Annotated in this window: 56 protein-coding genes; 15 read left to right on the top strand and 41 right to left on the bottom strand. The window is 45.6% G+C overall.

Annotated elements, in window-relative coordinates; translation table 11 throughout:
• Positions 1-75 precede the first annotated feature (75 nt).
• Positions 76-969 carry an NAD(P)-dependent oxidoreductase gene (locus tag PAEAM_RS02785; RefSeq protein WP_100526557.1) on the bottom strand — a complete coding sequence of 298 codons (894 nt, stop codon included), beginning with the start codon at positions 967-969 and terminating at the stop codon, positions 76-78.
• 196 nt (positions 970-1,165) lie between these two features.
• Here PAEAM_RS02785 and PAEAM_RS02780 point away from each other — a divergent pair, with 196 nt between their 5' ends.
• The 3 genes from PAEAM_RS02780 to PAEAM_RS02770 are packed head-to-tail and all read left to right on the top strand — an operon-like array spanning position 1,166 to position 4,921.
• Entirely contained in the window at positions 1,166-2,287 is a 1,122-nt protein-coding gene (locus PAEAM_RS02780) for a GerAB/ArcD/ProY family transporter (protein WP_100526556.1), read from the top strand.
• Positions 2,259-3,761: a spore germination protein gene (locus PAEAM_RS02775; RefSeq protein ID WP_243391247.1), complete on the top strand. Its 1,503-nt coding sequence runs from the start codon at positions 2,259-2,261 to the stop codon at positions 3,759-3,761. The genes PAEAM_RS02780 and PAEAM_RS02775 overlap by 29 nt, the downstream gene beginning before the upstream one ends.
• A complete protein-coding gene (locus PAEAM_RS02770; protein WP_076319384.1) occupies positions 3,758-4,921 on the top strand; it encodes a Ger(x)C family spore germination protein in 1,164 nt (387 codons plus the stop codon). The genes PAEAM_RS02775 and PAEAM_RS02770 overlap by 4 nt, the downstream gene beginning before the upstream one ends.
• Positions 4,922-5,005: 84 nt before the next feature.
• Here PAEAM_RS02770 and PAEAM_RS02765 read toward each other — a convergent pair whose 3' ends face one another.
• From PAEAM_RS02765 to PAEAM_RS02750, 4 genes are read right to left on the bottom strand one after another with little or no spacing between them, the layout of a single operon-like run.
• Positions 5,006-5,509 (bottom strand): hypothetical protein, encoded by a 504-nt coding sequence (locus PAEAM_RS02765; RefSeq protein WP_100526555.1) that lies wholly within the window; start codon positions 5,507-5,509, stop codon positions 5,006-5,008.
• Entirely contained in the window at positions 5,506-5,877 is a 372-nt protein-coding gene (locus PAEAM_RS02760; protein ID WP_100526554.1) for a hypothetical protein, read from the bottom strand. The genes PAEAM_RS02765 and PAEAM_RS02760 overlap by 4 nt, the downstream gene beginning before the upstream one ends.
• Before the next feature lie 30 nt (positions 5,878-5,907).
• Positions 5,908-6,201, bottom strand: coding sequence for a hypothetical protein (locus PAEAM_RS02755; RefSeq protein WP_100526553.1), 294 nt, complete (start codon positions 6,199-6,201; stop codon positions 5,908-5,910).
• A 35-nt stretch (positions 6,202-6,236) separates the two neighbouring features.
• Positions 6,237-7,679 (bottom strand): lipase family protein, encoded by a 1,443-nt coding sequence (locus PAEAM_RS02750; RefSeq protein ID WP_100526552.1) that lies wholly within the window; start codon positions 7,677-7,679, stop codon positions 6,237-6,239.
• A gap of 146 nt (positions 7,680-7,825) precedes the next feature.
• Between PAEAM_RS02750 and PAEAM_RS02745 the strand changes: the two genes are divergently transcribed.
• From PAEAM_RS02745 to PAEAM_RS02730, 3 genes are all read left to right on the top strand, one after another.
• The gene (locus tag PAEAM_RS02745) at positions 7,826-8,122 is read left to right on the top strand and encodes a hypothetical protein (protein WP_243391246.1); all 297 of its coding nucleotides are present in this window, start codon (positions 7,826-7,828) and stop codon (positions 8,120-8,122) included.
• A 340-nt stretch (positions 8,123-8,462) separates the two neighbouring features.
• The gene (locus PAEAM_RS02740) at positions 8,463-8,996 is read left to right on the top strand and encodes a hypothetical protein (protein ID WP_100526550.1); all 534 of its coding nucleotides are present in this window, start codon (positions 8,463-8,465) and stop codon (positions 8,994-8,996) included.
• Positions 8,997-9,683: 687 nt separating this feature from the next.
• Positions 9,684-10,010, top strand: coding sequence for a hypothetical protein (locus tag PAEAM_RS02730; protein WP_100526548.1), 327 nt, complete (start codon positions 9,684-9,686; stop codon positions 10,008-10,010).
• A gap of 148 nt (positions 10,011-10,158) precedes the next feature.
• Here PAEAM_RS02730 and PAEAM_RS02725 read toward each other — a convergent pair whose 3' ends face one another.
• From PAEAM_RS02725 to PAEAM_RS02715, 3 genes are all read right to left on the bottom strand, one after another.
• Positions 10,159-10,437, bottom strand: a complete 279-nt coding sequence (locus PAEAM_RS02725) for a hypothetical protein (protein WP_100526547.1) — start codon at positions 10,435-10,437, stop codon at positions 10,159-10,161.
• A gap of 35 nt (positions 10,438-10,472) precedes the next feature.
• On the bottom strand, positions 10,473-10,754 hold the full coding sequence (locus tag PAEAM_RS02720; RefSeq protein ID WP_100526546.1) for a hypothetical protein: 282 nt from the start codon (positions 10,752-10,754) through the stop codon (positions 10,473-10,475).
• A gap of 166 nt (positions 10,755-10,920) precedes the next feature.
• A complete protein-coding gene (locus tag PAEAM_RS02715) occupies positions 10,921-12,219 on the bottom strand; it encodes a galactokinase (RefSeq protein ID WP_100526545.1) in 1,299 nt (432 codons plus the stop codon).
• 276 nt (positions 12,220-12,495) lie between these two features.
• On the opposite strand from PAEAM_RS02715, the gene PAEAM_RS02710 reads away from it, so the two are divergent.
• The 3 genes from PAEAM_RS02710 to PAEAM_RS02700 are packed head-to-tail and all read left to right on the top strand — an operon-like array spanning position 12,496 to position 15,483.
• Positions 12,496-13,752 (top strand): MFS transporter, encoded by a 1,257-nt coding sequence (locus tag PAEAM_RS02710; protein WP_165789811.1) that lies wholly within the window; start codon positions 12,496-12,498, stop codon positions 13,750-13,752.
• Between the two features lie 59 nt (positions 13,753-13,811).
• Positions 13,812-14,738 (top strand): DUF2268 domain-containing putative Zn-dependent protease, encoded by a 927-nt coding sequence (locus PAEAM_RS02705; RefSeq protein ID WP_100526543.1) that lies wholly within the window; start codon positions 13,812-13,814, stop codon positions 14,736-14,738.
• A complete protein-coding gene (locus tag PAEAM_RS02700; protein WP_100526542.1) occupies positions 14,713-15,483 on the top strand; it encodes a MerR family transcriptional regulator in 771 nt (256 codons plus the stop codon). Before PAEAM_RS02705 ends, PAEAM_RS02700 begins: the two co-directional genes overlap by 26 nt.
• Here PAEAM_RS02700 and PAEAM_RS02695 read toward each other — a convergent pair.
• The 9 genes from PAEAM_RS02695 to PAEAM_RS02655 form a co-directional block, all read right to left on the bottom strand.
• Complete coding sequence (locus PAEAM_RS02695) at positions 15,441-15,728, bottom strand: phospholipase D-like domain-containing protein (protein ID WP_243391245.1); 288 nt, start codon at positions 15,726-15,728, stop codon at positions 15,441-15,443. The genes PAEAM_RS02700 and PAEAM_RS02695 overlap by 43 nt on opposite strands.
• Complete coding sequence (locus PAEAM_RS02690) at positions 15,712-16,038, bottom strand: nucleoside triphosphate pyrophosphohydrolase (protein WP_047841785.1); 327 nt, start codon at positions 16,036-16,038, stop codon at positions 15,712-15,714. The genes PAEAM_RS02695 and PAEAM_RS02690 overlap by 17 nt, the downstream gene beginning before the upstream one ends.
• A 227-nt stretch (positions 16,039-16,265) precedes the next feature.
• Entirely contained in the window at positions 16,266-16,763 is a 498-nt protein-coding gene (locus PAEAM_RS02685) for a hypothetical protein (protein ID WP_100526541.1), read from the bottom strand.
• Positions 16,764-16,803: 40 nt separating this feature from the next.
• Positions 16,804-17,253 (bottom strand): hypothetical protein, encoded by a 450-nt coding sequence (locus PAEAM_RS02680; protein WP_100526540.1) that lies wholly within the window; start codon positions 17,251-17,253, stop codon positions 16,804-16,806.
• Positions 17,250-17,492 carry a hypothetical protein gene (locus tag PAEAM_RS02675; RefSeq protein WP_165789810.1) on the bottom strand — a complete coding sequence of 81 codons (243 nt, stop codon included), beginning with the start codon at positions 17,490-17,492 and terminating at the stop codon, positions 17,250-17,252. The genes PAEAM_RS02680 and PAEAM_RS02675 overlap by 4 nt, the downstream gene beginning before the upstream one ends.
• 12 nt (positions 17,493-17,504) lie before the next feature.
• Positions 17,505-18,143: a hypothetical protein gene (locus PAEAM_RS02670; RefSeq protein WP_133120407.1), complete on the bottom strand. Its 639-nt coding sequence runs from the start codon at positions 18,141-18,143 to the stop codon at positions 17,505-17,507.
• Between the two features lie 200 nt (positions 18,144-18,343).
• On the bottom strand, positions 18,344-18,655 hold the full coding sequence (locus PAEAM_RS02665) for a hypothetical protein (protein ID WP_047841781.1): 312 nt from the start codon (positions 18,653-18,655) through the stop codon (positions 18,344-18,346).
• Between the two features lie 12 nt (positions 18,656-18,667).
• Positions 18,668-19,783 (bottom strand): WXG100 family type VII secretion target, encoded by a 1,116-nt coding sequence (locus tag PAEAM_RS02660; RefSeq protein WP_100526537.1) that lies wholly within the window; start codon positions 19,781-19,783, stop codon positions 18,668-18,670.
• Positions 19,784-20,361: 578 nt separating this feature from the next.
• Positions 20,362-20,877 (bottom strand): hypothetical protein, encoded by a 516-nt coding sequence (locus PAEAM_RS02655; protein ID WP_100526536.1) that lies wholly within the window; start codon positions 20,875-20,877, stop codon positions 20,362-20,364.
• 141 nt (positions 20,878-21,018) lie between these two features.
• Between PAEAM_RS02655 and PAEAM_RS02650 the strand changes: the two genes are divergently transcribed.
• Complete coding sequence (locus PAEAM_RS02650) at positions 21,019-21,360, top strand: helix-turn-helix domain-containing protein (protein WP_076253421.1); 342 nt, start codon at positions 21,019-21,021, stop codon at positions 21,358-21,360.
• An 80-nt stretch (positions 21,361-21,440) separates the two neighbouring features.
• Here the strand turns inward: PAEAM_RS02650 and PAEAM_RS02645 are convergent, their stop codons facing one another.
• Together PAEAM_RS02645 and PAEAM_RS02640 are read right to left on the bottom strand one after the other, a co-directional pair.
• A complete protein-coding gene (locus PAEAM_RS02645) occupies positions 21,441-22,175 on the bottom strand; it encodes a restriction endonuclease (RefSeq protein WP_076329400.1) in 735 nt (244 codons plus the stop codon).
• Between the two features lie 24 nt (positions 22,176-22,199).
• The gene (locus PAEAM_RS02640; protein ID WP_133120406.1) at positions 22,200-22,592 is read right to left on the bottom strand and encodes a hypothetical protein; all 393 of its coding nucleotides are present in this window, start codon (positions 22,590-22,592) and stop codon (positions 22,200-22,202) included.
• A 264-nt stretch (positions 22,593-22,856) separates the two neighbouring features.
• On the opposite strand from PAEAM_RS02640, the gene PAEAM_RS02635 reads away from it, so the two are divergent.
• Positions 22,857-23,705 carry a hypothetical protein gene (locus PAEAM_RS02635; RefSeq protein WP_100526534.1) on the top strand — a complete coding sequence of 283 codons (849 nt, stop codon included), beginning with the start codon at positions 22,857-22,859 and terminating at the stop codon, positions 23,703-23,705.
• 94 nt (positions 23,706-23,799) lie between these two features.
• Here the strand turns inward: PAEAM_RS02635 and PAEAM_RS02630 are convergent, their stop codons facing one another.
• From PAEAM_RS02630 to PAEAM_RS02595, 7 genes are all read right to left on the bottom strand, one after another.
• The gene (locus tag PAEAM_RS02630; RefSeq protein ID WP_100526533.1) at positions 23,800-26,937 is read right to left on the bottom strand and encodes a DUF3427 domain-containing protein; all 3,138 of its coding nucleotides are present in this window, start codon (positions 26,935-26,937) and stop codon (positions 23,800-23,802) included.
• A gap of 455 nt (positions 26,938-27,392) precedes the next feature.
• Positions 27,393-28,055, bottom strand: coding sequence for a hypothetical protein (locus PAEAM_RS02620; RefSeq protein WP_100526532.1), 663 nt, complete (start codon positions 28,053-28,055; stop codon positions 27,393-27,395).
• A 102-nt stretch (positions 28,056-28,157) separates the two neighbouring features.
• A complete protein-coding gene (locus PAEAM_RS02615) occupies positions 28,158-28,631 on the bottom strand; it encodes a hypothetical protein (RefSeq protein ID WP_047841772.1) in 474 nt (157 codons plus the stop codon).
• 3 nt (positions 28,632-28,634) lie between these two features.
• A complete protein-coding gene (locus tag PAEAM_RS02610) occupies positions 28,635-29,786 on the bottom strand; it encodes a WXG100 family type VII secretion target (RefSeq protein WP_100526531.1) in 1,152 nt (383 codons plus the stop codon).
• Between the two features lie 255 nt (positions 29,787-30,041).
• Entirely contained in the window at positions 30,042-30,326 is a 285-nt protein-coding gene (locus PAEAM_RS02605; RefSeq protein WP_100526530.1) for a DUF4183 domain-containing protein, read from the bottom strand.
• An 82-nt stretch (positions 30,327-30,408) separates the two neighbouring features.
• On the bottom strand, positions 30,409-31,293 hold the full coding sequence (locus PAEAM_RS02600) for a DUF4183 domain-containing protein (protein ID WP_133120405.1): 885 nt from the start codon (positions 31,291-31,293) through the stop codon (positions 30,409-30,411).
• 407 nt (positions 31,294-31,700) lie between these two features.
• Positions 31,701-32,054, bottom strand: coding sequence for a hypothetical protein (locus tag PAEAM_RS02595; RefSeq protein ID WP_133120404.1), 354 nt, complete (start codon positions 32,052-32,054; stop codon positions 31,701-31,703).
• A gap of 117 nt (positions 32,055-32,171) precedes the next feature.
• On the opposite strand from PAEAM_RS02595, the gene PAEAM_RS02590 reads away from it, so the two are divergent.
• Positions 32,172-32,447: a hypothetical protein gene (locus tag PAEAM_RS02590; RefSeq protein ID WP_100526527.1), complete on the top strand. Its 276-nt coding sequence runs from the start codon at positions 32,172-32,174 to the stop codon at positions 32,445-32,447.
• A 106-nt stretch (positions 32,448-32,553) separates the two neighbouring features.
• Here the strand turns inward: PAEAM_RS02590 and PAEAM_RS02585 are convergent, their stop codons facing one another.
• A complete protein-coding gene (locus tag PAEAM_RS02585) occupies positions 32,554-33,027 on the bottom strand; it encodes a DUF4362 domain-containing protein (RefSeq protein WP_100526526.1) in 474 nt (157 codons plus the stop codon).
• 169 nt (positions 33,028-33,196) lie between these two features.
• Between PAEAM_RS02585 and PAEAM_RS02580 the strand changes: the two genes are divergently transcribed.
• A complete protein-coding gene (locus PAEAM_RS02580) occupies positions 33,197-33,646 on the top strand; it encodes a hypothetical protein (protein WP_100526525.1) in 450 nt (149 codons plus the stop codon).
• A 114-nt stretch (positions 33,647-33,760) separates the two neighbouring features.
• On the opposite strand, the gene PAEAM_RS02575 is transcribed toward PAEAM_RS02580, so the two are convergent.
• From PAEAM_RS02575 to PAEAM_RS02515, 13 genes are all read right to left on the bottom strand, one after another.
• Positions 33,761-37,243, bottom strand: a complete 3,483-nt coding sequence (locus tag PAEAM_RS02575) for a glycoside hydrolase family 2 TIM barrel-domain containing protein (RefSeq protein ID WP_100526524.1) — start codon at positions 37,241-37,243, stop codon at positions 33,761-33,763.
• Between the two features lie 313 nt (positions 37,244-37,556).
• Positions 37,557-39,404, bottom strand: a complete 1,848-nt coding sequence (locus PAEAM_RS02570) for an IucA/IucC family protein (protein WP_100526523.1) — start codon at positions 39,402-39,404, stop codon at positions 37,557-37,559.
• Complete coding sequence (locus PAEAM_RS02565) at positions 39,364-40,743, bottom strand: type III PLP-dependent enzyme (protein WP_100526522.1); 1,380 nt, start codon at positions 40,741-40,743, stop codon at positions 39,364-39,366. Before PAEAM_RS02565 ends, PAEAM_RS02570 begins: the two co-directional genes overlap by 41 nt.
• On the bottom strand, positions 40,740-41,516 hold the full coding sequence (locus PAEAM_RS02560; protein ID WP_100526521.1) for an HpcH/HpaI aldolase family protein: 777 nt from the start codon (positions 41,514-41,516) through the stop codon (positions 40,740-40,742). Before PAEAM_RS02560 ends, PAEAM_RS02565 begins: the two co-directional genes overlap by 4 nt.
• Complete coding sequence (locus tag PAEAM_RS02555; RefSeq protein WP_100526520.1) at positions 41,513-43,492, bottom strand: IucA/IucC family protein; 1,980 nt, start codon at positions 43,490-43,492, stop codon at positions 41,513-41,515. Before PAEAM_RS02555 ends, PAEAM_RS02560 begins: the two co-directional genes overlap by 4 nt.
• Entirely contained in the window at positions 43,467-45,254 is a 1,788-nt protein-coding gene (locus PAEAM_RS02550) for an IucA/IucC family protein (RefSeq protein WP_243391249.1), read from the bottom strand. The genes PAEAM_RS02555 and PAEAM_RS02550 overlap by 26 nt, the downstream gene beginning before the upstream one ends.
• On the bottom strand, positions 45,232-46,647 hold the full coding sequence (locus tag PAEAM_RS02545) for an MFS transporter (protein WP_243391244.1): 1,416 nt from the start codon (positions 46,645-46,647) through the stop codon (positions 45,232-45,234). The genes PAEAM_RS02550 and PAEAM_RS02545 overlap by 23 nt, the downstream gene beginning before the upstream one ends.
• A gap of 11 nt (positions 46,648-46,658) precedes the next feature.
• Positions 46,659-48,014, bottom strand: coding sequence for a diaminobutyrate--2-oxoglutarate transaminase (locus tag PAEAM_RS02540; protein ID WP_100526517.1), 1,356 nt, complete (start codon positions 48,012-48,014; stop codon positions 46,659-46,661).
• A 179-nt stretch (positions 48,015-48,193) separates the two neighbouring features.
• The gene (locus tag PAEAM_RS02535) at positions 48,194-49,204 is read right to left on the bottom strand and encodes an ATP-grasp domain-containing protein (RefSeq protein ID WP_100526516.1); all 1,011 of its coding nucleotides are present in this window, start codon (positions 49,202-49,204) and stop codon (positions 48,194-48,196) included.
• A 542-nt stretch (positions 49,205-49,746) separates the two neighbouring features.
• Complete coding sequence (locus PAEAM_RS02530; RefSeq protein ID WP_100526515.1) at positions 49,747-50,568, bottom strand: ABC transporter ATP-binding protein; 822 nt, start codon at positions 50,566-50,568, stop codon at positions 49,747-49,749.
• Positions 50,569-50,581: 13 nt separating this feature from the next.
• Positions 50,582-51,625: a FecCD family ABC transporter permease gene (locus tag PAEAM_RS02525; protein ID WP_100526514.1), complete on the bottom strand. Its 1,044-nt coding sequence runs from the start codon at positions 51,623-51,625 to the stop codon at positions 50,582-50,584.
• Positions 51,622-52,635, bottom strand: a complete 1,014-nt coding sequence (locus PAEAM_RS02520; RefSeq protein ID WP_100526513.1) for a FecCD family ABC transporter permease — start codon at positions 52,633-52,635, stop codon at positions 51,622-51,624. Before PAEAM_RS02520 ends, PAEAM_RS02525 begins: the two co-directional genes overlap by 4 nt.
• A gap of 97 nt (positions 52,636-52,732) precedes the next feature.
• The gene (locus PAEAM_RS02515) at positions 52,733-53,746 is read right to left on the bottom strand and encodes an ABC transporter substrate-binding protein (protein WP_100526512.1); all 1,014 of its coding nucleotides are present in this window, start codon (positions 53,744-53,746) and stop codon (positions 52,733-52,735) included.
• Between the two features lie 425 nt (positions 53,747-54,171).
• Between PAEAM_RS02515 and PAEAM_RS02510 the strand changes: the two genes are divergently transcribed.
• Together PAEAM_RS02510 and PAEAM_RS02505 are read left to right on the top strand one after the other, a co-directional pair.
• Entirely contained in the window at positions 54,172-54,753 is a 582-nt protein-coding gene (locus PAEAM_RS02510) for a hypothetical protein (RefSeq protein ID WP_047841757.1), read from the top strand.
• A gap of 223 nt (positions 54,754-54,976) precedes the next feature.
• Positions 54,977-56,749, top strand: a complete 1,773-nt coding sequence (locus tag PAEAM_RS02505) for an alpha-glycosidase (protein ID WP_100526511.1) — start codon at positions 54,977-54,979, stop codon at positions 56,747-56,749.
• A gap of 593 nt (positions 56,750-57,342) precedes the next feature.
• Here the strand turns inward: PAEAM_RS02505 and PAEAM_RS02500 are convergent.
• Positions 57,343-57,671, bottom strand: a 329-nt coding sequence (locus PAEAM_RS02500; RefSeq protein ID WP_165789809.1) for a transposase, incomplete at its 5' end; no start/stop codon positions are given.

Here is a 57,671-nt window from a genome sequence, read left to right as displayed (position 1 = left end):
AAGCCGCAAAATTGAAAAAAAACAGCGCAACCCTTTCCTGAATAGAAAAAGAATACGCTGCTGTTCTCTTGGTTGTTAAGCCTGAAGATAATAGGTGTAGAGCACCTGAGTACCCTTCTCTTCCAGCCCATTATTCGCTATTTCCTGATACAGGGATTCGGCCAGGGCCAACCCAGGCGTTTTCATGCCCATCGCTTTTGCAGACTCCAGTGCAATTCCCATGTCTTTGATAAAATGTTTCACATAGAATCCAGGCTCATAATCGCCTGCGATCATGCGCGGACCGAGATTGCTGAGCGACCAGCTTCCGGCTGCACCGGTAGCAATGCTCTTCAGCACGGTCTCCGCGTCCAGACCAGACGTCTTGGCATAGGCAAGTGCTTCGCATACACCCATCATGCCAGAGGCAATGGCAATCTGGTTGCACATTTTGGTATGCTGCCCGGCTCCCGCCTTGCCTTGCAACACAATGTTGGTGCCCATCTGCTCAAACAGCGGACGCACGGCTTCAAAGGCCTCCGAACTACCACCAACCATAATGGACAGCTTCGCGTTCTGCGCTCCGATATCACCGCCCGACACAGGCGCGTCCAGTGCATGCAGTCCTTTGGCTTCCGCAGCTTCAAAGATTCGTGCAGCCAGTAGCGGACTGGATGTTGTCATATCAATCAGATATGAACCCGGTTTGGCATTGGCTACGAGACCATCCTTACCGAGATAGATCTCCTCTACATCTTTCGGATACCCCACCATTGTGATGATGACATCACACGCAGCTGCCAGTTTGCCTGGTGTGTCATGCCATACGGCACCTTCTTTCACCAACGCTTCCGCTTTGGCAGCAGTTCGTGTGTACACATGCAGCGGATATCCCGCTTGCTGGATGTGCCCAGCCATGCTTTTACCCATCACGCCTGTACCAATAAAGCCAACTTTTGTCTCTCCAGGTGTCTTCGTCGTATTTGTCATCGCCGGTTTCCTCCCTATTTCTCTATACTTCGCTCAGTGCTTGTCTTCGGACATTGCTATATCTGTATGTTAAAGCTTTCTGTCTGGCTCGTCCATCTCGTTTGCCGCTTTCTGTGAAAAAATCTGAAAAAGGAATCAACTTCCTGTATGCTGTACAACCTAACGGAAACTTCCTTCATTGGAAAGGAGGATTCGCATGAGTCGTGAAAAAGGTCAAATTACCATCTGGTTATCCTTTTCCATCATTTTATTAAGTGCCGGACTGGTCTGCCATGTCTTGTCCATTCCAGCAATTCTCGAAGCTGGCGGCAGAGACGGATGGTTGTCTGTCGTGGCGGCAGGACCTTTTTTTATGTTGTTTCTATGTATGATGTACATCATTATTCGCCGTGTACGTGGACAACGATTAACAGATTGGATTACGCGAGAATTCGGGGCGGTCCCTTCCTGGATCTTCCGGATCTCCGCTTCCATTCTGCTATTCACGCTTGGCACGCATACGCTGTATGAGACAACCAACTGGACCGTATCCACGTATCTTCAATTCACACCTCCCTATGTTCTGGCAGGTGGCGGAGCATTGGTTGCCGCGTGGGCAGCGGCTAAAGGCATACGCTCCATTGCGATGACTTCCAGTCTGCTGCTGCCCTTTGTAATTTTGCTAGGTTATTTTGTAATGTCCGCCAATATGAAATACAAAGACTACAGTCTATTGTTCCCGATTATGGAGAACGGTATGGGTCCCGTGTGGCGGGGCATGATCTACTCTCTTGCCGGGCTTATGGAAATCTGGATTCTTATGTTGTTCCAACATGAAGTCAAAGGCAAAATTCGTTGGTGGCACGTTCTGATCCTTGGCGTGTTTATGCTCAGTATGGCGATCGGACCAACCATCGGAGCCATCGTGGAATTTGGTCCCGAAGAAGCAGCCAAACAACGAAACAGTCCCTATGAGCAATGGAAACTTGTGAATATCGGCAAACTTTTGCAACACGTTGATTTTCTGTCCATCTATCAGTGGCTCAGTGGTTCCTTCGCAAGGGTCGCCATATCTATGTATCTCATCGTGGATCTGCTGAATTTCCGCAGACCGAAGAAACGATATATCGCGATTCTCACCATTACCGTCATCATGAGCTTCATGGCGATGCAATGGTGGCGCATTGATTACGTGGATTATTATGTGGACCATATTCAGTTTCCGGTCATGCTCGCCTATGTATCCGTCGTTACCGTAATACTAACCATTGCCGCATTAATCCACAAAAAGGACAAGGAGGCTCCCAAACGTGCCGATCTCAACCCAACCCAAGAATAATCCTGACGTTGAACCGTTCCGAATGAACGAGCATAACCTGAATACCTTTTTTGCCGGATCTGATGATGTCATCATCAATAGTCATATGATCGGAGAACCTCCGATGCAACTCCTTATGACGTATTGCAGCGGTATGGTAGATAGTGAAGCGATCTACGATATTATTCTCCCGGAACTCAAACGAACATATGAAAATACACACTTTATCCGTACATCCGATATTGAAAAGTGCATCAGCCTAGATTGGACCCGAATGGATCTGCAAGATCAGGCATTTGGAACTGAACTGATGTCTCTCCGTGTTTTTGAAGGTCATATGTTGATCTGTATACCATCCCTGCAAACCATGTGGAGTATTGATATATCTAACATCCCTACTCGGACACCGGAGGAATCGACCACCGAAGTTTCGATCCGCGGGGCAAGAGATGGGTTCATTGAACCCCTTGCCGTCAATGTTGCCTTGATACGCACCCGTCTGCGTACGAACCAACTGGCCTGCAAAATCGAACTGATCGGTACACGTTCTGCAACCAAGGTGGCATTGATGTATATCAAGAATATCGCCAATCCGGAGCTAATCGAAGACGTCCAGGATCGGTTGCGTAAGATTGAGACCGAACGCATCTTGACCGCCAATGAACTGGAAGAATTGCTGTCGCCTTCAAAGATTACTTTGTTTCCCGTCACCCATTATACGGGCAGGCCTGACTTTGCTGCAGAATGTCTCCTGAATGGACGTTTTATCCTCATTGTAGACGGCAATCCCAGCGCCATTATTGGGCCAGTCAATCTGTTTCTTTTGCTCAAATCACCGGAGGATGCCAGCTTCCCCTTCTTGGCTGTAAACGTAGGACGGATGCTGCGCTTTCTTGGCCTGATGATCACCGTGTTCCTGCCTGGCTTCTATATTGCGCTGACATCCTTTCATATGGATCAGATCCCCTTTCCTCTAGTCGCAACGATCTCAGTTGGACGCATGGGACTTCCGATGGAATCGGGAATGGAGATGTTTCTCATTATGCTGCTGATGGAGCTGTTCCGTGAGGCAGGGGTACGTTTGCCAAGTGCCATCGGCCAGACATTAACTGTCGTTGGAGGTTTGATTATCGGAGATTCCGCCATTCGAGCCGGCATGGTCTCTCCCCTCATGATTGTCATCATCGCAGTTACCGTCGTAGCTGGAGCAACCATTGTGAATCAGGTCATGACCAGTTCTGTGCTGATCCTGCGGTTCCTTTGTTTTGTCTTGGGGGCATCCCTCGGCATCTATGGGTTCATCCTGTCGTTGATTATGTTCCTCATCTACCTGACCGATCTCAAATCATTTGGCATTCCGTATCTCACGCCGTTAACACCGCTTCATTTCAAACAAGCGATAGCTTCATTATTCAAACTGCCAAAGGGGCTAGGTAAACGAAGACCTGTCTATCTCGAGACCCAGGAGCCCCGCAAGAAAGGGAACGAACGATGAAACACTTGTTACAGCGATGTTTGCTGGGTCTGTTAAGCCTATCGATGTGCGTGATGACAAGTGGGTGCTGGAGTGCCTTTGAGATTCAACAGGTGGACTACGCCAAAGCCTTTGGGATTGATTATAAGGACGGCATGTATCATCTGTATGTACAAACGCTGGATTTTGCCAGTGTCGCCAAAAGTGAAAGTTCAACCAAAAGTGCAGATACACCGCCTGTATGGGTCGGACATGCCGAGGGGAAAACCATGAGTCTGGCGCTAAACGAACTGTTCCGTACGGCTCAATTACACATGGCTTGGGGGCATGTGACAGCCATTGTTATGGCGGAAGGTGTGCTGACCAGCAAACATATCAAAGAAGTGTTCGACATGCTGGGACGATTTCCAGAATCCCGTTATACAACTTGGGTGTACGGAACACGGGCGCCTCTGGAGAAAATCTTAAGTGCAACGTCCATCTATAATATGTCGCCCTTGGATAGCATTCTTCACAACCCGCTCCCCACGTACATGGAAGAATCATTGTACCCGCCTGTGCTTAGTTTTAAGCTCATTGCAACACATAATGATCCCGCTACCACAACGTATCTGCCGAGTATTGCATTGAATGATACCCAGTGGGCTGAGAATGAGAAGAAACATGATTTGTTTCTGGTGGAAGGGGCCTTTTTTGAAAAGACTGGCTATGACTTTGAATACTTTCCACGCAGTCAGCTTCCCGGTTATCACTGGCTAATCAAAGACATGCGGCGGGCCCCTCTACTTGTCCAGAAGGATGGAACGATCTACGGGGCGCTCAGTGTAGGATTACCAAAGATCAAAATTAAACCTGTCATTCAGGGTGAAGACGTTACGTTCAACATTGATGCCCACTACCTCACCGCCCTGTACGAATACCTGGTGCCCACTTCTTATGAGGAGATGATCCAGATTAGTGAAGTGAAGTTACGGGAGCAGATCATGCAGACCTATCGTCACGGCCTTGAGCGTGGTGTGGATATTTACGGTCTTCAGGAGAAGCTGTATCGCAAAAATCCAAAGCTCTGGCGTAAGTTATCAAACAACGGGAGCAAGATGATGCTTACGGAAGACTCGATTAAGGATCTGAAAATCCATCTCACCATCCCGTATACAGGGAAATATAAACGGAAAGTGTAGCAAGAATGTGAAACACCCCTTGTCCGGTATGGAACCGGATAAGGGGTGTTTGTGTATATGAATGTCGCTCGTTTGTAGTTCGGGTCATGCAGATCTATGACAGCGAAGTCTCCATTCCATCAGCCAGCCTGTCAGCATTGAGAGAGACAGGCCGAACAGCAGGATCGGCACGTTGTAAAATAGTGTGTTCGTGTATTGGTTCAGCCAACCAAAACGGTATACTGCCGAATTCGGATCATTCGTAAATCCATTGAGTTGCATACGTAAGTCATCGATGATACGTAACTCCAGAAAGACTGACAACACACACAGTAGGAGAGCAATCAAGGGTACACAGACATGCACCTTTCCTCCCCAGCGCTGACGCTGATCATATAACCACCATTTGGACAAAGTTGTCGTCCAGATACATAGAATCAGGAAGGTCAGAAGAGATGGTGCTAACACAAGAAGTCCCAGGTTACCGTTACCAGACACTCCTCTACCAGGCTCATGCTGGAAGGTTAATCCACGAACAGCGCCGATCATAAGTATGTTCCAGATGAGGAAGATGAAGTATGGCTTGTTGATTCTTTTGATGCGACTCATATCTGCTTCCCCCTAATATAATCCATTACCCGCAACCGAGTAGTCAGGATTAAGGTCTGGGGAATGAGCACAAAGACAATATACATAAGTACAATTAGCCATAGATGTGCGGCAAAATGTTCTGCACCGAACGATGGTTTCGGACGTTCAATCCAATACCACCAACACGGGATGGCAATAAACCATGTCAATCCTGTCGAGAGGAACAAGTCTTTCACATCGCTCCATAGAAAGCAGAAAACCGCGACGAACAAAATAGGACCTGTCCAAGAATCCAATATCGGGCCCCAGCTCTGGAATACAAAGATAATGGCAGGATATAGAAGATTGATGGTCCAGCGCCATATCAAATTGTTATAGATATACATAATTCCCCCCAGTTCGGAAAATAAGGACGATTAATAAGGGTACTGAGCTTTGCGTCGATCTTCGCGGTCGGCCTCTTCCATCTTCCTTATATATTGTTTTAATTGTTCTTTGTGTGCTTCTAACTCTGCTAATTTGGATGTAGTTCCTTCAAGAAATGTCGACATTTTTGCAGACAACTGTACTGCAGACTCCCCCTTCCAATCGTGCAGTCTTCCATATATGTTTCGCATCTGCTGTTCCTGTTGAATCAAGCGTTGCTGCAACTGTTCACACTGCTGGATCGCTCTTCTCAAATCTGACAGAGAGACAGATATTCTCCCCATATGTACACCTCCTGTAGTTCATTGCAACTAAACTATTATCGATCTGCCAGAACAAAATCCTGTCTTTTTCGTTCGATATAATCTGCGATCTCTGTAATGGATTCTTGGTACCACCGATTGACCCGCTCCAACGTTGCTGTAGCATCATAGGCAATGGGTGTAAAGGACTGGCTCTCACTTGTTGATATATGCGCTTGAAACATCTGGATTGAAGAGCGCGCATCATTGGCAAAACCATGTAGACTATCCCGCATCTGTCTGGAAGCATGTCCAAGCTCCTCAGGTGTTAGCTGAATGGTGCTTCCGTGTTGGTCGCCAACATAGTACGCTGAGTTCTGTCTATTCATATCGACTGGGCTGATTCCTAGTAATGCTGCCGCAAGTTGGCCAAAACCTCCCATAGCAGAACCATGCTTCTCGACAAGCGTATTCATCGCTTCCTTAAACTCTTCTCTTGCCTTCATCATCTCTGAATAATTTTCTACTCTAGGCTGACCATCCACACGTCGCCCATCTATCGTATACAATGTATTACTTATGTTCCCTTTCTCATCGAATGTAAAATGATCCATACTATGTGTTCTCTGACCCACTAGCATGGAATCCAAAAACTTAGATAGTACACTTTGTTCTCCGGATATAGACGGAACACGAATAAATTCAAACGACCACTTGTCACCAAACAATCTTTGTTCCCACCACGTCTCCCGAGGTGCCGGTAAGAACATGGGGATGGTCTCGTATCGATTAGCATCTTCAAAAGTCGAATTGATATAATAAGTAGCACCGACATGCTGCTCAGCATTCTTCATACCAGAACCCACAGAATCCCCTGGATGGACATAGGCCACATTCGTTTTCAAATAATCTCCGTTCCGAACCTTTTCTTGTAAATCATCAGGAAGTAAATGCACAATACTTGGCGGATTATAACTAGCTGACGATATTCCATTACGAATCGCCACATATTCCGCCTGAGCACCTCCCAACGAGTGTCCAGTCGTTGATATATCAGCTTCTGGGTACTCCTCCTTCACTTTATCAAAGAGGTTCATTGCCTGAACAAATTGATTATTCTGATACCTAGACTCAGCCTCAATAAAAGGCATTTGTTTATGCAGAGGTAGCGAGGCAATCTCTTCCTTATATTGCTCCATATAATTGTGAGTTTCCTCCAAATTCTTGGTTCGATTACCCACAACATCATTTAAATCAGTCTCCCAGTCTGTTAGTACACTCCATTTGGGACGATCAGGTGGTTCAGTTCCTCTATAACCAATAATAACTTGATTATTATCCTCATTGTAAAACACTGAAGCATCAAATCCCGAACCATTCGTATCGTGGAGTATTGCTCCCTTCGGTTCAACTATTGTCCAACCTGGAAGATTTTCATTTTTATATCCGGATGATGGTAATTCTCGTATGTATACCTCATCAGCAATGGTCCAATAGGTCTTATCATTTATGTATGTCATGATACCCCACCTTGTCTATTACAATAATTTGTATTAAAGTGTCTTTAGAGTTTATTTCCATAAAAGGAGAATTAACGCTTATGCAAATAAAGCCTATAGCTCTGACCGTACTTATTTTTCTATTCTTATTAGGAGGATGTTCAAGTATGTCTACCTCAGAGAAGCAAAGTATTGTAGAAACAGCTACACCAATAAGTGTTCAGTACATAAAGAAATACTATAATGCGGACTTTATTGTAACGAGTCACGATATTGATGATCCTTCCATTCATTCACGTCTATATCTATACGGTCATATAACGGGACATGAGGATGAACGTATCACAGTTTCCTATAACTACGACTCACAGGAGGTTATCAGTGTACAAGGACCAGGCTGGTTTATCGATAGTCGAAATCCAAAAAAGGAAGTACCTTCTTCCCCAGAAAAAACAGCAAAGTAATATACCAATGTTAATGTTTCATTAGGAATGACCTGGAGAAAACGTCCAGGTCTCTTTTTTTGCAGTTGTTAGACGTAGTTTATTTGTAACAATTTACCTGTATTTATATCCATTTATTATAAATCAATATCTACACACCCGAAAACACATGCCTGCAAAAATAAGTAGAAAGTCTGTAATATGAGTTTAAATAGCAAATAATAATGAATCCTTCTAGGCCATTTTTACCAGATAAAATCAGTGATATGCTTAATTATGGGACAGAAATGAAGAGAAGAAGCATGATTTTGGATATTATAGCTCATACTACCTTCAGGAAAATTATCGAAGGAGTGACAGCATGAGGTTAAAAAGTATCATCGCCGTTGGAGCCGTGTTAACCTGCTCATCTCTGTTATGGGGCTGTGGTAATGGCACTGCGAACAATGCTTCCCAGCAACAGAATGACACCGTTCGGTCGGAGAGTTGGAGCGATCCCAAACGACTGGAAGCTTCCCATCTTGAGGCGCTTGAACGTATGGAGAAAGACCATATTCACCGAATGGTTTCGCTTAGTGCAAGTACAGATGGAGACAAAGTAATGACCACACTTGAACGGTCGAGCCAAAAGTTGGAGGAAATGAGACCGCTCGCCGAAATGCTCCAACATGAAGGACATCCGGCATTATTACAGCGAATCCAGGACATGTCCGGTGATATCCAAGGTTCCAAATCCGTCATTGCTGAGATGAAAAATCTGCCTCAGGACGGTAAAATTAAGATTCAGTCCGAGAATTCTGATTCCTTGCATCACATCAGCAGCTTCCGCGATTACCACCAGTATATTCAAGAGAAAATTCAAACATTGAACAGGAATACTACTGATATACACTAATCAGTTATAGCACTGCTTACCCAAGGAAAGTAAAGAGTTAGGTAGGAGGATCACTTCCTATCTGACTCTTTACTTATGAGCAGATTTAGACAATTACTGTATCCTACTGCAACCTTCCATGAATCGTACGTATCTTCTGTTCCTGTTGTATCAGTCGTTGCTGATCAGCGATTACGAAATCTTCTCTCCTTCATACAAATTAAGATAGGGCAGTTCCGAAATTTCCTTATATGTTTTATCAGTTATATAGGTATCCATAAAAACTCTTCTCTGTTTACTGATCTAAAAAGTTAAAGTATATTATAATGTGCTAAGTTAACATATATAGGAGGTTAAAGATTATTTTTAAAAATATTCAATCTGTATCTTTTATACTTATAATCTTATCCCTTATATTGGGAGGATGTAACTCTATAACGAATCAAGACAAGATTATTGAAGAAGCCACTCAAGTGGGTCATCAATACTTCATCAATCACTATAATACTAAAGTGGAATTCATTGATCATAAATTTATGCCGAAAGATCTTAGCCACAATATTAGTTTGAGTGGACATGTTAAAGATCATAAGGAAACCGAAATCACTATCCTAATTGATTATGATACATTTGAAGTTCAAACAGCTGTTGTACCGAAAGAGTTACTCGACAAGAAAATCAAATAAGTTCCAACAAGGAGTGGTAGATGTGCTCAATAAAAAATATCGTACACCTCTAACCCTATTAATATTGATTAGTATAAGTATCACTGTATTTTGCGGTTGCATGTCCAACGAGCAAAAAGAAATTGTACAAAAAGTCGAAATCGCAAGCCTAGCTTATTTTAAAGAAACCTATGGAATTGATGTTGAGTTTACAGGCCACAAATTCATTCCATCTGACTTGTCTCATACGGTATCACTAACGGGGTACGTAAAAGGGAATAAAACTCAAGAAATATTTGCAATGGTGGATTATGATACTTATGAAGTCAAAACAGGCTCAGCACCTGATGACATCAAACCTCTTAAGTAGATGTATGAGCCTAAAAGAATTGATAGTACCCAAGAGCCTTGTAGAGATGCATGGCTCTTGGGTCAGATCAGTTGTACTTCGTTATATGCAAAAGGTTAGACAGTGACGAGTATTCCTCCCCCCCTCACTGTCTAACCTCACCTCTCTGCTACTCACTCGCACCCAGATACGTCAGTAACGCCGCCAGCGTCATCACAATAAAGATGTGAATCCATACGTTCGCAGCTCCATACGTCATGTTGAAAAACCCCAAATAGGTGAACGAGTCACCTCCGTGACTCACCAATTGGAATATAAGTAGCATACACAGCAGAATACTGAATACGACCACTGTCAGCGCTCCGGCTTTTACCCTTCGCTCCTCATCCATCCGAAAAATCAACAAAGCACCAAATACGATCGCAATAAAAAACACAATAAATAACATACGGGGTCCATCCTCCTTATCTCTCTAGCTGTCCACTACTCTACCCATAGAGATACCCAGATGAACATGCTAAATAACAGGACTGGTGCAAGTGCACCTGTGGCTAAGATGATCCAAAGTGTCACGGGTTTGATCCTTTGGCAGTATGTATCAACTTTGCGCATCCGATCTTTGCGCCACTTGGCAAACCTGAGCCGTCTGACCAGCCGACTCAGAACTATTTGCCGCTGCTCGCCCTCTTCGAATTCATCGATCGCACGCCGCAACTCCTCGTATAATTGAGCCTCTTCCTGACCAGCCACTGTAGGTGTACTCATCTGACCCTTCCTCCCATAAGAACATTATTGAGATATAGCCACTACTTAAATAACACATTACAGACCTTCAAAGTTTGAGGTTTTTTCAAAAAATGGACAATCCAAAAAGCCCGGGCATAGCCCAGACTTCGTAGAATCATGTTAGAACTATTTAACTGAGTGCTATTTAGCTCGCGTTAGCAATCAATGTATTCAGGCATACTGCACCCTGTGCGCGCACATTAACGACGATAATCGGCGTTTCCAGCATGTCGTGCATCCAGGACATATACTCTTCTACTTTTTCGTTCGGAAGGATCGTCAGAATAACCCCTGCGAATCCACCACCATGAATACGACAAGCGCCATCACCCAGGTTTTGCAGATAATTCTCGGTCAGTGCCAGCGCGATGCCAATCTCCTGTTCCTTCACAGCACCACTCTGATATACATTCTGCAACCACTTCCATGATGAGTTACCGGACGCCGTAATCAGTTTCAAGAAATCAGCAAAACGTCCATCCCGCAACGCTTGAACTTGACCATCGACACGATTGTTTTCCTCCAGGAAATGAAGCGCACGTAGCACGGCACGATCCCCAGCAGCTTCACGAACCTTCTTGAGGTTGGCGTAGATTGCGTCAGCTGTAATTTCCCGAACATACTCACTACCCAGCGCCTGAGCAACCGCTCTCATCTCATATGGCACAGCAGCGTAATCTTCCGTCAGATCGGCGTGGTTACCACCTGTATTCACAATGACCAATGAGTAACCGTTCTGTTGGAAATCCCATTGAACAGGCTCGATAACCGGCTGTGCAGGATTCTCAAAATCAATGGCAATCAGTCCGCCGTACGCACAAGCCATCTGATCCAGCAGACCGGAAGGTTTGTTCCAATAGTGATTCTCCGCATACTGACCGATTTTGGCCAAGGTGACAACATCCAGTGCTCCATCATTATAGAAGTGATTCAAAATCGTACAGATCAGCATCTCAAATGACGCCGATGAACTGAGTCCTGATGCCGAGAATACGTTACTGGAGATGTACGCTTGGAAGCCGCCAACCTGGTGTCCAAACTCTCCGAATCCCGCAGCCATACCGCGAATCAATGCTGTTGTGCCATCGTCTTCCGTATTTGGCGTGAGATCCGTGAGATCGATTACATATTTCTTGTCGTAGCCTTCCGAATAAAAAGTAATAACCGATTCTGCCGTTGGCGCAGCCACCGCAAGTGTATCCAGCGTAATGCTGCCCGCCAGGACTTTACCATGGTTATGATCTGTGTGATTGCCGCCGATCTCGCTACGTCCTGCTGCGCTGAACAACTTGCTTCCTTCTTGCGCGCCAAAGTACTCTTCGAACGTTGCGTTCAGCTTCGTGTAACGTGCAGTCTGTTCTTCTACTTGTGATTGTCCATACATTTGGGCAAGCAACGCTTGGCCCTCCGTGGATTGGATCAGATTCAATGGTTTTGTCGTCATTAATAATCCTCCTATGGATATGCAGCTTTTATTTTTAGACTGTTGGTGAACATGGTTGTTGTGTCTGTTTCATGCCTTATTCCTCTCCCATTATCTCAGCTTCGTAGCGGAAAAGGTAGGGTAGAATTGAAAGTTTGTAAGCGTTTTGTGAAGTTATTTAATGTAAAAATAGGATTGAAAACCATTTTAGAATAACTTAAATTTGGTTTAAGTGAAAACACATTATCTTCCAATCTTAAATTTGCTATGCTTTACATCTTATTGGTGGAGGGAACGATGAAAATCAAGTCGAATTATACCAAGTTATTTGGCGCATTTTCTCTTACATTTTTGGGTGATGGACTTACGCTTGCTGCAGTTCCTTGGCTTATATCAACCCTTACAAGCGATACGCTGTATGCCTCTGTCACCATGACGGCACTTCGTTTACCCTGGCTTCTCTTCAGTCTACCCGTGGGTGTCCTCATCGACCGATACTCACGCAAACATATGCTGATTGGCGCAGGCTTTACGCGAATGATCCTTCTGCTTGTCCTAACGTTATGTATCTGGGGGGGATGGGTGAGCATTCCGATTCTGGCTCTGTTCATGTTTGGTATTGGCCTGAGCCGAGTTGTATTCGACAGCACAGTGCAGACGGTCATCCCACAACTGGTAGATGAGAGTAAGTTGGAGAAAGCGAATGGGCAGTTCACCGCCGGACAGTTAATCACAAGTGATATTCTGGGCGTTGCTCTGGGAGGGTTCATTATAACCCTGCATATTGTTTTCCCTTTTGCCATAGACGCCGTAACAGCTGTTATTGCTCTGCTCTTTTTGATCAGTTTGAAGGGAAACTTCTATCCAGGGGATACGGAAACAACCAAGAAGGAAGTTCGCCCGATGAAGAATTGGAAACGCGAGATGTGGTCCGGTATTCAATATGTCTATCATGATCGTTTTCTCCGCGGACTAGCCATTCTATCTGTCACCATTACGCTGATGTATTCGGTCATTCTGGCTACTCAGATCTTTTTTGTACGAGATGTGCTTCAGTTGGATGCTTTTGCATTTGGTATCCTCATCTCCATTGCAACAATCGGCAGCATTGTAGGGAGCCAGGCTGTTGCTTATATGCGTAAGAAATGGAGTACAAAACAATTGATTATCTCCTCCATTTGGTGCATGGGAATCATCTACGGTGTGGTGGGTCTAACTACAAATGCATATATGGTAGGCGGACTGTACTTCTGTGCTGCATTTTTCATTATTGTCTACAATGTTACCCGTTCCTCCATCCTGCAACGTTCCGTTCCTAATGAGATGCTTGGCCGGGTCGGAAGTGTGTTTCGCTTTTTGTCCTTTGGGATCAGTGCCATTGGTACGCTTCTCGGCGGATTATTGGTGCGGGTTAGTGAAACAACATTTGATCGTGTATTCTCGCTGCAACTCCCTTATCTCTTGTTAAGCCTGATCTATCTCCTGTCTGCCCTGATATTCGCAATGAAGATGCAGAATCATTCAGAGAGCCAGCAGCGTAACATCAACGCTTGACTGTTACGTTAGGTCATACTTGATAATGATCTCAAGCTTACATGAAGGAGAGATTAAGGATGAAGATTACCGCGTTACGTTCAGATCAAATCTATGAGGAAATCATTCAGGCTGCACCCGATGAGAAATTGGAGTTATACCGCGAGCGAATGATGAGTCCCTTTATGAACAAATGGAACATTCAACAGATCCCGTTTCGCTCTCAAGAGCCTCACGGCTTCGACGTGATTATGATGAATAACTTTATGAATATCGCTCCAGCAGATATCACACCTGAGATTAACGAATCGTTAGCAGCGATCTCGTCTGAAACATTTTGGCAACAGTGTCATGAAGCTGTTCGTACGAGTCTATCTACCTTTACAGATCACGGGATTGAGCTAACGGTCTCCGAATATCTATACACGATTTTATTAGGCGACAAGAATAGCCCTTCACTCATGATGAACGAAGGTATCAGCGGAGATGGTGGAATCCCGGGTTATATTATTGCGAACCTGATCCCCAATAGGTATACTCTACCTCGTATGCAATCCGTGTTAGCCCATGAATGCAATCACAACATAAGGTATCAATATATCCAGTGGAATCCACAGATTACGCTTGGGGAAATGGTTGTTAGTGAGGGGTTGGCCGAGAGCTTTGCGACATCCCTGTATGGAGAAGAGTGGTTAGGCCCCTGGGTAGCTAAAACGGATATGGAGACATTGAATAAAGTAATCAAACCGAAGATGAAAGACCAGTTGCATGTCACCGGTTTTGACCAAATTAATCCGTATCTATACGGCGATGAACTTGCCATCATGCAAAACTTCACGCCCGTAGGTATGCCCTATGCGGCTGGCTATGCCTGCGGTTATCACTTAATTCAATATTATCTGAACAAAACAGGTACACCGATTACCGAAGCAACCATCACTCCGGCAAGTGTCATCCTTGCTGAAACAAAGGACTTTTGGAATGAAGGCACCCTATTTCACCGTTAAAAATATCATTCAGATTACTGGCATCACCAAACGCGCATTACATTATTACGATAAAACGGATCTATTAAAACCGAGCAAAGTCGAGGACAATGGCTATCGGTATTACGATCAAGAGGCACTGGGGAATCTGCAAATGATCCTCTTGTTCAAAGAAATGAATTTCTCATTGAAAGACATTGCGGCCATGATGCAACTCTCCAAAGAAGAACAGAAAGATATCCTGAGAGAGCATCGCAGTACACTGGTTCAACGCAAACAAAAGCTCGAAACCATCATCGACCAGTTGGACGAGTATGTGGATGGGACGGATATCTCTCATCTTAATCTGTTTGATGACTCTTCCATTCTGTCTATTCAAGAGCAATATGAAACTGAGGCAAAGTTCATTTACGGAGATACCGAGAAATATCAGGAATTCGAAGCTAATGTGAGCCAGCTGTCTGTGGAAGAACAAGAAAAAGCCTACCAGCAGTTCTCGGTCAACATGGAGCAGGTATTTCGGGAATTGGCGAAGCATCAGGATCGGTCCCCTGCTTCTCGTGAGGTACAAGCATTAGTGCGTAAATGGAAGAGTTGTCTGGAGCAGTTTATGGTCTGTGATGATGAGATTCTGAGGTGTATAGCAGAAGCCTATACGATGGATCGTCGCTACGCGGGTTATTTTGATCAGTTTGGCGATGAGGATTTTTTGAGGTTTTTGTATCAAGCGATTATGTTTTTTATACAATCGGCATCGAACAGATAAGCTTTCGGGTGAAAAGAAGTACCCATACTTCGCCACAAACGTGTCTCAATTCGTGGATCAACCTCACAGAGCGCCCGTAGTCCTTCCGGCTGAGTGATATACAAATAATCTCCCGCGAGCATCCGCACCCCGGACTGCATGATAAAGGACGTCATAATATAGATCCCGGATGCATGCTGCATCCGGGCAATCAGTTCGTCTGCCAAGTTATCTATAATGAGTTTAACGTTAAGCTTCGTCGACATCGATCAGATACACCCGTTCCTGGAATCCACCGCGCGCCTCGGCTTTGTCTGCCCGTAGCTTATCCAGCTGCCCCGCATTCGCACCATGCACCTCCGCCAGCGCCCGAATCACTTCGAGCATGTCTGCCAATTCTTCCAGCGCTTCCTGATCGCTTGCTGCTTTTACATACTCATCCGATTCTTCTTGCAGCTTCGTTCTTAACTCTTGCTTATACTCCTCCGGGTCCAGAATGCGTGTGCGGCATTCCTTACCGCTGGATGTGATAATATGCGGAATCTTGTCCCGCACCAATTTGTTATATGTAGGCATGTGGCATAACATCCTTTCTGCTGTGAGAGCCTTCGAGCCTCGCGCCAGAATCTCCCTTTTTGCCATCATACCACTTGCTATTGGGAGGGATGGGTTGATTTTACAAAGCAATTGGACTGGAATGAGGAGATAGAAATAACCCATTTCAACTCGTATTCGAGTTGAAATGGGCTTTCTGCCATTATTAATGTCTATTTTTCTGCATCAAACTCTGGTTCAGAAGGATTCTAAGCCAACAGTTTTGAGACAATAATATACGTATCCATCATTTCTTTATCAATCTCGACCAAGCAAGTGTCATCATCCATAGCTGGTTCATAACCAATTCTAACTTTCTCAATTGCATACTTGTTCTTAATATCAAGAATATACTCTATTAACTTCTGAGCTTTTAACGTTGTCTCTGAATTTTCTCCGCTGAACAATTCCTCTTCAGGAAAATTAATTACAATATCTCCAGATTCCTCATCAAATGAAAATACAATCATCACATCGTTAAAGGTATGACCCAGATTAAGATGAGACAATAATATATTCCCCGTTCCCTTAGGAGAAAGAACCTCTTCAAGGCTCTCTATTTGCTGAAATTCAATATCGTTTTCACTACGGTTATCATAAAAGTGAGAACTTTTGATCCAATCCGCCGGAATGTTCAAGTCATTCTTAATGAATTGATCCAGATTATTTTTGTTAAAATCAATTAAAATGATTTCTAAACTTTCCACAATACAAACCCTCTTACATCAGGTAATTCTTCATATCACATTAATTCGGTATTGTAGGCGGATGTAGTTGCTTATGTTCCAACTCAAACCATTGCTCAATATGATTACATAACAATGGAATGTCCTGAATGGCTTGCTCACAGATTTCTTTATATGAATCTTGAAGCACTTCCTCAAGTTCCAAATTCACCTGATATGCCTCAGTTTGTTTAGCATGGTGCACATCCGCCGGCTCAATAACGTAATTTTGGTTTTTGGTTAACGGACTAACATGGATCATCCACTCAAGGTTGCCCTTAAAGTGCTGAATACAATGCTTTAATTGCTCGTAAAGCTGATCAGCGTTATGGAATCTAAAATAAAAACCCGCAGGTTTCTCATATATCCGATTCGGATTATACATCTCTGTTCTATTCCATTCATACGAACCTAATTTGGCCAAGGTATACGCCATAAGTTCCGGTGCAAGCACCTCTTCTTTGTTCTTCATATAAATACTTTTTGACACCATGCCACCCACTTGAGAGTCCGTTTATTCATTTGTTGAAAACTATGTTTTCCTGATACTTTCAATGATCTTATTCTTGCATACCTGCCTGCACAATTGTATTCTCCATCATGGTCAACAATAAAAAAATTTCCTGTTACATCTGAAAAAGTAACCATCTCAGAAAGTTGTTTTTTCTTAAAATCAAAGATGATATTCTCTAAGGTTTGCCCCATATCCACTCACCATATCTGTTATGAGGCAAAGTAATTACTCACGATCTCTGTTAATTCATCATTTCCAAGTTCGATGTTGGTCAAGTAGTATACAAAGAATTCATTGATATGTTCTTCTTGAAACAAACTCAAATATTGGAATGTAGCCAATAATATATTATCCTCTGGATAACGATTTTCTTCCAGCCTCTTTTTGGCAAACTGGATCATTTCGTTCGTAAACGTGTCACACTTCGTCCTGATTAACGTATTTAAGACAAAGTAAATCTCTTCCTCGTTGTTACTCTCCAGAATATCTTTGATTTCGGTATCATCTAACTCTTCAAGATATAATCTAGCCTTAGATTGATTAAACGCCCGTAGAGCCTTGGGTTCATCATTGTAAAACTCTTCCCAAAATGTCATGTATGCAATCTCTCTTGGCAATCTGGCTGATGATTGATTAGGCTTATCTAAGATAGTCCAGTCACCATTTAACTTATCTGAAACTACATTAAATAGTGACGAATCATAAGGAACAACCCGCATAGCATCATTTTCAATCCTGTAATACGTATCTCCTGAAGGAGCAGACTCTATTTCAAATACGATATATTTTTGATCAAATGATAAATTGGTTTGTAATGCTAATGTATCTTTAAGCTGAACTCTCATCATCTCACTCCAATTATGTTAAAGTCACCATCTATATCTATGATCCAATACAAATCATCTTCGTCTGCCCTAAGCTTCTTGGGCTTGAATACTTTCAACTGAAGGGATGGGGTGATTTTGTAAAGTAGTCGATTGGATTGAGGAGATAAAAATAGCCCATGACTACTCCGTATAGGAGTTGAAATAGGCTTATGTTTTTAACATTATTCTTCAATGGATTGAATCGCATATTCTATATCCTGCTCCATATCCAGATCAGGATACTTCTTTTGCAGTTGAATGAGACAATCTATAAATGCTGGACTTTGGAATTCAGAAGATAGATCTTCAAATATCTCACTCAGCCAATATAAATTTTCTTCTCCGCATTGATTTAGAAATGATATGGCGCTCTGCTCATTCTCTTTTAGAATGTCTACCATCTCATTCCATATCGTTTGAATAGCTGGATCGTCTGGGTGTAAATCTTTTCTCTTCTTTACTAATGAGATAACTTTTTCACTGTAGTCTACCAAGTTTTACTCTCCTCACGGTTGTCTTGAGTTATCTGGAGTAATCGTTCCGATCTGTCCATCGTTCTTGATCACTCCTACTCTAACGTTATTATAGTTTCCAAACATCCATTCACCGTCACCCTTAACTCTATTCTCAGGCAGATTTGCTACATGCTCACCTGACTTTTTGATATCTTCCGATGTCCATTCCTTAGGGAACCATGCTTGGCCCTCTCCACTTCGCTTTGCTTTATTTTTGTGATTAGGTATATTACCAACTCGTACACCGTTTTCATATTCTTTAGTAATGTTAAATGCGATCTTATTTTTAAGTAAGTAATTAATATTATCTTGACCGTGACCACCATTGATCAATCTATTTTTAGAATTAAAATCTCCAAGTGAAGCATGGTGAATTCTCTCATTACTTACTGTAATTCTTCCACCGATCATACCTTTTGGGAATCCTAATCCTTCTTTCGGAACCTTATAACCCCTATTATACATTCCAGTAAAAGCCAATACGAGCTTAGCAGTCTGTAGACCTCCTATAGAAACTGCTGCTTGCCATGCTGGTATGGATTCTCCAGTTACGGGATGATGACCTTCCTTAAATGCGCTGATCTGTTCATCATATATATCTCCCCCACTAGACACCGGTTGCTTAGGCCCAGCCCTCATTTCCTCATAGGTACCACCCTGTTCCCAATACTTAACAAACTCCTTTTGCCCTGGCATCCCATCCTCTGCTTCACTGGCAGGCATGTTAACTCCAAACAAAGGGTTATATACCATTCGTCGTTGTTCTTCTGTGTTACTTATATTATGGTTCATCATTGTATGGACAGCAATCTGTCCAGCAACGGCTCCCAAGCTCACCTGTTCCTGATCTGCTTGTTCGAATCTCTCGGCAATCGCGAACAGATCTTGGGATGACTTAACCATACTTTCCAGTGCTCGGTCCAATACTGGACGTGACTGCTGAAAATCATAGAAAAATCGTTCCTGCGTTGCTCCCGCCCACTGAGACTGGATGAATCCGATCCGTGCGGTCAGGTCATTACGTATACCCTCCAACTGCTGCCTACCCTGCTCGATCTGTCTGGATACATACAACAGTTGCTCTGGTGTCACCTTAATTGTACTCATATCATTCTCCGCGTTTGAAATAGGATTTTACCATGTTAGCAGAAGCTTGATGTATATACATCCTTCTAACATCCTAATATTTCCTTTCTCACCATAACAATATTTCCAACAACGTACTTCATAGGTCCTAATTCAAAGGAAATCTTCTTAATCTCTTGATTTAATAGAAAATAATTAACAAACACACCAACGGGCACGCCGTTAACAATGCCGCTGTAAAACTGATCTGTGCCGCGACTCGTCCTCCGGTAAACTCTTGCCGTGAAAAGAACATCCAGATCGAGAGGTACGTAGCGCCTAGTGGGAATGAAATTATCCCTCTAAACGTACTCGGTTCCATGTATCCAGTCATCATGCTTTTACCAATTAGGATTAATGTAACCAATTCCAATATAGATAATATAAAAAACGCGATAGCAATCACTCTTTTCAAAATGTACACCTACTTTCCAGACGCAAAGCAAAGAGCATCCTTTGTATTCTCTGCATCATATATCCTTTATTTGGATGATATCATCTTGTAAGCGTAACATAGATAAATCAAACATTTAACCCAAATGATCAATTAAAAAAACATCTTACTCGGATGAATCCTTCATCAAACGTGCAGATAGATCATCCAATATCTCTTTCGTTCGTTGAATAAGACTTTCGATGTTGTTTAGTTTTAGTGGTTGATCGTGTGGACAATCCTCCAAAGATGACATATGTTGCATCGTGCCGATGAACAAGGCAATATCTAGTCCGGGTTCAGTCTCCGTATGCACTAAAGGCAAGATTTCATTCATGGTGAGTTCTTTGGGTGGATGAACTGAATGATACTTATGGATATAAAGCGCCTTAATCATGGAGGCTAGAGCCCAATCACATAGAATTAGACAGGCTTTAAGCTGATTGTGATTACGCATGATGACGGCAAGTCTGAGATGATACTTAGCATGTTGGTGATAGGCCGTTATTGTGGTACATAGCATGTGGTAAGCAGGAATGTGTTTGGACCTAGGTTGTGTGGAGATATCATGGTCTTGCAAACGTGGGGTAAAATCTACTTGGTGATTACAATGTGCTCCGGTTATGGACCAATTTCTTGCCATTGTCATCCCTCCAAAGAGTTAATACCAGTATTATACAATAAATTGATACATATAGTAATCAAATAAATTATTTGTATTCTTCGTTTGGTGTTTACCTTGAGGAAACTTGTCTACACTTTTGAACATAGAGAGGTGAATACCATGAACGAGGACAGAGAAGTTTTGAAGCTGGTCGGAGCTAGAATTCGCGCACTACGCAAAGAAAGAGGCTATTCACAGGAATCCCTCGGAGAAAAAGGTGGATTTCATTTTTCATACATAGGACAGATTGAACGTGGAGAAAAGAATGTTTCTTTGGTGAATCTGGCTAAAATCGCTGAGTCACTTGAAGTAAACTTAATACAGCTTTTTGCTTATGTAGACGAGGATTTTCATTTCACAGAGTCAGAAGTAGTTATACAGGAGATTTTAGAAATGTTAAGAGATGCCTCCCCTGACAGTATTCAACTAACCAAAAATGTGATACGTGAAATCTTAAAGTGATCTTGAACATAAAAATAACAAAGGCAAGGCAGCTTACAAGCTGCTTTGCCTTTGTTTCTCCGTCATTTTATTAAGGTCACTCAGATAGCTTTCGTTTTTCTACAAGTAGGGTAGCTACTACATCCCCAAAATTCCGCCCCAGCTTTATTCTTACGTTTAACCATTGCAGCACCACAACTGCACTTGATATTAGATACGGTTTTAGATAAAGATTGCTCTTTCTTGGTCGTAGTAGTTTTTACTTTTCTATTGGAAGGCGTCCATTTCCCCCAACTGCGTAGCTTGCTGTCTACTAAACCACCGTGCCAATAATCCACTTTGAATTGATCTGCTTCTTTTCTTGCTGGACCCGTAAGATCAGATGTCGTCACGATCAGAGACAAAATACAGTCATGATTCCTTTTCGCACCTACCAGCTCACGAACAGTCATTACTTGCACCTTATTATGATCAGCATAGCATTTTGCCTGAACCGCTGTTTTTTCGCCACGCTTATCAGTGATAACCAAATCTACTCCACCATCCCTACCTCCAACACCAACTTCTTTTACCGTATAGCCATTGTCTCTAAAATAAAGTGTCAATAGCCGCTCGAACTCTGCTCCCGTCATTTTATCTAATGGTAAAGTTAGAATTATTTCGTCAGATCTGCACGTAGAGGAGGAACGATTAAATCCAGTATTCGCAGATTTTTTGGTAGTCTGTTTCTTCCGTGGTTGAGACTTTCTTCTTTTTTTCTTTTTAGAAGGCTGTAACAGTCCAGCAACAACTGATAATGTAACAACACCAATAACGAGCCATATAATTTCATTCATTCACTTAATCTCCTTAGATAGCTTTCATACTTTTAGCAATACGAAGTATAGTTTTTCATTTTCATTAAAAAAATCTTTTGATACTTTAACGTAGTAGGTGTATTCAATTTCATCATCAGACATCCAGGATAACTCCAGTAAAACCATTCCATCCTCATAACCAACCCACATATCTGCCTTTACTCCGCTATCGAGTTTTAAACTTTGATATTTCATCGATTCTGATACTGAATCTTCTATACCTTCGAAAACATGACTGCCATATACTCGAATATCAATATCCGGGTTGCCCACATATAGCTGCTTACCATCTCCATTATCTGATTCCTCTCCTGCTATCCAATCACCAGGATAACTAATACTGAAGCCGAATCTGCTGTTATGATATGTGGTCCACTCTACGATAGTAAATGGCACGGATATATTGCTGGTTATGATAAGGGTAGTTGGAACCTAGGTACCTATAACAATGTTCAAGCTAACGCAGAAAGTCATGCAACAAATACACAGATGGGGCCGTTTAGATTTACAAGTGTATCTTATAAAAATTCAAGTGGAGTTTGGACTGTAAATGATACAGCCCCAACCGCTGGTAGCCCTTATTCGGTCAGTAAGACCAATAATGCAAATTTCCGAGTCTATGGACCTTAAACTTAATCTTTTATAAGGAGGATAATGATAATGAGAAATAAAAAGTGGTTTCTTGTCGCAGCAGCAGTTATCGTCCTAAGCGGAGCATTTTACATGAACTCTATTTCTGCTGAAAGTCCTACCCAACTAATCCAAGATCAGCTTATTAAGGAAGGAGTGGTTATTTCTAAAATCACCACCCAAGAGAAAAATTTAAAATTGGAAACAAAATCAACTTCTACTTCTGGAGAAGCAACCATAGAGGATATTAAAGCCATCCGAAAAATCCGAAATGAAGTAAGAAGTGGTGTTAATGGAACCTCACAAATCCAAAATGTTGATCTCACGATCACAGGCAAAAATGGTCAGAATATATACAATGGTGTTTCTAATGACATTACCCGAATACCAGACTTCTCATCTAAGATTGTGGGTAAGCTCGATTCTGAATCAGTCCAGAACGCTATATATAGTGAACTGAAGGCAAACGGTGTAACTGTGGAATCGGCGAAAGTTACGGATAACGAGCTAGGTGGAAAGTTCGCCTCGATTGTGCTTACAACGGAAATCTCAGAGGTAAACAGTCTTGTTCCTAAAATTGAGCAATGGATCACAGCGCTTAATGATTCTGATGGCATTGGAGTTTCTCAATATGAACTGACCATTAATGATGAAAGTAATCATTCAACGTTATTATATTTGACAACAGATCTAGTGTACCGTGATTTTTATTGGTGGCAGTCCCCTGCTCTAGGCGATGAAGTTTGGACAAAAAACAAACCAGAAAGTCAAGAATCAGCTACTAGTAAAGACAAGGTTCCAGCGACAATTGAAGAAGGCATACATGCTGGGCCCTCTGGATCAGATAACAATGGGTATGAAGGGCCTCAATTCAAATAATAATAACGGCTTTTATCTAACTCTCGTTTGAAAGACACAACACTCTCTCTGGATTTGAGGAGTTTCTGTTGTGTCTTTTGTTATTACATATAACTCACACAATACACTTATTCGCCACTGTCACCATCTTCGCAGACATCTCTTCCCGCAGTCGCCATACGAAGCTCATCGGTTTGTTCCCCTCATGACTCACATAATCGGCTTCGCCCAGAAACACAAACGGAGACGTATAGCCATGCTCCTCCTTATACTCCCGCACGAACAGCACGATCCGGTTGCCCGTCTCTCGATGATGAATATATCGCTGCGCTGTAGCCGTATGCTCGGACACCCGGCTCTGAGTCTGCCAATGGAAGAGACGCTCGTTGATCGCATAGTCCTCATACAGCGTGGAGGGTGAGAAGTCTTTGTCCGATTTGTTCAACGTAATGAAGAAAATATCAGTCTGCTCATTGGCAAAATACTTCACGCCTTCACGGAAGGCGGGTGATTGCTCAGCGTTCCAGTAGCCAAAGGCGGCAAGCACTTGGTCTATTGAGTACATACAGTGGATATCCAGTGGACAAGTGTACGGAAACGAATTTCTTTTATCCACAAATCGTAGATGAGCCAGATTATATTTGAAAATATCCACAAGCTCTGCTCGGAATGCCTCAGAAGAAAGCACACGCTGCACACCCTCTTCGATGCTGCTCAGTCCTAGCTTCTCGGGCGCAGCCCGATGGAAGGTGTAATAGAACATGATCAACATGCGCCGTTCATCGGCGGTGGTTGCTTCTTTGCCTTTTTCAACAAAGTCGATCAGGAACGTCAGCCAGCTTCGGGAGTTGATCGTTAACACAGATGGCAATCTGCGGATGTACTCTTCGTGTTCATCTTCTATAGGTGCTGTTAATCCGGCTTCGGCCAACATGCCACGGAAATACCTTTTGCCCGTGCGTCCACCATACAATTCATATAGTGTCATCCCGTGATGCTCTACAAAATGAGCCAAGGTCAGTGGCAGTCCAGTGTCTTGTTGGAAGGTTTGAAGCTTCTGGATCAACGCTCTGCGATTACGACTCATCTGCTTGAGGTTGCGCATGACGTATTCCTTCGCTTGTTTTTCCAATTGAATGAACGTCCCACGAGGTAGGTTCGAGAAGCCATTCTCGACGTAGTACGAGATGGAATGTTTGGTAGCGCCGATCAGGGCGCGGAATTTATCCTGGAACCTGTACTCCTGATGCGCTTGTCCGATGAAGTCGAGCACGGTCAGGCACTCTTTGCCTTCCGCCATCCGTAGTCCACGTCCCAACTGTTGCAGGAATACGGTCAGACTTTCGGTAGGACGCAGGAACAGAATGGTGTTCACCTCAGGGATATCCACGCCCTCATTGTACAGATCCACGACAAAGATCATGCGCAGTTCCCCGTTCACCAGCTGTCCTTTCGCAGAATGACGTTCCTGTTCGCTCGACCCGCCATGCAGGGCTATGGATGGAATGCCGACTTCGTTAAATATTTTTGCCATATACATCGCATGATCCACCCCTACGCAGAAACCAAGTCCCTTCACCTCGTCCAGATCGGTTACGTATTTGTTCAGACTTTGGATGATCTGGTTGGCACGGATTTTGTTATGAGTGTAGAGCTTTTCCAGCTCGTTCAGATCGTAGCCTTTACGCGACCACTTCACCTGAGATAGATCGACAGTATCGGTGACGCCAAAATATTGAAAAGGACTCAGTAACTTCCGATCAATCGCATCGGTCAGACGGATCTCGGCGGCAATCGTATGATCGAAGTAGGCGGTAATGTCTTTGCCATCCATCCGTTCCGGTGTCGCAGTAAGTCCCAGCAAAATCTTCGATTCGTAATGGGACAACAGCTTCTGGTATGAAGGAGCAGCCGCATGATGGAATTCATCCACAATGATGTAATCGTAATAGTCTGGGCTGGTGATCTCCGTCAGCTTCATGGAGTTAAGACTCTGAATACTAACAAACAAGTGATCCAGCGCCTCTGCTCGGTAATTCCCGACATGCAGCTCACCAAAGTTCATATCCTTCAGGATATACCGGAACGTGTCCCGACTTTGCTTCAAGATTTCTTCCCGATGGGTGACAAAAAGAAGCTTAGCTCCCGCATGGCTTGCCCGGAATCGCTTGTAGTCGAAGGCAGAGATGACTGTTTTGCCAACGCCTGTGGCGGCGACGATCAGGTTGCGGGTTCGTCCATACAGCGTACGCTCGGCGTCCAGCTGTTCCAGCACTTCTTTTTGATAATCGTAAGGCTGGATGTCGAGGTGAAAGTGGTTGGACTGATCTTTTTTACGATTCAGAGCCGCCTTCAACTGTGCCTCATGCCCTTCATCCTCAGCTACATATCGCGTGAATTCACGGTCATTCCAGTAACTCTCGAAGGTCGCTTCAATCTTGCGCAGCACGTCGAGTGAATCCTTCTCCGTCACCTTGAGGTTCCACTCCATACCACTGGTCAGCGCTGGGTTGGATAGGTTAGAGGAGCCGACATAGGCAGTAGTGAAGCCAGTATCACGGTGGAAAATGTACGTTTTGGCGTGCAGCCGAGTCACTTTGGTATCATACGAAATCTGAATCTCCGTGTTAGGTAATTTGCTAAGTTCAGTGATGGCCTTCAGGTCGGTCGCCTCCATATAGGTGGTCGTGATAATCCGCAGCTTCCCGCCACTAGCCGTGAACTGTTGAAGCTGTTCCAGCAGAAGGCGGAGCCCGCTGAATTTGATAAACGATACCAGCCAATCGATCCGATCGGCTGTCACGATCTCCTTTTGCAACTCTAATAACATACTCGGTTCGGACTTTGCACCTGTGAACAAAGAGCTTTGGGAGATCGGTGTATCTGGACGAACGATCTTGGTATCCCGGACCGCACGAATGCTGTTCAGCTTGGAATACACATGGGTCAACACTTCCCCCTGCTCATCCAGTTGCAATTCATTGTACTCTTCTTCCCCCAGCGTACCTTTCAAGGTAGCAATAATCTCATTACACGTTCGAATCTGCGCCAATACTGCCGTTTTATCTTCCGTCTGTTCCCGCACAATCCTGAGCGCTCGCCGGGTTACCGCCGCCAAATACGTGGACAGCAGCTTGCGCGCTTCCTCTGCATCCAACTTCTCGGTGCCAATGTGATACACATCCGGGTCCAGCTCCGAAATCTCCTGCCTCGTGATTGTGTTGATAAGCTGTTCATATATGCCTTGTTTCATGAATGTACCTCGTGTGGGTGTAGGATGGTTGTGTATATGTAGGTGATTTCATTACATGCTTGGTATTGGTAAATATGGTCTCTACTCTATTATCGTCCAGCATGGGAAAAAATTCATTAGTTGTTTGTATATAAGAGAAAGGAGCACTCTCTATCGCCTCTGAACGGCAGGAGTACTCCACTTTTAGTGTGAGCTATTATGAAATTAACATTATCAAACTGCTTCCTGCCCAAAGTAAGTACCCAACTTGAATCGTGACATACATGATGTATTCTATAACCGTTAATTTCCTTTGCCTTTTGATTTTACGTAGCTCTAGAAAGTAAAAGAAGGTACCAATGAGTAAAAGAATCACTGCAAATTCATTAATTATTTCTAGGATGGATATACTCCTCATCTCCTTTCATACCGTAGAACCACTTAAATTTATTAGTCATCAAGCATACTCATAAGTATCATTCGTACCTTGGATTGAATGCGTCTCTCCAAACATCATCATCAACGAAATCTACATTATTCTCTTGAAAATAATTTCGGCTCTCTTTCTCCAGATCATTCAAGACTTTGGGCCAATCATTCTCGTTAGTTTCCTTGGATTCAAAATCCCCAACAATGTTCAGCCATCGCTGGTTTAACTGCTGATACTCCTCGATCCTGGCTTTAAGTTCGGGTGTTACAGGATAACTGGTTATGTCCAGTCTCTCGAATGTCATTCGTATGCGGTGAAGTGTAGGTGGCATTACATCATCTTGACCTAGATCGTTTGTGAATAAAGATGCGGGTTTTACCAGCCAATTGGCTTCTTCACTGAAAGTTAGATTCATCATGTTATATTTATTAACAATCTGCGTCATATCTGTAAAGTTGTAATAGAGCTGGCTGGCTTGTTCTCCATCCTCAACCATCTCGTTTGTTATTTTCACATTCTTAAGTATTCGCTCAAACAAAATATCATTATTTATAATCGCACTTTTCATATCAACCATATCTTGTCGTACATTCATCGTTAGGTACTGTTCATACATTCTTTTTTCTTTATATAGACTATAGGTTAGAACAAGTAAAAATACAAAGCCAATGCAGCATCCGATTATTAAAGTTCGTTTTTTTAGTATCATAGCGAACCGTTCTCCTAGGATTTTATAGTAAGAAGCACCTCTACGTTTGCCTGGTAGAAGTGCCTTTGAGTAGTATCATTATTTCATTACCTGCTGCTTTTTTTAACTTGATAATTCCTTTTCAATATAAGGACGGTCAAGTAAAAGAAGAAGGCTTGGAGTTAGGTATTTAGTTTGATATTCATCCAACCGATTATTAACCACCAACAGACCATTCTCCATTCTAAGTAGTTGAGTAGAACCATCTTCTAGGAATAAAAGATTTCCCTCAGTATGTTTTATTAGCTTACTAATAATGCTGAAAATATGCTCTATACCTTCAGAAAAAGTACTGCCAAACAATTGAGTTCTAATGCATACATTCACATCTAAGTTATAATGCTGTCGAACAAAAGTGATATCAGAAATATCCTCAATTTCAAGATGCAACGTAAAAAATCTACTGCCAATTACTATTTCCTCTGCATTACTTTGGAATGAAGCTTTCTCAACAACCGATTCAGTGACATATTGCTCGATCAGTTTCCCCAAAGAATTACGATCGAGCTTACTTTGTAAAAATATTTCATAGTCCATCTATTAATCCTCCCCAAACACCCGTGTTATGTTACCATCCTTAACGAATAAAATCTCTTTCAGATTTTTCAAATCTCCGGTTGGATTTGCTTTTCTGATAATTCCTTGACTAAGTTCACTAACTTTTTCAGTGGGAAACTCATCTAGGTTAACAACGATTCTTTCCGCTTGCGTTTTAGTTTTCGTTGCTATGTTTCGAAGAATATTATCTACGTTTGCATCTTCCTTAGGCGAGTAACAGTCAAAAACCTTACCGTGAATTAAAAAGTCAGGATTAGAAGTTGCCTTGATTCCATAGCCATTTCCGCCATTTATTTCGTCTAACATTTTGATTTCATAACCTTGTTCAGCTAAGAAGTCAGCAGTTTCATTTTGTTTCTTTATCCCATGAGAATCACCTACTCCATAATTTCCCGTTGGTTTGCTTCCCGAGGGTAGGGTAGGCTCAGTCATATCTCTATTACCTGTCCCGCCTTTCCCCTTCTCCGACTCCGGCTTTCCTCCGCCCGACCCAATGTCGTCCTTCGAACGTAAAGCTTTGCCAAACAAAACATACGCCAAAGCCTGCCCAGTCATCGCTCCACCGTAATACCCTGCACCACTCTTATCGATCTGTTTCTTCTGCTCTTCTACAAATTGCTCTATATCTGACCTCGCTGTTCCTGTACCCCAAGCGGTATCCCATGCAAACTGAATACCTCGCCCAACGTCTACAACTTTGCCCACTGTCATGGCATATGCCACACTGCCTATTGTACTGAACGGGTTATCGAAGAAAGCTTCTGCCGTCTGCCCCATTCCCGTTATTGTTTCTCCTACTGATTTATCAAGCAGCCCTACAGCGAAATTGCGCTTCAGCTCTTCTGGAATGTACAGCGCGACCTCACCTGAGCCGTCCGTTGTTCTAAAGTTCATGGCGATAAACGTTAACTCTTTCTGGATTTCGTCCAACAGCCCGAGTGTAGTCGGGAACACTTCTTTCACCTGCATAAAATCCCAAAAGAATCGCTCTCCTGTCACACCCGACCAATCGGATTGCAACATATAAATGGATTTCTCCAGTTCCCAGACCATTCGCTCCAGTTCCTGTTTCTTCTGCTGGACCAACCGGGCCTTTTCCTCCAATAGATCGGGATGTACCTCGATTCTCTGCATTTCCTTATCACCCGCCAACCTGACCGTAGTTTATGTACCTAAATTTTAACAAGTGAGAAGGAGGATTGGAATCAAACGGAAGGATCATTTCCTCAGAGGTTATCCGGTAGTTGGGCAACAACCTGGGTAACTATTTTTGCACATTAATGCATGGATGAATGCTGTTGAGTCGACTGGATATCTTGTACAAAAAGAAAGACTTCTATCACAGATAGAAGTCGCACAAGATAACGATACAGTAGGATTAAATCTTCTTTAAGACACTACAAATTGTACGACAATTGGAGTCCCATCATTTAATGCATCTCCACCGGGAATTGTAATTGTAGTCGTCGTAGCCGAGGACGTATCTGCTGTTTGCATAAGGCCATTAATATAAAGATTGTAGTAGTTGTAGGTGCCTGGAAATGCGGTTGCAGCTACACCAGCGTCGTTTGTAAAGGCAGTCGCAGCAATGGCAAACGTTACCCCAGTGCCGGTCCCATCACCAATGGTTGCAGCAAATCTTAAACTGTTCTGAAATGGTGTCACAAGTGGCATGTTTCTCACCTCCTACCTAACATAGTATATGTGGTAGGTTTGGGAGTAGTGAAGGCAAAGGAACCAGCAACTAAAACCAATTTTAACCATTTATGATATTGGCTGTTATTATAATTATCTCTATAGTGATAGGTGTCCCTGCAAAGATCACACCGTTTTGTGACGAAAAAAACAACCTCTCCGCACTTACACTGTATGAGTTTCCTGGTTGGACGATCCCGTTTATATAAAGATTGTTGAAACTAGTAAGTCCACCCCCGGCAAATTCGGTTATGCTGTCGCCATCGTCATTTGTGAATTCTGTGGCAGAAATTATAACCGAGTTCGACAAATCCAGATCGGTGTCCGGAAAATAGAAGTAACGGTTTGCCCTAGGAATGATTTCAATTCCGGGTACGCTGCCCGGCGGACCTTGCTCACCTTGGGGACCCGTTGGTCCTTGGACTCCGGGAGTTCCCGGTTGACCTGGCTCACCCTGAGGACCTGCGGGACCCTGCGCTCCGGGAAGTCCTGCTTGACCCGGTTCACCCTGAGGACCAACAGGACCTTGCGCTCCCGGAATTCCCGGTTGACCCGGCTCAGCTTGAGGGCCTGCCGGACCCTGTGCTCCGGGAAGCCCCGCTTGACCCGGCTCACCCTGAGGACCTGCAGGGCCTTGCGCTCCGGGAAGCCCTGGTTGACCCAGCCCGCCGTGAGGACCAACAGGACCCTGTGCTCCGGGAAGCCCCACTTGACCCGGTTCACCTTGAGGGCCTGCGGGACCCTGCGCTCCGGGAACCCCTTGTTGACCCGGCCCGCCGTGAGGGCCTGCGGGGCCTTGGGCACCGGGCACACCTTTCGTTCCAGGGAAGCTCACAGTCTCCAATTCACGTTGTCTCAACGGAGCGAGCAGGGGGGTAGGCTCACAACATACCGGGTTGCTGCCTCCCCCTCTCGGTAATGCAATGATTTTTTTGTCACGGGCCATTTTCTGTGATTTTAATGGACGCTTCAGTGAGCAGCGCTTTCTCCGATTAGATCTACGGATAATATGGCATCTCTTTCGTTTTCCCAAGTGTTTGTTTCTGCATTTCGGCGTAGAACGACTGGGCCTTAATTTGTTGAGGGTGGCTGTCCTCTTGTTCAGATACTTCAAAATGGTCATCTCCTTAGGCCAAGGCACACAGTATATATGCCCTATACTATGTCCTTAGCACATTCGGAGAGTGTGCGAATAACTATGGGGGAAGCCCAATAAAAAAGACAAGAGTCCTACTACAGTTGTCCTTTGTCTTGCCAGCATGGCTTCATTGTCTCCCCAGTAGGACCTCACAGATCACATTTTATGTTTAACTTAGCCGATCCATCGGGATCAAACTTCTTTTCAGTAGACTCTTACCTCTCCTTAAAATGCTGAACGATCTCTTCCGGTTCCTGCGTCTCCAGTGTAATCTCGCCTTTCTCGAACAGGATCATGTACGGATATGATTTCAGACCAAAAATCTCCTCATAATTAAACTTATTTTCATCACGGACATTATAAAAGGTTACGTTAGTTATTGGGCCTTCTGCCCTCAAATTCTCGTTATTTACTTCATTTAATTGCGTCTGTAATTCAACAATAAATGGTCGCTCCGAAGGTCGGTCGGTAAATACAATGAGTGATGCATCATTTCTTTGATTTTGCGTTAGATAATCAATGGCTTTCTCTCTATTGTTCTGACCACACCCTGTCACTAAAAGTATCAAAATACATAACACCCAAAGCCTCTTCATTTATATCATCACCCAAAATATGATATAATTGGTTATTAACTATTAATTTCACTTCATTAAAAAATCTATTCGCTGAAAGGAAGATGCACTTTGAACAAAAGGAATATCATCATCGCTATCATTATTGCTCTTATAATATTGATACTTCAACTTGTGCTTTATTTTTCTGTAACTAATAAAGAAGAATCCGCACTTCCCGATTCAAACATCCCATTTCAAACCAAAACAGTAGATGAGCTTACCATCACAATGCATAATGCAACCTATACAGATCATGAAGTGCAGTTGGGTTATGAAATTCAGGGCGATGGACAGTCTGAGAATGATTTGACATATGGGTTTTATAATAAAGAGTCCAATGCTTAGTACAGATAAAATCTCGATTTTTCACCTTTCAAATAGAAACAAAAACCTGCATACCAGCCTCGGCTTCACAGTTTTTATTAAGAATTTGCATGTGGATACATCTCATTTACAACTTAGGCATCCAAAAGGGGTTCTCTTCCTTCTCACACCCGGTTAACACGTAAAAAATATGTCCCTGCTCACTCTTCATTGTCCCGATCCCTTTGCAGGTGTCAGTCTTCATTCCCTGTTTGGAGCCGTAGGCATCCCTTGAGTTATCGTAAGTCGATTGAATAGCTGTACCATCATAGATCAATTCCTGGATAATGGGCCCACCTTCAATGGTATACATCGTTACACGAACCTGATCCTGATGTTTTTTCTCCACATTCTTCATAAATGTGTTCCACTTATCTTCGTTCCGTATGCCTCCATGAAGCACAACCACATCCCCGCTTTGCTCCGCTTGCTCTGGATTATGGGGCTCGATAATTTCTGGAAAAGCTTGCGTAATTCCGGAAGCATTCATTGATGGATCATTTGCCTGACAGGCAGTTAACAGCATTAAAGCTAACGATAGGATAAGCATACTTTTTCTCATTCCATCACCTCATGTATGAAACGGTTCAATACTATCCTTTGTTGCATGACTATGCTTAATTTGTCATTTATCTGTAACTCCCTCACTGTCCCGAACGTTTAGAATCATAGAAATGTATAAACAGGAACGAAAATTTTAATGATTTATCATTCAGCAGGGGGTTAATTTAATGACGTTAAAAACAATGCTCGGTGTAGCACTGGCTCTATCTGTACTCATATCCACCCATTCGGCCGATACAGCGACTCTAGCTTCAACGAACGAACGGCAGTCAAAGGGATTAGCCCATGAAATGGAGCGCTCCTTCCCAACATCTACATCTGTTCTGCTCATTGCCCCAACTCAACATGAAGGTCGTTCCTCATACAACGGCAGCTTCACAATGGTTGCTTCGAATGGAACACATGCCAACATATCGATTGAAAACAACAGCAACCACACGGTATATGTGAAGATGTATGTAGATGAAGTAAGTGAACCTATGGAAACATCTATCAACAAAAATAGTGATAAAACGATCAATCTGCTTGCATTACAAGACACGGATATTAAGTTGTACATTTATAGCAGAATAGGCCATCACTTAGATCTCTCAGTTGAAGCAGAGCAGTTTCATTGATGTTTTCTCTCACACCTACATACAAGAACAAGAAAAACCCTTCACGCAAGCGATTCAGATCCATGTTCCCATGAACCGATGCCTGCTTGAAGGGGTTTTATATTTCGATCACATTTATTTCTCGAATCGGAACCAGCCGAAGTCAAACTGACTGCCTGGCAGGAAGATAAAGCTTACTTTTTGCACACCTGTCACTTGCTCAAGCTCAAACACCCGCTCCTCATATCCACCTGACTGGGTGAATTCAACCAGCTGGTTGCTCTGGCCGTCCGCACCTGCAAAGCGAATATGAATCGTATTTTTATCAATTGGTGAATGACCGTAGATCACGAGCTTTGATGTACCTTCTGCCGTAAAGTCCATGTTTTCAAACTCCAGCGATACATTATTCCCGATGCCCTCTACTCCATCACCCTCGATTTTGAACGTATCTCCGTAGAGATGGTCACAGGATGTAGCCGCGTTCTGTTCAAAAGCACGACTCTGACGTTCGAAGGAAAATCCTTTAATATGAATCTTCTGTTTCAGTACAAAACAGATCGACGTGATCCCGCTAAGGCGTTTGGACAATTGGTACGTCTCTTCCTGGTATACATTCCAAATGGACTCTTTGTCATAAACCACATCTGCGATCATCGTACTTCCTTCTTCATCCGGCATGCCTTCCCAGATCTGAATGAAGTAGTCCTCCGTGGACAACGTAAAGATTGGAATGGTAATCGTATCGGAGCCGTACGGTCCGAAGTCAATATTACGGAAACCTACATGCGTCTCTCCATCCCGACTTGTCGCTACCCCGCGCTCATTGCCGTTACCAACCTCACCTTTGGTGTAATCGTACAGTCCACCCGTGATGAAGCCGTATGGATCTTTGTAGGCTGTGCCGAGACCGTCCGCCTTGAACTCCAGCTGCGAGATGAGTTTCGTTTTATCCGTACCGTTGGTACTGGTTGCGCGAAGTCTAAACTCCCCGTCACCTATAGCCGACACCTTCACCGCATGTTGATGCTCACCGTTGTCGCCCGCTTCTGCTTGAACAGCTTCCACCTTGGCAATGTTGGATTCAATTCCTGCATCGTTCACAACAGCCCACTCGATGTCGCGATAGGAAGTGTTCTCTGGATACAGCTTGGCGGTTACAATTAACTCCGGGTTGGACGGATCGAGCAACTGTCCTGCAGTACTGATGATCTCGATTTTCCGCAAAGGAATTTCCTGAGCATTCCCCGTAAGCACTGGACGTTCTTCATTGTTCATGAAGACAGGTTGCACTTGTTTCTCATCATTAAGTTCAGCCGCCACAAGTAGAGATTCAAATTCAGCCGTAGCTCCTTCCAACCCTTCGGAAGAAACTTCAATCCGCACTGTTCCAGGTTCATTTGTCGCTCCGATGATCGCCATCAGCTTGCCGCTGAATAGTCTTCTGCTCAACCCTTTGTAGGGATCATAGTCGGTGCTGTCCCCATTATCCAGACCCAGCAGTCGTCCTGCACCAGTCACCTGAACTTGCACGCGGTTGTTCGCATTGTGAACCGGATTACCCGCTTCATCTTCCACATCAATTTCTACAAAAATAAGGTCCGTTCCACTGGCTTGCAACTGCGCCCGATCCGCTTGCAGACGAATCTTCTTCGCATCCGTATAGGATCTTTGCACATCGGTTGCAATGATCTTACCGTTCTCATCGTAAGCGATCGCTTTCAGCTCACCCTCTTCGTACGGCACTTTCCACCAGCCAGATAGCTGTGTTCCGTTGGCATGATCGATATCGTACGTACCAATGGTTTTACCGTTGAGTTGCAGCTCAATCTTCGGCGCGTTGCTGCACACGCGTACATCAATGATCTGACCCGGGCTGAAATCCCAATAAGGGAACAGGTGAACCATCGGACTTTTTTTATAATCCGTCCAAGCTGCTTGGTAGATGTAATAAGAGTCTTTCGGGAAAGTTGCCGTATCCAACTGTCCAAAATACGAATTCTTCGTATGATACGGTGTCGGCTCTCCGATATAATCGAATCCAGTCCACAGGAACTGACCCAGCGAATACGGTGTATCCCGTTCTGCCAAGATGCAGTATTCTGCCGACTTCGCGCCCCAGCTGGTCGTGCTGTTACCCAAAGCCGAGCACTGCTCATCATCATCTGCCAGAATCGGCTGTTCGAACGGGAAGTGATAAATGCCGCGGCTCTGCACCACCGATGACGTCTCACTACCATAGATGATCCAATCCGGATGTTCTTCATGATGTTTGTCATAATATTTTTCCGCGTAGTTGTAACCTGCCAGCTTCACGATATCTGCGCATTTTTGTGCATTTTCCCACGGCATATAATTGGAACCAATCGTCACACCTGCATTACCTTTCGGATCAAATTCCAGCACATAGTCCATTAAAATGCGAGTTACTTCCTGTCCACGCTCATCCGCATGGGTATCATAGATTTCATTCCCGATACTCCACATGATCAGACTGGCATGGTTACGGTCACGCTTCACCCAACTCTTCACATCCGTATGCACCCACTCCGGGAAAAATCTCGCATAATCGTATGGCGTTTTGGCACGTTCCCACATATCAAAGGCTTCAGACACAACCAGCATACCCATCTCATCCGCGAGTTCCATGAACTCTTTGGCAGGCATATTATGCGCGGTGCGGATAGCGTTAACGCCCATTTCTTTGAGCAAAACGAATCTTCTGCGCAGTGCCGTCAGGTTAAACGCAGCCCCCAGCGCCCCGAGATCGTGGTGTTCACACACACCGTTCAGCTTCATCTTGACCCCGTTCAGGTGGAACCCTTCATTGGCATCCAGCTTGATATCCCGGAATCCAATACGCTGTGATACCGATTCAACTGTCCTATGTTCCTGATCTTCCGAGATCAAACGCAACTCAGTCACCAGTTCATACAGATGCGGTGCATCCGGGCTCCACAGGTTTGGATTCTCCACAATGATCTGTTGGCTATCTGCCGATACCACCACATTCTCCCCCACCGAAGCCGTAACATTCGCTTGGGCGGATGCCACCGCCTGACCTTCATACCGGATCGTATGCACCAGCTCTGCCTGCTGATTCTGATCCAGGTTCAGCTCCGTATCCACTTCCACCTGCCAGCCATTCGGCTGCTGATTAATGGATACATAGATCCCATCCGTAACAATATGGTTGCGGTCTCTCGTCTTCAGCCACACATGGCGATAAATTCCGGCCCCGGAATACCATCTGCTGTTCGGGCTCTGATGCACTACTTTGACCACAATCTCATTGTCGCCTTCCACCAGTGCATTCGTGATCTCATGTTCAAAAGCAGAATAACCATACTTCCACTCCCCAACCAGCTGCCCGTTCACATACACAGAAGAGTCCATGTATACGCCATCAAAACAAAGCAGAAGCTGCTGCTCATCCTTCGTGTAATGGAACGTCTTGCGGTACCATCCAATGCTGTCCTCATACAGTTCAAGCGTATTATATATCAGCCAATCATGGGGAAGCTCCACAGGTTCATACACCAGACCCGCAGGTTCCGTAACATCCAGCTTGCTTTTCGCAAATTGCCATCCATCATTAAAAAGTCTCTTCTGATTCATGGTAGATTCTCACTTTCTTGAAGTAAATTATGATTGCGGTTACAACAGTAGATGTCGCTTTTTCCGAAAACCTTTTCGGTAATACACAAGTATGACTATAACACATAACCCGATTATATCATCAGTCTCTTTCCTATACCTCCATTTCATAAGATTTTTTAGCCATAATGATGAACGTTTTATTCCCTCCAAGCATAGTAACTTTCGATGACAACAAGCCAAAAAGGCAACCCGTCAAACGAGTCACCTTCTAGTTCTATCCTATAGCACGTACTTCTTCTCTATACACTCCTACACCAACACTACTCAACCTCTATCCCTTGTAAAAAGGGTTCCACCCTATGCCTTTGCCCGATGGCATCGCACCAGGCACCCCATCCGCTTCAAGCAGCGGACGGACAACTAACTTCACGGGCCACTCCCTGCTCTCGAATATCGCATGAGCGAGCGCGGCCCGGTCGGATTCGGGAAGCTGCACATGTTGCAGCGCTTCCTTCCAAGCCTGCTCCGTGATCTCCCATAACTTCGTTTCCGGGATGTGATACACTTCGCTAAGTGCCTCCATGATCGCAGCCAGATTCACCTGCGTCCCCAAAGACTGCACATAGAAAATCAACTTCTGGATCGTCTCGTTATACAGGCTGTTCGAGTAGCCTGAACGAATATGATAGGCAGGGTCTGCAATGCCATGTTTATCCAGATAAGGCTGATGCAAACGCACCGAATCATGATCGCGGAACAAGAGACCTTTTACCTCATTATCCTTCAACACCAGACAGCAGTTCTGACCATGAATCTCAGGTACAACACCCACCTTGAACAGGCGCATCACGATATCATAAAACGTTGTAACTATGCTGGTATAAAAGTAGAGGACATCCGTGCTACTCAGGTTATCCCCCAGAATCTCCGTTAATAGATGATGCCCTTCCAGATTCACACCCAGTGTGGCCATTGGGATTACTTTGTAAGCATCACCCAACAACTCAGTGGGATACACACGAATCTGTGCAGCCAGATGGCGGGGATGATCATCGAACAGTCCCATGGATTCTGGCATGAAGCCCCACCAGTTCTGCTCTTCACACATATACACCTTGTCCTTCAACGTCTCGTCACAAGCAACGGCCTGCCTTAACATGCGTTCTCCAGCAAGACCATTCAGAAGTTTGACTACCGGAAGATAACGAGCAGCCCCCAGAGACAGCACACTAACCGGTAGCTTGAGCATTAGGGTGGATTCAATTGACGGAGCCATCGAGCGCAGAGAGGATGTGGCCTGTACGTCGCCCACTTCTATGTCCAATACGACAATGCTGCCTTCTTCGATCTCCCCAGTGAAACGGGGCAGAATCACATGTTTCAATTGCCACGGGTGAACAGGCATCGGTAGATATTCGTCCAACGTGATTCCTTTACGGGCAAACTCTGCTTCCACCACTCCGCGCTGAACATCGTCTAACATATCCAAAATGGACAATCCATCTTCACACCCTTGCTGCACGGCATCCAGCCGTATAGCCACCCAGCGCAGCGAAATCGCCTTCCCGAATTCTGCTGCATACCGTGTTACATCTTCTGCATTGAATCCCACCTTGGCTTTGGACGATGGGTGAAATGGACGATCCCGCAATGCCGCAACGCGCTCCCCCTTGATAAACCATTCATACGCAGAAGCCGGGACGTTAGCGGACAGATACTGGACTTGTTCCCAGCCCAAAGCATACTGCTCCACAGCAATGTCCAGACTAACCAGGAATTCCGCCACCCCATGCTGCACATAGGCCTTATCCGACAAAGCCCTCTGTAACACCGCACGTCCAACTTCTGCCGGAGTATCAAGGAGAACCCAGCTTCCATCCGTTTTCTCCTCGTAGATCGGTGAACCCTGAACCCACTGAGTCCCCTGTCTTACTCCAGTTTCAACCAGACACAGCACGCCTTGAGTGTGCAATCTATAGCGAGACGCTACATTATGATTATGCTCTTCGCTGTCATATCCCTTGTACAATCGACGGAACGGTGCAGGTGCTTCGGCAAAATCAATGAATGGGTGATCCTCCATTGGAAGCAATTGCTCCGCCAAAAATGAATTCATCAGATCCGCCATAATCCGGCGTTCAGCGGCTTGCAGACTGGAACGTTTCATCAGTGTTGACATGATTATTGTCCTCCGTTAGATAATGGAATGCCGGGTGCGGATGCCCCAGAAAATCATGATGCGAGATGGTCCAGCAATAAGCCCCAGACTTTTCAAACAAAACAATATCTCCCACGCGCAGCAGCGCTACCTCCGCATCGGAATGCATGCGATCCTTGGGTGTGCATAGCTCACCTACGATATGGACTCGACGACCTCTTACCTCTGGCCGGGCAAATGAATGCTTCCAACGGTCCGTTTCCATAATCTGAAACGGATGGTTATGACCCCATGAAGCAGGCAGACGATTGTGGTGCGTACCTCCTCTTAACACGGCAAAATACTGATCATGAGAGGTTTTGATATCCGTAACCTCTGCTGCGTAATACCCGTGGTCTGCCACCAGCAGTCGGCCCGATTCAAAATACAGCCGACCTCCGCGTGAGGCAAGGCGTTGTCTGGCTTCACTTTGTTCTAGCAACGATGTGAATAAAGGCCAGTCGAATCCGGGGCTGCCATCATACGTGACACCGAATCCACCTCCTGCATTCACCACTTCCACAGGTAAATCATACTTGTGCTGCCACTGCTCCACCTTTTGCAAATACAACTCGATCATCTCGGCGTGTAGCCTTGCATCCATATTGTTGGACAAGGAGTGAAAATGGAACCCGCTTAACCGAACCACACCCGCGCCTTCCACACGAATGAGTTCAATGGCTTCTTCCACCGCCTCTTCATCGATTCCAAAAGGACTCGGCCCACCGCCCATGACAATCTTCGTCCGAGGTAACGTACTGCTTCGCAGATTGATTCGGAGTAGAATGCGCACCTCCTGCGCTTGCTTCTGTTTTTGCTTCTGCTCTTGCATCAGTTCCTCGCCGTATGCTTGCGTATATCTCTGCTCCGGGTTCTGCTCCCATTCTTGCTTCTGCCTGCTCTCCTGCACCTGCTCCTGCTCCATCGCCCTCTCTTTCGCAATCGCAATGATGCGGCGCAGCTCCAGCAAACTCTCTACATGGATGTAACTCACGCCATGCTCAATGGCTAGCCTCAGTTCGCTCTCCTTCTTCCCCGGACCTCCAAACAGAATCGGAACCTCTCGGCTTACCGCTCTAACCTTGAGTAGCTCTCCAATCGAAGCCACTTCAAAACCCTTCACAAATGGAAGCAACGCTTCAATGATTCGCGGATCAGGATTCGCCTTGATGGCGTAGAACAATTCTGTGTTCCCAGGCATGCTGTCCAACATCTGATGTACCTGTTCCTGAATGCCAGCCAGATCATAGACGTAAGCACATACCGGATCTTCCATTCCGCGTTGCAGTTCATCTATCGCATGCCATACACTAGATTTCATATCTGCCCACCCGCATTCCTGTAGTCATTCCGTTTTTGGGCATACGCCCGAAACGCCGTATTCCGATCATCACCCAGCACGTAAATATGTACTCCCCGCTCAGCCCAGAGCGACATGTCTTCCACACCTCTAGTGACCGTTGCATAAGGTACTTCGCACTGCCGAGCGGTAGCATGCAATTCATCCAGTGCACGTCTCACATCCGGGTGCTCTGTCTGCCATGGCACACCGAGAGATTGCGACAGATCAGCCGCTCCTTCCAATACAAAACTCACCTGAGGGTGAGACAGAATCTGTGTACTTTGCCGCACGCCCTCCGCACTTTCAATCATAGGGACAACCATCACCTGTTCGTTCGCTTCTTCAATGTATTCTGTGAGCGGATATTTCCCAAATACACCGGGACGACCACTATTCAAGCTCCGCATGCCAACCGGATGATAGTAGGCGTGACGAACCGCTTCCTCCACCTGCTCCAGTTGCTCGACATGTGGAATGACGATACCTTGTGCGCCACAGTCCAGCACTTTCAGAATCTCCGCTCGTTCCACTTTCGAGATACGTACCAGCGGGGTTAGGCCGACGAGTTCCGCCGCACGGACCAACTCTTCCACCGATTCCATCGATGTTGCGGCATGTTCCAGATCAATAATGACAAAGTCATATTCCGCATGTCCGATCATCTCAATGATGACCGGATGTGGTATGGATACAAAAAGGCCGTATACGGGCTGTTTGCGTGCAATTTTTTCCTTCAGCGTGTTAATCCTCATTCGACGATTCCCTTTAATTCGGGTGTTCCATTTGATTCAAGTACATCCTTTGATATCTTGAGCGGATTGCTCGCCTTGCGGAAATATAACTCTCCATCCCCATACAGACGGCGCTTGGTCATCTCTTCGATCAGTGCATCTTCGGCAAAAAGGTCAAATGCAACGAACCGTTCTGCGTATTCCGGGTGCTGCTTCTGATAATCCACAATTACACCTGCGCACAGCTGCCAGAACGCTTCCTCCGACAACCCAAACTTCTCCAAAGCCTGCGCAATATCTGTCATGCAGATAAAAAAGAATGCATCATACGTATAGTCACGGACTTCCGACACATCTCCGGCATAGATGAAGGAATACCGATTGAACTTGCGGTGGGTCTCTGGTTCTGGGTTCAGCTTCGGTGCCCGTTCCGGGTGCAACAGTTGATCTGGTACATAACGAACACCATCATGCAGATCCTTGATAATGATTCGTTTCGGCAGATCGTCTTCCAGGACCAAAATGATATTCTGGGCATGAGATTCCAGCGCAATCCCGTGTGCATAGAGCAAATGAATAATCGGCAGGGTAACTGTGCGAACAAGGGCCTCGCTCCACTTTTCCACACCATGACGTTCTACAGCATCCTGGATAAACGGAACACCATCCGGCTGCACCAACATCAGCGCATTCAGCGGCCACGCCGTCTCACCTTGCTTCAGATGAACAGATACATTCTCCCGCCAGATGGCACCGAGCGTACCGTAGGCACGTCCATACTGGGTTGCAGGCAACTGCTCATAACGGAACGACAATCCCATGATTTCTTTTAAAATGCCAAACTGCGCCTGCTGCAACAGCTCATCTTCACGAACAAGTTCATCCAGCCAATCGCTGATCAGCGGTGCGTTCTGGGTCGTATGCTGTGCCAGAATGCGTGTGCTCGACGTGTTGGTGATGCTGAGGGCCAGTTTGATGTAAGGGGCTTCCGGATTCATCCGGTTCGAGAGTGAACGGATCGACTGCTGCGCGCGATAGGGCGAAGACGATGGGCCGAGGTACACGATGTCCCCATCCATCAGCTGACGGGCATATACCGACTCCAACTGATGCTCCCACTGCCATGGATGAACAGGAATGAATACATATCGATCACCAATGTCAGAACCTATTTCCCCATCAACCTTGCTGTCATTGCTACCAATGCTAGAGCCTATTAAGCTATCTTGAATAGCTGTTATTTCACCAACCTTGGCACTGCTCCCAAGCTGATCTGCACTCGCCGCATATGCCTTGACGTTCTCGCCCGTGTCCGTACGACCTTGTTGTTGTAGGATCTGTTGAAATCGTTGCATATCCTCTGCTGTTAGATGTTGCACCACCAGTTCTTCCGAGCTATAACCCGCGGATACAGCGGTCTGAGCAAATTCTTTTTTCACAGCTACCCAGACTAATGAAACCTCCGAGTTAAATTCAGGGCCATAGGCCAGATTGTCTTTCAGAGAAAATCCCAGTCTCGACTTATAACTCGGGTGGTACAGATGACCGTCGGTCATATGACTTTCGAGCGCATCATAATGTCGATCTTCATTCGGAATGTTCAAGGGCAACATAGCTTGGCACTGGCTGTCCTTTGCCATCGTTTCGAGCAGTTCCTGGATAAAAGCCGTGACATTTGCACCCTTCAAAGCGTTCAGCACAATTTCCTCCAAAAACAGATCCAGATCGGTGCAGAGTACGCCTTCCCTTTGAATCGAACCCTTCTTCACCTTCACCCGGCCAAATGAAAACTTCCGTTCAGCTTCACACGTGTACGCCACAGAATCGCCGGAAGATGTGAGGCCGCTGGTTCGCCATTCGCTCCCACTTACATGACTGTCCAGAATGCCTTCGAACCACATTGCCTCCAGTGTCTGCCGCATGATCCGTTCCTGTACACCCACGTAGACTGCTTCTGTCCTGCCGCCTGCTTCAGCCCTGTATCCCACGACTCCCATGCACTTCACTCCCTATTCGTTTCATTACATTGCTCACCGGCACGTAATCCGGGGTCTGGCTAATCCCTCTTACACAACTCACCAAGTTTTGTTTGGCCAGAAATGCATCCGTCATCAGCAGATGTTGTACATATGCATTGCCCGTTCGTTCCAGTTCCTCCACAAGTACCCCACGTACCTGCTTCCAGAAATGCTCCTCCGGGACGTTCACATCTCGCGCCATGGCATGAATCAGAGACCCCAGATGATTGACGATAAAATAGTACGATGTCCGCGCCCAAGCTTTCTCTCGCGAATAAAATAATAAATCGGACGTTGCACGATCCTGCTCACTTATAAGTTCCTCATCCACACTGACCCCTTCCAGATCGCGGACGATAAACTCAACAGGCAACCCATCCTTTAAGGTCACAAGGGTATTCTGCAAATGGGCTTCAAAATGAATGCCTTTCTCACCCGCCGCCCGTACAATCGGCAGCAGAGAACATGCCAGATATCGTTCCAACCAACGCTCGGCAATGTCTCGTCCACCACCCAGCATGGTCATCAGTCTCGACCGCATCCTGGGAAGCGGTGCTTCAACCAGACTGGATAAGACATACGTATTCTCAACATCAAACTCAATGGGTCGATAAGCTATCGTAAACAGACTGGTTAACTCTTCATCTTCAAAAGCACAGGTCGCTACGCCTGTCTCATACGCAATATGTGTGTTCGGTTCAGCAACGAAGCAGTCATGCTGCCTGACGTACTTGGAGGCATCCAGTGTTCTGCGCATCTGCTCAGCACTGTTGGTGCGAATCATGTTGGTGATCTGCATATTCAGTGACAGCTTGATATTGCAGTTCCATTCGGGAACATAGACCGTACGGACCGAAGAAGTTGGATAGACGATTGGCCCCGCACTGCCGAGCAGGATTAGTTTTTCATCTCGAAAATAGGACTGTATCTCGGTCAACCGGGATATGTACGTGTATTGCCATGGATGGACAGGCAGCAGCCCATACATTTCACTCTTTTCTTTTAAAATAGGCTCCACATGGCTCCACAGGAGGTCTTGCAAATCCATTGCCGCCTCGTCATCGACCCATTCCTGCACGTAGACATCCTGCCTCACGGCGATATAACAGAGTTGAAAGGATGTCCGTAACTCCGGACTGTACTTCTGAACATCCTGCTCGCTGAAGCCTTTGGAATTCTTCGGGAACGGATGGAACGGATGACCATACAACAGTGACTGTTCGGATGTGCGATAGTCGTGGATGTCGAGACCGGCTGCTTGTTCGATATACAACGTAAGGTTACCGACACTGTTATCTACCTTTTGTGCAAAATCTCTGGCATACGCCAGCTCTACGCGATTCGTATTCTCACCCATTGGATGTACATTCTCCAGCTCAAGTGAACGCTTCATTTCCATCACACTTTTCTTCATTCCATGTTGATCCGAACTCGCTCCCTGTTCCCCATTTCCACTTAGCTCAGATGTGATCCAACGTACCAGGTCGCCATAATGAACCGCTTCCCCGCCAGATTCCATGCTGAGGTATTCGTGCTCCCCCATGGCAGAGTAATAAGACAAGCGTCCTGTCACCTTCACCCTACTAGCTTGAAAAGCAACAGTGTACGACAGCGTATTTGGATTGATCCGAATAGCGGTTTCCTTCTCTAGCGCAAGCTCACGTATGTAACAGTTCAGCAGCAGCTTGCACGAATGTTCATGGGCCTGCTGCTCAGCCTCAGACCGGAGCTTGTTTTCCATCTCGAACAATGATGCCAACCTTCTTTCGGGTTATAAGTAAGACCAGGGGAAATGTAAGCAGTATGGCGCAGCCAAGTCCGATACAGATCTCTTTAAGTGCTCCCCATTTTGCCATCTCCATGGACGTTCCTGCCCCGGCAAGCCATTGCCAACGCATATCGTAATACAGGGTCAAGCCCATCACCGCAAACGAAGAAGCCAGCCGCTCAATCGTGGTTGATAACACCGACCCTTCGTGCATGTCTTCGTCTGCTAATGCTTGCAGACCAATCGCAGAGATGCTCATACCTGACAGGCCAACGCCAATTCCCCGGCATGCCATGAGCATCCCTATGATCCAGATCGATGCTCCCAGGGGCAGAACCGCAAACGACAAGATCGATATCGACACCAGCAACGTCCCCCATGCGATAAAATGTATGGACCGACCGCGATCCAGCAAGCTGCCGCCAATCCACATGAACAGACTTGTACAGATCGATAAGGGAATGAACAGTGCACCGGACAGGGCCGGTGACAGGTGGAAGACGTCCTGGAACAATAGTGGCAATGCAAAGATCACGCCAAACATGACACAATCCTGAATGGTCGAGATCAGCACGGTCAGCGGAAAGACGGCATTACGCCGCATCAACTGGTACCGGATCAGCGGTTCCTTGCGACCGTTCTCTGTCTGGACAAAACGAATGAGCAGCACCACACCGAGCGCAATCAGCATCCAAGGTACCCATACTGCCACGACAGGACTTGCGTACAACTGTACCCCCAGACTAAGGGCACCTACAGCGCAGATCAGCATTATGACACTGGATGGATGCCATTTTTTCCTACGGGCAGGGATATAGGTTTGAATGACTCGACCGCAGCCGATCAACGAGAACACAGCTAACGGCACATTGAGCCAGAACAGCATTTCAAGCCGTCCATACTGAATGATGAATCCACCCAGCGTAGGCCCGGCAGCCGGAGCCAACATAAGCAGCAAGCCCCACGCTCCGGTAATTCGCCCTCGTACCTCCGGTCCGTATACATCAAACAGCAGCACAAGTGATAACGGAATCATCAGCCCTGCGGCAACGCCATGCATAAAACGTACAAGCAAGAGTACTTCGATGGAGTGATAAAACAACGCACCTGCTACCGAGAACAGTCCATAGATACTGATCCCCAACATATAAGTCTGCTTACGCCCCAGTCGGTCCACAATCAGGGAAGCCAGCGGCATCGTTAACGTCATAGCCAGCATGTACAGCGCGATAATCCACCCGCCTGCTGTCGTAGAGATCTGATAATATTGCACAAAATAAGGCAGCAGCAGGTTAAATGCACTGTTGGTCAGTACCAGCGAAAAAGCACCGATCAGAATCGCGAGTAATACTGCATGCCTCTTCATCAGGGAAAGCTTCAGCATGCGGCTGTTGCTAAGGCTATCGCTTCAGCTACCGATTTCTCAAAGATCGCAAGGATTGCACCCGATTCTTGCTCCGTAATATTCAGCGGCGGCAGAAAACGAACAACAGCTGAATGACGCCCGCCCAGTTCTACAATTAATCCATTCTTGAAACATTCGCGCTGAATAGACTCAGCCAGCGCACCATTAGGCAGATAATGTCCCAGACGATCCTTCCGTCCTGTTGGATCCACCACTTCAACGCCGATCATCAGTCCTCTGCCTCGCACGTCACCAATCTCTGCATACCGCTCTTTCATTGCATTCAGTTGATTCATGAACTGCTCACTGCGCAGATGTACGTTGTGTAGAACATCCTGTTCCCGAATATAACGAAGTGTCGCAAGTCCCGCTGCCATGGCCAACTGATTGCCACGGAACGTGCCTGTGTGTGCACCAGGCTGCCATTGGTCCAGCTCTTCTTTGTAGATGACAACAGACATCGGCAAACTTCCCCCAACTGCTTTGGAGCAGACAATTACATCGGGTACAATCCCGGCATGTTCAAACGAAAACATTCGCCCTGTCCGTCCGATGCCTGTCTGCACTTCGTCGATGATAAGTGGAATGCCTCGCTCTGCCGTGATTCGGCGCAGCTCCCTCAGCCATTCGATATCTGCCGGAATCGCCCCGCCTTCACCCTGCACCGTCTCCACAATGACCCCACACGGTGCGGCAATACCGCTCTCGCAATCATCGAGCAAATTCTCGATATACTGAGCGCTTAATTGGGCCGTCATGCCTTCACCAACACCAAATGGGCAGCGGTATTCATAAGGAAACGGCAGGAAATGCACATCCGGCAGTAGGCTTTGCAGATGCTGTTTCTTGCTCAGATTACCACTCATCGACATCGTCGCTTGGGTTGAACCGTGATAACCTCCCTGAAAGGCAAGAATAGACTTGCCACCTGTTGCATGTTTGACCAGCTTAATGGCTGCTTCTACTGCATCCGCTCCGGTTGGACCACAGAACTGGATTTTGGCTTTGTCTCGCATCTCTGCCGGAAGAATGGAAAACAGTTCTTGCATATATGAAAGCTTCAGCGGCGTTGCCAAATCCAGTGTATGAAGCGGAATCTGCTGATCCAGAACATCGCGAATGGCGTTAACCACCGTGTCATGGTTATGCCCCAGCGCCAATGTTCCTGCCCCAGCCAGGCAGTCGTAGAATACGCGGCCTTCCGTATCGGTAATCTTCACCCCATGGGCCTTGTTAATGACAAGCGGGAAATGTCTGGGGTACGATCTTGCATTGGATTCCTTCTCATTTTGCATCTTCAGATATTCCGTCTGCACCTCTACTGACATAGCCCTCTAACGCTCCTTATAATCGATTCAGGCTGAACCTGCTGCCTGTGATTCTTGTTCTACATTTTGCATATGACATGGTATTGGTTCAAAATCATGGTGAGGTCCGAATTAAATGATGGTATCCGTTATCTGTTATCCGTCATATATTGTCATCTATACGTTGTTATAAGCTATATTCATTTATATTCAGGTTGCTCCTGACACAGGTATTCCAGGTATAACCGAACCACATCACGAGTTGTTCCACCATGGGGAAAGACGTGGTGTGTCAGATCTGGCAAGGCGTTCACTTCCAAGATGCCTCCCAGATCTCTGGAGATCGGGGTGCGGATATCACGACAACGAACATCGACTCCTGCTACATCGATCTGAAGAGTCTTTGCCGCCTGAATGATCATTCGGGCATTTTCGGGATGAATGATTTCGGTACAATCCTTGTAGAATTCACTGATTTTTCCGGCGGCAGAATTGCGGAGATCGTATAACTCGATTTCTTTTCCCGCGGCAGGAACTTCATCCAGTGTTGTCCCTTGTGCATGTAATACCTCCAGCAGTCGTTCCGTTTCTGCATTAACCTCGGGAAATGCTTCATACTCCCCAATGTGCGTCATCTCGATTCGTTCCTGATTCAACTGCTCGATCAATGCCCCAACAGTTGAAGTTCCGTCTCCCTCGACATAGACAGGCCGATACTGGTTCACAGCCGCCACTTCTCCGTTGATGATCAGCACTCTGTAATCAATCCCGGTCACATATTGCTGTAACATAATGCTGCTGCCGTGGACACTCGCAAGATGAATGGCTGTCTCCAGTTCTTCTTCAGTACGCACATCCAGCGTCACGCCCATGCTGCTGCTCGCATCTAGCGGTTTCACTACAATAGAGCCGTATCTATTCAGAAAAGCTACTGCTTCGCTTCCCAACTCTGGGATCACGATAAATGATGGTACAGGCATTCCCTGTTCATGCAGCAACATATTACATGCCTGCTTGTTCTTCGCGAGCAGTCCAGCGATTAACGGCAGACGATGAGATCTGGTTTTGTTAATGATGATCTCTTGGTCCCCTACAGACAGCTTCAGGAAATCTTCGCATCCCTCAAGAAGTGGCTCACAGGTAATGCCCATTTCTCTCGCTTTGCTTATAATGAGTCGGTTTTGCAGATTATGAATCCCTTTCGGAAACACTGAAAATCCTCCTCGATCGAATGAAGGTACTCGCTCCTATATAAGTTGAATTAAAGATTATTTACGCTGACACTACAATGACAGAACAACCTTCTAATCGCTGTTATCCCCAGATTTTTTTGATTCCCTTTTCTCAAGGGAAAAATCCGGGGATAAAGGCGAACGCTTCGCTTTTTCAGGTTTTTTCTGTCCTCTCCGTTGCATGTAAATGATTAATTCAACTTATATTGCTCATACGTTCATCAATTTTTATTGTAATTCAATATTGATAATGATTATCAATATCATATAAAATCTATTTTATGGCAATTCGAGCTATATTGTCAATAATAAACTTTTAAGGAAAAATAAGATTTAAATTAGTGTGGGTTTGAGTCGATGCAGGTATGCTTTTATCGAATAATAGGCACAACAAACCAGGCAAGCCTGGGACATGGTTTTACCAACGGCTTGCCTAATTTGTCATCTGCATGATCATACAATGGAGTCGATGTAGAGTTTTGAATAACTATTGAACGAATCAAAAACGGACTTTTTGATCCTCAAGCCAGTTGTGTATAACGCTGTTCTCCATTCAGCTTCCTTCCCCTTCCATGCGGGATACAGGTTGGTGTGCCAAACAGTGGATCAACCGCAATCTCACACTCCATCTGGAAGACTTTACGGACCATGTCCTGTGTAACAATATCTTCCGGTTTGCCTTCTGCGTAGATCGACTTGTTGTGAACAGCCACAATGTGATGCGCATAACGACATGCCAGATTCAGATCATGAAGTACCATAACAATCGTGCGTCCTTCCCGTTCGTTCAACTCAAACAACAGATCGAGGATATCAATCTGATGTGTCATATCCAGATAGGTTGTAGGTTCATCCAATAGCAGCGTTTCGGTACCCTGCGCAAGTGTCATCGCAATCCAGGCACGCTGACGCTGTCCACCGGACAATGCATCCACAGGTCGATCAGCGAGTTCTGTCAGATGTGTGGACTCCAGTGCCAGCTTGACCATACGCTCATCCTCTCGTGACCATTGCTTCAGCCATGTTTGATGTGGATAACGTCCTTGCTTGACCAGTTGGTTCACTGTCAATCCTTCTGGAGCGGTCGGACCCTGCGGCAAGATGGACATGCGCCTTGAAATCTCCTTGGTCGGCAGCTTTGCAATCTCTTCGCCATCCAGCAGCACCGAACCGGAGCTGGATTTCAGCAACCGGGCCATCGTACGCAGCAGCGTAGATTTGCCACAGCCGTTGCTGCCAATGAGGACGGTAATCTGTCCCTTGGGAATGGTCAGGTTCAAATTTTCAATAATGGGATCTGCTCCATAGGAGATCGTAAGCTCCTTGGCTTCCAGAATACTCACAGCTCTCTCCTCCTCAAAACTGATTTCGATTCTTGAACAACAAATACAGGAAAAATGGTGCGCCTACGCCTGCGGTGAATACCCCTGCGGGAACATCCAGCGGTAGAAAGGCAGTGCGGGCAATCAGATCTGCCACAAATACAAGCAGAGCACCAACCAGTCCAGACACAATCAGCATACTGCCAAACATCCGTCCAACCAGCTTTCGGGCAATATGTGGAGCGATCAGGCCTACAAAACCAATGGTTCCGGCAACCGCAACGGCGATTCCCGCCAGCAGTACACTGCATAACAACAACGCTGAACGATGCCGCTGTACAGTTACACCCAGCCCTGTGGCCAGATCATCCCCGAACTCCTGTGCATTCAGGCTACGGGCGAACCAGATCGCCAGCGGTATAACAATTACGATAACCGGTAAAATCGTTCGGACATCGGTCCACGATGCTCCGTATATACTTCCTGTCAGCCAGATATAGGCTTGACCTGCCGTGTAGAATGGACTCAGGATCAGCATAAAGGTCGTTCCAGCTCCGGTAATGGCTGACACTCCAATCCCGATCAGCACCAGGCGGATCGGACTGACTCCCTTTTTCCAGGCAAGCACATAGATGATCAAAGCCGTCACAATTGCGCCAGCGATGGCGAACAATGGCAACAACTTGATACTTACCGCTCCACCTAACAGCGTAACAAAACCTACAGCTGCAACGGCCGCGCCGCCGGTGATGCCGATGACATCCGGTGAGGCCAGCGGATTACGGATAATGCCTTGCAGAAGTGCGCCTGACATACCGAGGGCTGCTCCTACGAGCAGAGATAATAACACCCGTGGCAGTCTTAAGGTCAGCACGACGAAGTCATGCTCTCCTGCATTCAGACCAAATATCGTTCTGAGCACATCCAGCGGAGAAATAAAGTCACTTCCTACACTGGTACCGACCACTCCTGCCATCAGGAACAAGAGGATACATACACCGATGACAACCAGTGATTTTCGTTCCATTTGCACCGAGACGGTGTCTTTTTTGTTGCGGAAAGTCAACTGCTTCCTCATATCTTCGTCACCCCCTTACGGGCAATGTACACGAAGAAGGGTCCGCCAATCAGTGCAGTCATGACACCGAGTGGAACTTCCTGCGGCATGATCACCAATCTTGCAACCACATCCGCGGACAGCAGCAGAATCGCTCCCCCTACAATAGAGTAAGGAACGAGCCAGCGGTAATCATTGCCCACCAGTGCACGCATGATATGCGGGACAACCAGACCGACCAGCCCGATCGAACCGGCTACGGCAACCGAACCACCCGCGAGCAACACCGTAACAATTCCCATGAGCACCTTGACCAGAAGTACATTCTGTCCCATGCCTTTGGCGATATCATCACCCGTCAACAGCAGATTGATGGCTCTACCCATGAACAGAGCGACAATAGCTGCGGCTGTCATGTACGGCAGAACAGGATATAACATATCCAACGTCCGACCACTTACTGAACCGGCAAGCCAGAACAGTACATCCTGCAATCCTGTTCCATCCAGCACCAGAATGGCCTGTGTGAACGAGGCAAATAACGCGGAGATTGCCGTCCCCGCCAGTACAATCTTGATCGGTGTCAGGCCATCACGACCGAGGGAACCTAGCCCATATACAATTGCCGCGGCTACAGCAGCCCCTGCAAAACCAAACCACATCATGGTAGTGAGCGAAGATACGGACAATACAACAATGGCAATAACAATAAAAAAGATCGCACCAGAATTAATTCCGAACACACTCGGCGATGCCAGCGGGTTACGTGTCAATGCCTGCATCAGCCCACCCGCCACGGCCAAACTTGCTCCCACAACAGCAGCAATAACCGTACGTGGCAACCGTTCCGTCAGCAGAACCACATGTTCCACAGAACTCTCGTCATAGAATTGCAGTGCTTCCCATGCCATCTGAAACGTGATATGCGTACGTCCCAGAATCATGCTGGCTAGGCAAGCAAGCAGAAGTAATATGAATAAACCCACCAGTCCATAAATCTTGGCACTTGCCTTTGTAAAAAGGGGAAACATACTCTCACTCTTTCATCTGTAAAATGACAAAAGACCTGCCTGCCCATACACTTCGTTAACGAATGTTCTGGTGCATGGCAGGTCCTCCTCCTGTTCGTTAGTTCAGGTTGAACTGCTTATATAGATCGTCCAGCATCATGTTGGCCGATGTGTTTCCACCTGCCATGTTCCAGGCCACTTCATCGACCTGAACCAGTTGGTTGTTTTTGACTGCATCAAGGTTTTTCCACAGTGGACTGCTGGTCCAATCATCATAATTTTTCTGAATGGCATCTGTTTCTGTGCCTGAATTGAAGTTGAAGATCATGTCTGCATTCATATCTGGAATGTTTTCTTTGGAAGTCAATTCAACTCCCCATGTGTCTGCGTCATGTCCGGCAGGTCTGGTGAACCCAAGTTCATTCAGAATCTTACCTGCATATCCCATGTAGAAAATACGAACTTGATCGGCTCTAAAGTTCGTGATGGTTGCTTCAATTGGCAGACGATCCCCCATTTTCTCTTTGAAATCAGCTACACGGCCATCCCAATCAGACAACAATTTATCCGATTGCTCAACCCTATTCATCGCTTCCCCAACAGTTTTCACCGTTTCTTTCCAGTCAAAAAGCGTCTCCGTCACTACCGTTGGTGCGATCTGCGACAGTTGCTCATAGATCTCTTCATGTCTGATCTTCGTAGCAATAATCAAGTCGGGTTTCAATTTGTTGATCTCTTCCAGATTGGGCTGCGATTCCTGTCCTACTTGTGGAACTCCGTCCAGATCTGCTCTCAGATATTCATAGACTGGCTGCTGAACCCAGGATTCCACCACGCCTGTCGGTTTCACGCCAAGTGCAACAACGACATCATTCGCACCCTGGAACAGTGTCACGATCTTTTGCGGGGTTCCCTTGATTGTGGTTTCGCCCATGGCATGTTTGATCACTCGGGTCTGATCTTCAGTCGCACTGGCAGTTGTATCACTTTCATTATTGCTCTCATTGCTGCTTGTAGCTTGGCTGGACGTATTCGTTGTCTCGGCACTTCCACCCGAAGCACAACCAGCAAGTAATGAAATCATCAGAATAAGTGCTGCATAAATGTATAGCTTTTTCTTTACTTTATACATGAAATCCGTCTCCCCTTTTTTATCTAAATGATATTGAATCTCATTATCAATTGTATTGTAATGGAGATGAAATCATTATACAAGCATTTTATTTGGAAAAACTTCTCACTCCCTGTCGAACTCTGTAACTTCATAAAACAACATTAAATAAAGATAAATTAACTAAACCAATACAATATATATCGATACAATACGCCTCCACACAAACCATATATGTAATTTTTTTCTTACCTACGAAATATACAAATCTCTCTTTTTACTTTTAGTTTCATCTAATACATGTCCTTTTTGCTAGTGACTCATTATTCATTCATATGCGTTTGACTGATGAATTTACTGTAAAACAATTCCTGTAATTTCTTGTTGTACTATGTTAGATTATCCATTGGAATAAAATCACATCTATAGATAGGGGATATTAACACGTGAAGAAATCATGGGTACTATCAATCATTATGAGTTTTGTCTTGCTCGGCGGGGTGTTCGCACCTGTAGGGTCCTATGCCGCTGCTGCGGATGACTCAACCACTACATATTCGGAAGACGAATACTATGAAGAAATTGACACGTCAGAACAAGAACCGATCCCTACAGTCGAAGAAGAAGATTTCCTGGGCTACCTTGATCAGTTGGATATGGCATCGGTATATGAGGAGAGAGCCTTCAATGCTTTGGGAGGTGGATTTTACATCACATCATCCAATCGCAAGTCCGTTTTCCTGAAACTAACCAATACAGCGATTCCTAACTACACCAAATATGTATCCAAGCTGAAGATGATCAAACCGCAAAATGCGGAATTGCAAAAAATCCATGCCAACTTGATCAAAGGTAGCTATACACAGCTGGAAGGATTCCAACTCGCTAAAAAATCTGTCTCCAAAACAACGGTAAACAGCGCTGTCCTGAAACAAGCCAATGCCAAAATTGCTACCGGCAAGAAAAATATCGAGAAATTTCACAAAGAATTCTCTGCATACGCCAATAAACTTGGATTTGATTTATAAAAAAACAGTAATTGCAGATATGCGTCCTACATTTCGAATAAAACAATTTGAAATTTAAGGAAAAAAAGTGTTTTCTTTTGCTGCGTTAGTTCGTATAATAGCACTATAATCAAAAGGCTATGCTGCCGAAAGGTACAACCTCGTGAACAATAGAGGTTGTGCCTTTTTTGCGTTTAATGGCCACTTTTATCTGAATTTCATTATCTGACGAGGAGTGATTTACATGATTCTTGAAGCCATTTACCACCGCCCCAAACTCAATTGGTCTTATGCTTATGACCGCTCGACCATGCACCTGCGACTTCGGTCCAAACGTGGGGATCTGGATGCAGTGATTGCCATTACCGGAGACAAATATGCCTGGGATCGGACGATCACACACATCCCCATGCACATCTTTGCCCGGGATGAAATGTTCGATTATTGGGAAGCCGAGACTTCACCTCCCTATCGCAGATTACGGTATGGTTTCCAATTGATTCAGGGAGAGGAATCGGTCTGGATGACGGAGCGCGGATTCGAGCAGGCGTTGCCTGATCATCCGCTCGAATTCTTTGATTTTCCATTTATGAATCCAGTCGACATTTTTGAACCGCCTGCCTGGGTTAAGGACGCTGTGTTTTATCAGATTTTCCCTGAACGTTATGCCAATGGCGATCCATCCCTCAGTCCCAAAAATGCTGAACCCTGGGGAGGAGAACCTACACCGGTGAACTTCTTCGGCGGCGATCTCCAAGGTGTGCTGGATCATCTGGATCATATAAGTCAGCTTGGCATCAATGCCATCTACTTTTGTCCGCTGTTCGAGGCCACGACGAATCACAAATACAATACAGGCGATTACATGAAGGTTGATCCTCACTTTGGAACCAATGAACAGTTCAAGGCGTTCGTGGATGCCTGTCATCAGCGCGGCATACGCGTTGTTCTGGATGCGGTATTCAATCATTCCGGCAGAGAGTTCCCTCCTTTTGTCGATGTCATGAAGAATGGTCCCTCTTCCCCCTACGCAGATTGGTTCTATATCAAGGACTGGCCGCCGCGTGTGGAGGATGGCATACCAACTTATGATACCTTTGCTTTTGAACCGCTCATGCCGAAACTGAACACGGAACACCCTGAAGTGAAGGCATACCTATTAGAGGTAGGACGTTTCTGGATTGAGGAGATGGACATTGACGGATGGAGGCTTGATGTGGCGAATGAGGTGGATCATCAGTTCTGGCGCGAATTCCGTCAGACGGTAAAAGCCATCAAACCTGACGCCTATCTGCTCGGCGAGATCTGGCATGATTCGCTCATGTGGCTTCAGGGAGACCAGTTCGATGCCGTGATGAATTATCCGTTTACCAATTCGGTATTGGACTACACGGTGCATGGCAAGCTCGATGGACTTGGATTCGCAAATGAGATCGGCAAACTGCTCGCAGCCTATTCACAACCTGTGACCGAAGCGGCCTTCAATCTGCTCGGAAGTCATGATACCCCCAGACTGCTGACCTTATGTGATGGAGACGAGCGCAAGATGAAACTTGCCGTTACGTTACTGCTTACGTATCCAGGTGTGCCATGTATCTATTATGGAGACGAAGTGGGACTTGATGGAGGATATGATCCGGGTTGCCGCAAGTGTATGGAGTGGGATGAGTCCAAGCAGAATCGCGAGCTTCTGGAATTCTTCACCCGTACCATTGCCCTTCGTAAAGAGCACCCTGCCCTGCGCAGCACGGAACTGAAGATTGTATATGCAAAAGCCGGAGACCCTTGTCTTGCCATCGAACGATTGGATTCGCATACGGGAGAGCGCATGCTTCTTGTTCTTAATGCGGGTGATGAACCATGCACCCTTGAACTCCCCTTGGGAGATCATAGCATCTGGCGAAATCTGTTCACATCAAACACCGTGGAAGCTCGGCAAAATAAACTGACCCTCGATCTGGAAGCATACGGATTCTCTCTCATGCAACTTGAGGTGAAACAACCAGCTGAGGCCTGATACGAATACAGCTAACAAGGAAAAAAACTTCAAAGAGGCTGTCCTCCAGGTCATATTTACGACCAAGGACAGCCTCTTCTGTATCTTATACGTCATATTCTAACAAACCCAGCACACCTTATTCGCTTCATTATACCCGGGTTAAATGCCTAACGAATCAGAGAGACCTTATTTCGTCCAATAGGTCGATTTTCGAGACCAGAAGCCGTATTTTTGAAGCAATAACGTTACTGAGATTCGTTAGGTTTTACTTTTCTTGATTATCCCCTCAATACGATGTTTGAGGTTCGTTGCTATGAACGTTTTTGTCAAGCCCATCACAAAATGCTGCTTTTCGCCGAAGCCCTAAGCGCGGGAGTCCATATGCGAGCGACGGTTGGCACGCTGCTATCCGTGGGTTGGTTACCACATGGTATGCCTTCGTCAAGGAGAGCTGTTACAAGCTAGCCACGCACGTTCAGCCCATTAAAAGCCTAGTGCAAACGAACCTCGCACATTCTCTCCTGAACCTTCCATGAACTCCCGGGCCTAAGGCTCCGGAGTTTCCCCCTTTTTCCTTTTAAACCATCCGTCTCTTCAAGATGAATAACAGATTACTGAGCGTTCGGTAGCTCCAACGTTCGGGCGACCGCCCAAATGAACCCGGTCAGTTCCCTGGCCACCGCGGTGACCGCGACATTTTTGTGTTTGTTTAATCCATAAACTAAACGGCGGAATTTTCGGTGCAGCCGTTCCTGGGCTTTCCATGAAATGAGCTGTATGTCCGCAGGCAGACCTTCCAAACGGCGGGCCAAGTCCCCTTTAATCGCAGGCCGATGGCGGTAACTCCATGCCGATTCAATCAAGGTGCGACGCAATCGTCCATTTCCCGCTTTGGTGAGCGAGCCTCGTTGGGTACGGACTCCAGACGAATGCTCACGCG

It is taken from the genome of Paenibacillus sp. GM1FR (assembly GCF_002803315.1).
GTDB lineage: Bacteria > Bacillota > Bacilli > Paenibacillales > Paenibacillaceae > Paenibacillus > Paenibacillus amylolyticus.
Note: the sequence above shows the minus strand (reverse complement) of the source record. Positions and strands in the feature narration are given on the sequence as shown.

Bases quoted from the DNA above. Each gene is read 5' to 3' on its own strand.
- PAEAM_RS02785 (WP_100526557.1), bottom strand. From the start codon at position 969: ATGACAAATACGACGAAGACACCTGGAGAGACAAAAGTTGGCTTTATT.
- PAEAM_RS02780 (WP_100526556.1), top strand. From the start codon at position 1,166: ATGAGTCGTGAAAAAGGTCAAATTACCATCTGGTTATCCTTTTCCATC.
- PAEAM_RS02770 (WP_076319384.1), top strand. From the start codon at position 3,758: ATGAAACACTTGTTACAGCGATGTTTGCTGGGTCTGTTAAGCCTATCG.
- PAEAM_RS02765 (WP_100526555.1), bottom strand. From the start codon at position 5,509: ATGAGTCGCATCAAAAGAATCAACAAGCCATACTTCATCTTCCTCATC.
- PAEAM_RS02760 (WP_100526554.1), bottom strand. From the start codon at position 5,877: ATGTATATCTATAACAATTTGATATGGCGCTGGACCATCAATCTTCTA.
- PAEAM_RS02755 (WP_100526553.1), bottom strand. From the start codon at position 6,201: ATGGGGAGAATATCTGTCTCTCTGTCAGATTTGAGAAGAGCGATCCAG.
- PAEAM_RS02750 (WP_100526552.1), bottom strand. From the start codon at position 7,679: ATGACATACATAAATGATAAGACCTATTGGACCATTGCTGATGAGGTA.
- PAEAM_RS02745 (WP_243391246.1), top strand. From the start codon at position 7,826: ATGTCTACCTCAGAGAAGCAAAGTATTGTAGAAACAGCTACACCAATA.
- PAEAM_RS02740 (WP_100526550.1), top strand. From the start codon at position 8,463: ATGAGGTTAAAAAGTATCATCGCCGTTGGAGCCGTGTTAACCTGCTCA.
- PAEAM_RS02725 (WP_100526547.1), bottom strand. From the start codon at position 10,437: ATGTTATTTATTGTGTTTTTTATTGCGATCGTATTTGGTGCTTTGTTG.
- PAEAM_RS02720 (WP_100526546.1), bottom strand. From the start codon at position 10,754: ATGAGTACACCTACAGTGGCTGGTCAGGAAGAGGCTCAATTATACGAG.
- PAEAM_RS02715 (WP_100526545.1), bottom strand. From the start codon at position 12,219: ATGACGACAAAACCATTGAATCTGATCCAATCCACGGAGGGCCAAGCG.
- PAEAM_RS02710 (WP_165789811.1), top strand. From the start codon at position 12,496: ATGAAAATCAAGTCGAATTATACCAAGTTATTTGGCGCATTTTCTCTT.
- PAEAM_RS02705 (WP_100526543.1), top strand. From the start codon at position 13,812: ATGAAGATTACCGCGTTACGTTCAGATCAAATCTATGAGGAAATCATT.
- PAEAM_RS02700 (WP_100526542.1), top strand. From the start codon at position 14,713: ATGAAGGCACCCTATTTCACCGTTAAAAATATCATTCAGATTACTGGC.
- PAEAM_RS02695 (WP_243391245.1), bottom strand. From the start codon at position 15,728: ATGTCGACGAAGCTTAACGTTAAACTCATTATAGATAACTTGGCAGAC.
- PAEAM_RS02690 (WP_047841785.1), bottom strand. From the start codon at position 16,038: ATGCCTACATATAACAAATTGGTGCGGGACAAGATTCCGCATATTATC.
- PAEAM_RS02680 (WP_100526540.1), bottom strand. From the start codon at position 17,253: ATGAAGAACAAAGAAGAGGTGCTTGCACCGGAACTTATGGCGTATACC.
- PAEAM_RS02670 (WP_133120407.1), bottom strand. From the start codon at position 18,143: ATGATGAGAGTTCAGCTTAAAGATACATTAGCATTACAAACCAATTTA.
- PAEAM_RS02660 (WP_100526537.1), bottom strand. From the start codon at position 19,783: ATGAGTACAATTAAGGTGACACCAGAGCAACTGTTGTATGTATCCAGA.
- PAEAM_RS02655 (WP_100526536.1), bottom strand. From the start codon at position 20,877: ATGGCAAGAAATTGGTCCATAACCGGAGCACATTGTAATCACCAAGTA.
- PAEAM_RS02650 (WP_076253421.1), top strand. From the start codon at position 21,019: ATGAACGAGGACAGAGAAGTTTTGAAGCTGGTCGGAGCTAGAATTCGC.
- PAEAM_RS02645 (WP_076329400.1), bottom strand. From the start codon at position 22,175: ATGAATGAAATTATATGGCTCGTTATTGGTGTTGTTACATTATCAGTT.
- PAEAM_RS02635 (WP_100526534.1), top strand. From the start codon at position 22,857: ATGAGAAATAAAAAGTGGTTTCTTGTCGCAGCAGCAGTTATCGTCCTA.
- PAEAM_RS02630 (WP_100526533.1), bottom strand. From the start codon at position 26,937: ATGAAACAAGGCATATATGAACAGCTTATCAACACAATCACGAGGCAG.
- PAEAM_RS02620 (WP_100526532.1), bottom strand. From the start codon at position 28,055: ATGATACTAAAAAAACGAACTTTAATAATCGGATGCTGCATTGGCTTT.
- PAEAM_RS02615 (WP_047841772.1), bottom strand. From the start codon at position 28,631: ATGGACTATGAAATATTTTTACAAAGTAAGCTCGATCGTAATTCTTTG.
- PAEAM_RS02610 (WP_100526531.1), bottom strand. From the start codon at position 29,786: ATGCAGAGAATCGAGGTACATCCCGATCTATTGGAGGAAAAGGCCCGG.
- PAEAM_RS02605 (WP_100526530.1), bottom strand. From the start codon at position 30,326: ATGCCACTTGTGACACCATTTCAGAACAGTTTAAGATTTGCTGCAACC.
- PAEAM_RS02600 (WP_133120405.1), bottom strand. From the start codon at position 31,293: ATGGCCCGTGACAAAAAAATCATTGCATTACCGAGAGGGGGAGGCAGC.
- PAEAM_RS02585 (WP_100526526.1), bottom strand. From the start codon at position 33,027: ATGAGAAAAAGTATGCTTATCCTATCGTTAGCTTTAATGCTGTTAACT.
- PAEAM_RS02580 (WP_100526525.1), top strand. From the start codon at position 33,197: ATGACGTTAAAAACAATGCTCGGTGTAGCACTGGCTCTATCTGTACTC.
- PAEAM_RS02575 (WP_100526524.1), bottom strand. From the start codon at position 37,243: ATGAATCAGAAGAGACTTTTTAATGATGGATGGCAATTTGCGAAAAGC.
- PAEAM_RS02570 (WP_100526523.1), bottom strand. From the start codon at position 39,404: ATGTCAACACTGATGAAACGTTCCAGTCTGCAAGCCGCTGAACGCCGG.
- PAEAM_RS02565 (WP_100526522.1), bottom strand. From the start codon at position 40,743: ATGAAATCTAGTGTATGGCATGCGATAGATGAACTGCAACGCGGAATG.
- PAEAM_RS02560 (WP_100526521.1), bottom strand. From the start codon at position 41,516: ATGAGGATTAACACGCTGAAGGAAAAAATTGCACGCAAACAGCCCGTA.
- PAEAM_RS02555 (WP_100526520.1), bottom strand. From the start codon at position 43,492: ATGGGAGTCGTGGGATACAGGGCTGAAGCAGGCGGCAGGACAGAAGCA.
- PAEAM_RS02550 (WP_243391249.1), bottom strand. From the start codon at position 45,254: ATGGAAAACAAGCTCCGGTCTGAGGCTGAGCAGCAGGCCCATGAACAT.
- PAEAM_RS02545 (WP_243391244.1), bottom strand. From the start codon at position 46,647: ATGAAGAGGCATGCAGTATTACTCGCGATTCTGATCGGTGCTTTTTCG.
- PAEAM_RS02540 (WP_100526517.1), bottom strand. From the start codon at position 48,014: ATGTCAGTAGAGGTGCAGACGGAATATCTGAAGATGCAAAATGAGAAG.
- PAEAM_RS02525 (WP_100526514.1), bottom strand. From the start codon at position 51,625: ATGAGGAAGCAGTTGACTTTCCGCAACAAAAAAGACACCGTCTCGGTG.
- PAEAM_RS02520 (WP_100526513.1), bottom strand. From the start codon at position 52,635: ATGTTTCCCCTTTTTACAAAGGCAAGTGCCAAGATTTATGGACTGGTG.
- PAEAM_RS02515 (WP_100526512.1), bottom strand. From the start codon at position 53,746: ATGTATAAAGTAAAGAAAAAGCTATACATTTATGCAGCACTTATTCTG.
- PAEAM_RS02505 (WP_100526511.1), top strand. From the start codon at position 54,977: ATGATTCTTGAAGCCATTTACCACCGCCCCAAACTCAATTGGTCTTAT.